Source organism: uncultured Methylibium sp. (genome assembly GCF_902826655.1).
Taxonomy (GTDB): Bacteria; Pseudomonadota; Gammaproteobacteria; order Burkholderiales; family Burkholderiaceae_C; genus Methylibium.
The window spans coordinates 1-56,190 of the sequence record NZ_CADEFR010000020.1 but is presented as its reverse complement, the minus strand read 5'-3'; the positions used below and the strand labels follow the sequence as shown (position 1 = coordinate 56,190).

Below are 56,190 nucleotides of genomic sequence, written 5' to 3'. Positions count from 1 at the left end.
TCGAACACTCGACCTACGGATTAAGAGTCCGCTGCTCTACCAACTGAGCTAAGAGCCCGGGAATTCGACCCCGGTGGTGGGTTGTGCAGGATTCGAACCTGCGACCAACGGATTAAAAGTCCGCTGCTCTACCGACTGAGCTAACAACCCGCCGTAGAGCCATTCATTATAAGCAGATCCGTCGTCGCGGCTCAAGCTCGGCGACCACCCGCCACGAGGCTCTCGACCGCCTCGCCGGCCGCCACCAGACCGAACGTCGCCGTCACGCTGACGGTGGATCCGTAGCCGTGGCAATTGAGGCTGCCGTCCACGTCGCAGCCGCCGTCGGGCTCGCGGACGGGCTCGCGCGAGAACACGCAGCGCACGCCGATCAGGCCCTTGCGCGCCGCACCGTGATGCTGCCGCAGCCGCTGCCGCAGGGCCGCGAGCAGCGGATCGTGCGTCGCATTCGCCAGGTCGTCGACCTCCACCGCCTGGGCCTTGCGCTTGCCGCCTGCCGCACCCACCGTCACCAGCGAGACGCCTTGCGCGAGGGCCCACGCGGCCAGCACCGCCTTGGCACGCACCTGGTCGCAGGCGTCGATCAGCAGGTCGACCGGCGTCGGCAGCAGGCCGGGCCAGTTCTCGGCGTCGGCAAACTCCTCGACCGCATGAACGGCGCACGCCGGGTGGATCTGTGCGATCCGCTCGCGCAGGGCTTGCACCTTGGCTTGCCCGAGCGTGGCATCGAGCGCCTGCACCTGGCGGTTGATGTTGGACTCGCCGACGTGATCGAGGTCGATCAGCACCAGCGTCGCCACGCCGCTGCGCGCCAGCGCCTCTGCCGCCCAGGAGCCGACACCACCGACGCCGACCAGCGCCACGCGTGCCGCACGCAGACGCGCGTAGCCGTCGTCGCCATAGAGTCGCCGGAGCCCGCCGAAGCGGCGCTCGAGATCGGCATCGACCGGAGGCAACGCCGTCGGCGGCACCGCATTCACCAGGTGGCCTTCACTTCAGCGAGGCGATGCGCTCTCGACCGGCCTGCGCGGCCTCGCTCTTCGGATAGGTCTTCAGCAGTTCGTCGAGCGTCTTGCGCGCGGCCTTGGGATCCTTCAGCTCGATCTGGCAGTTGGCGATCGACAACAGCGCCTCGGGGGCGCGCGGATGGTCGGGCGCACCGTTCACCAAGGCGCGGAAGGCCGGAATCGCCTCCTTGTAGTCGCGCTTGCCGTAGTACGCGTTGGCCAGCCAGTACTGCGCCGCGCTGGCGTAGCCGCTGGTGGGGTAGCGACGCTGGAAGGCGGCCAGCGCATTCACGGCCGGCGCGAACTCGCCTTGCCGCAGCAGGCCGACGGCATCGCCGTAGAGGCGCGTCTCCTCGGGGTCTGCGAGGAACTCCTTGCCGTCCAGCGTGACCTTCTGCGGCTCCATCTTGCGCAGCCGTTCGTCGACGCCCTGCTGCACATCCTTCTGCTTGCGCTGGAGTTCGGCGACGTCACGCTGCAGCTGTTCATCGGTACCGCGCTGCTTCGCAAGGTCGCTGCGCAGCTGCTCGATCGTCGCGTTGAGCTCGAGCAGGCTGCGCTTGAGCTGGTCGACCTGCGCGCTCAGTTCATCCTGGCGCACCTTGGCCGCCTTGTCGCTTTGCTCGACACGCGCGCGCACGTCCAGGATGGCGCGGCGCGCCTCGTCGTCGTCGAACAGGCCCGCCTGCGCGGTCCCGGTACCCAGCAAGGCTGCCGCCCATAGCACGGCACCCAGCACCAGGCGGCCGCCGCGGACCGGCTGTGCCGGTCCGCCAGCGGCGCGCCCTCGGGCCACGAAGGGGCCCCTGCGTGGCCCGTGGGGAGCGGCGAAGCCGCAACGGGGGTGGTCCATGTCCTATCGGTCGCGCAGTTCGGCGCGGCGGTTCTTGGCCCAGGCGGCCTCGTCGCTGCCGGTGGCAGCCGGGCGCTCCTTGCCGTAGCTGACCGACTCGATCTGGCTGTCCTGCACGCCCAGCAGGGTCAGCGAGCGGCCCACGGCCTCGGCACGCTTCTGCCCGAGGGCCAGGTTGTACTCGCGGCCACCGCGCTCGTCGGTGTGGCCTTCGATGACGACACGCTTCTTGCGGTCGGCGCCCAGCGCCTTGGAGTAGCCGTCGATCACCGGGCGGTACTCGTCCTTGACGACGTAGCTGTCGAAGTCGAAGTAGACGACCTTGGCGAGGCCGGCGGTCGCATCCTTCGAGAGATCGACGCTCGCGACCTGCGACTGGCTGGTGCCGCTGCTGGCGCCGCCGGCGCCCGCGCCGCCCACCGGCGTGGCGGTGCGGCTCTCGACCGCCGGCTCGTCGAGCTTGACCGGCGAGCTGCAGGCGGTCAGGACCAGGGCGGTCAGCAGGGCCAGGGCCGGGGTGGAGCGGGTGATCATCGTCTTCATGGGCTTCCTCTGTAGCTTGGTTTCACTCGAATGCAAACACGCCCGGCGGGCGGGTCCTCAACGACCGTAGGGCCCCCATACCGGCTCGCGCACGTCGGCCTGGGTCGACACGAGGCGGGCCTTGATGCGTCCGTCCAGCGTCGTCGTCATCAGCACGTCGCGGCCGCCGTCGCGGGTGGCGTAGATGATGAGCCGGCTGTTGGGCGCGAAGCTCGGGCTCTCGTCGTCCTTGGTGTCGCTGACGGAACGCGTGGTTCCGCTGGCCAGGTCCATGACCTGCAGGCGGAACGCGCCGCCGTCACGGGTGATGAAAGCCATGCTGCGCCCGTCGGGGCTGAGCGCCGGGCTGATGTTGTAGCTGCCGTTGAAGGTGACCCGCTCGGGGTTGCCGCCGGCGGCCGGCATGCGGTAGACCTGAGGGCTGCCGCCGCGGTCGCTGACGAAGTAGATCTGCTTGCCGTCGGGCGACCAGGCCGCTTCGGTGTCGATGGCGCCGCCGCTGCTGGTGAGGCGCCGCACGTCCTCGCCGTTGCGGTTCATCAGGTAGAGCTGCGAGCCGCCGTCGCGGCTGAGCGTCAGCGCCAGCTGCCGGCCGTCGGGCGACCAGGCCGGCGCGCTGTTGGACCCGCGGAAGCTGGCGACCGTGCGGCGCCGCCCCGAGCCGACGTCCTGCACGTAGACCACGGCCTTGCGGCTCTCGAAGGAGACATAGGCCAGTTCGCGCCCGTCGGGCGACCAGGCCGGCGAGATGATCGGTTCGGGGCTGGCCAGCGCCGTCTGGCCGTTCTCGCCGTCGGCATCGGTCACCCACAGCGTGTGGCGACCCGCTGCCTTGGTGACGTAGGCGATGCGCGTCGAGAACACGCCCTTCTCGCCGGTGAGCTTTTCGTAGACGGCGTCGGCGATCTGGTGGGCGGCGAGCCGCAGGTCCGCGGCCGGTACCGCATAGCCCTGCCCGCCCAGGTCGCTGCCCTTGACGACGTCCCAGAGCCGGTAGCGCACGTCGTGGCGTCCGTCGGCCAGCCGCGCCACGGATCCGGCCACCAGCGCGTCGGCGCCGCGGCCGCGCCAGTCGCTCATGGCGGGACGCGAGCCCTCGTCCAGTGTGACGCCGGCGGTGTCGAGATTGCGGAACAGGCCGCTGCGCTCGAGGTCGGCACGGATGATGGCGCCCACCGGCTGCGGCGCCTTGTCTTCCTCGCGAAACCTGGCGATGGCGATCGGCACCTGCGTCGCGCCGACGCCGGAGATCTCGACGCGGAACTGCGCCAGCGCCGCCGGCACCGCAAGCGCCAGCGGCAGGCCGATCAGGCCCCGGCGCAGCGCGTCGGGCCCGGGAGCGTCGAGGGGTCGAAGTCTCATGGGGTACGGGGTGCGGCCGCTTCGATCGCGGGGCGATCGAGCAGCCACATCTTCAGGTAGCGGTAGTAGGTGCCCTCGGCGATGCTGAAGGCGACCACGAAGCCCATGCGCCCGTCCAGGAAGCCGCGCTTGAACAGGTAGGAACGCAGGAACGCCCAGACGCCGTGAGCCACCGCCTTGCCGAGGCCGCCCGCATGACCCGCGCGGTGGCGGTCGAGCGCACGGCCGCTGGAATAGCGATTCATCTTGTCGAGGCAGGACTCGAGGCTGGGCATGCTGTCGTGTAGGAGGTGGCCGCTCAGGGCCCCGGTCGGACCCTCGGCGACGACATGCTCGTGCACCAGGTCGCTGGTGAAGCGCGCATGGCCGCGGCGGAACAAGCGCACCACCAAGTCAGGATACCAGTCGCCATGGCGCATCCAGGTGCCGCAGAAGGAAGAAAGTCGTGACACGGTGTAGGCAGACGGTCCCTCCTGCCGCGCCATTGCGACCCGGATCTGGGCTGCGAGTTCCGGCGTCACGCGCTCGTCGGCATCGATGCTGAAGACCCAGTCGCCGGTCGCGGCGTCCAGGGCGCGGTTCTTCTGGGGACCGAAGCCGGGCCAGTCGGGGGTGCTGATCACGCGCGCACCGCGGGCCGCGGCGATCGCCGGTGTCGCGTCGCTGCTGCCCGAGTCGACGACCACCCATTCGTCGGCGAACGCGACCGACGCGAGACAGGCGTCGATGTTGTGGGCTTCGTTGCGGGTGATGACGATGACCGAGAGCGACATGCAGTGGCGGCTTCCCCGGCGCGCATTGTAGGCAGCCGGGCCGGCGGCCCCGGGGGCCGCGAGGGCTGCCGCGTATCATCGTCCGCTGTCGTCCCGCCGCGTCGCGCATGTCCGAACGCTCCAGCCACAATCTCTCGCGGCTCAAGGCCGTCTGGCCCTACTTCTCCGACGCTCGGCGCGGCTTGGTGCTGGCGGCACTGGGCGCCTCGGTCGGAGCGGCGACCGAGCCGCTGCTCGCCTACATGATGAAGCCGCTGCTCGACAGCGGCTTCTCGAGCCAGGCGGTGCCGCTGTGGATGGTCCCGGCGGTGATCCTCGGGCTCTTCCTCGTGCGGGGCGTTGCCGGCTTCGTCGTCAACTACGCGCTCGCCTGGACGGCCAACCAGGGCACCCTGCGCATGCGCCACGCGATGTTCGCGCGGTTGCTGGACGCCGATCCCGGGCTGTTCAACGAGCAGTCGACCAGCAAGCTCATCAACTCCGTCGTCTACGAGGTGCAGAGCGGATCGAACCTGCTGGTCAACGCCGTGCAGACGCTGATCAAGGACTCGCTGACCGCCGTCGCCCTGCTGGGCTACCTGATCTGGATCAACTGGCAGCTCACGCTCTTCATCGCAGCCTTGTTCCCTGCCGTCGCCATCGTGATGCGCGTCTTCGGCAAGCGCATGCACGGCATCGCGGTGGCCAGCCAGCGCGCGACCGACGAGCTGGCCTACGTGGTCGAGGAGAACGTGCTGGCCTGGCGCATCGTGCGCCTGCACGGCGCGGCGCCGGCCCAGGGCGAGCGCTTCCGCCGCGCCAGCGACGGCCTGCGGCAGCTGATGCTGAAGGCCACCGTCGCGGCGTCGACCGTCACGCCGGTCACGCAGATGCTGGCGGCGGCGGCGCTCTCGGCGGTCATCACCGCGGCGCTCTGGCAGGCCAGCACCGGCGGCTCGACGGTCGGCGGCTTCGTCTCCTTCGTCACCGCGATGCTGATGCTGATCACGCCGCTCAAGCACCTGTCCGAGGTCGCTGGCCCGATCACGCGCGGCCTGGCGGCCGTGCAACGCGGCCTCACGCTGATCGAGGACACCCCCGTCGAGCGCGGCGGCAATCACGCGGTCGCGCGCGCCCGCGGAGAGTTGTGCCTCGAGAGCGTGAGCCTGCGCTACAGCGCCGACAAGCCCCCGGCGCTGGATGGCGTGAGCCTCACGATCGCGGCGGGCGAGACGCTGGCGCTGGTCGGCCCGTCGGGCTCGGGCAAGAGCACGTTGGTCAACCTGCTGCCACGCTTCCTCGAGCCGCAGGCCGGGCGGGTGCTGCTGGACGGCGTCGCCCTGCCCGACTGGGACCTGCTCGCACTGCGCCGCCAGTTCGCCCTGGTGAGCCAGGACGTGGTGCTGTTCAACGACAGCGTCGCGGTCAACGTGGCCTTGGGCTACGAGATCGACGTCGCGCGGGTCCGTGCGGCACTGGCGGGTGCGAACCTGCTGGACTTCGCCGAAGGCCTGCCGCAAGGCATCGACAGCACGATCGGCCACAACGGCAACCAGCTCTCGGGCGGTCAGCGCCAGCGGCTGGCGATCGCCCGCGCGATCTACAAGGACGCGCCGCTGCTGATCCTGGACGAGGCGACCTCGGCGCTCGACTCCGAAAGCGAGCGCCTGGTCCAGACCGCACTGGAGCGCCTGATGGTGGGCCGCACCTCGGTCGTCATCGCACACCGGCTGTCCACCATCGAGGCCGCCGACCGGGTGGCCGTGCTCGACCGCGGCCGCGTCGTCGAGCAGGGCTCGCACGCCGAGCTGCTGGCCCGCGGCGGCCTGTTCGCCCGCCTGCATGCGCTGCAGTTCAAGACCGACCTGGAGACCGCCGCATGAGCGCCGCCCCCGTCACCGCATCCGCCCCGCCGATCAGCCGCTACCCGGTGCCCGAGCTGAAGGACCTGCCCGACGACATCCGCGAGAAGATCCTCGCGGTGCAGGAGAAGGCCGGCTTCGTGCCCAACGTCTTCCTCGGGTTCGCTCACCGGCCCGACGAGTTCCGCGCCTTCTTCGCCTACCACGACGCGCTGCTGCTGCGCGAGTCCGGGCTCACCAAGGGCGAGAAGGAGATGATCATCGTCGCCACCAGCGGCGTGAATCGCTGCCTGTACTGCGTGGTGGCCCATGGCGCGATCCTGCGGATCTACGAGAAGAAGCCGCAGCTCGCCGACCAGCTGGCCACCAACCCGCGCAAGGCCGACCTCACGCCGCGCCAGCACGCGATGATCGAGTTCGCGCTCAAGGTCTGCAGCGCCGCGCAGGACGTCGACGACGCCGACTTCGCGGCCTTGCGCGCCCACGGCTTCAGCGACGAGGACATCTGGGACATCGGCGCGATCACAGCGCTGTTCGGCCTGTCCAACCGCATGGCCAACCTGATCTCGCTGCGGCCGAACGACGAGTTCTACCTGATGGGCAGGCAGCCCAGGCCTGCACGCTGAGATGCGCTACCGCGTCGTCATCCCGGTCCTGGACCAACTGGCCTACACGCGCCAGTGCGTCGACAGCCTCCTGGGCGGCGGTACGCCAGCCGATGCCTTGCTCGTGATCGACAACGCCAGCCGCGACGACACGCCGGCCTGGCTTGCCGCACACCCCGAGCTGCCGAGCGTCAACAACCGGGTCAACCTCGGCTGCGGCGGCGCCTGGGCCCAGGGCGCGCTGCTCTCCGGCGACGCCGACTGGACCGTGCTGCTCAACAACGACATCGTCGCCTGCGACCGCGCGATGGACCGCATGCTCGACGCCGCCGAGGCTCACGGTCTCCAGGTGGTCAGCCCTTCGCTGGTCGAAGGTGAACTCGACTACGACTTCGCCGCGCATGCGGCGGCGTTCACCGCTTCGATGGCGGGCACTCTGCGAAGCGACTGGTTCCACGGCGTTTGTTTCGCGGTGCGGCGCGAGGTGTTCGAGCGCATCGGCTTCCCCGACACCGACCGCCAGCTCGGCGGCCGCGAGGACGTCGAGTTCCTGGTGCGCTGTCTGCGTCATGGCGTCCCGGTCGGGACGGTTGGCGATGCGCTCTTGCATCACTTCGGGTCGATCACGCAGAAGGCGATCAAGCTCGAGACCGGCGCCGACGATCTTGGCGACCGGCACCACTTCTACGCCAAGCTCGGCATGGGCTGGCTGGCGCGTCGCCGCTTCAAGCGCGAGCGGCGCGAGAGCGCCAGGCGTTGGGTCGCCGCCGAGCGCGCCGCGCACGGCTACGCCATGCACATGCACCGGCAGCAGGGCCGGTGGTCCGACGCCCTCTATCTCTGACTCCTGCGCGATGTCCGAAGCCGACGCTCCGTGCTGCCGCCAATGCGGCTCGGCCGCACTCGACGACCTCGGCGCGATGCCCGATGCCGATGTGTTCGCCGCGCAGCGGCTCGATCCACCCTGGCCGGGCGGGCGGCTCTGGCGCTGTCGCGACTGCCATCTCGGCCTGCGCCACCCGGTCCGCGACGAAGCCACCTACGAGCAGCTGTACGCCCAGGCGCCTGACTGGATCTGGGTCCAGCGCGCCTTGCGTCCGGATCAGCGCCTGGTGCTCGAGCGCATCGCCGCACGCGGCGACGCCGGCCGCGTCCTCGACGTGGGCTGCTACGACGGCGCGCTGCTCGCCGCGCTGTCCCCGGACTGGACGCGGCACGGCGTCGAGGCCTCCACCGCCGCCGCGGCGCGCGCCCAGGCGCTAGGCATCGACATCGTCGCCTCGCGCATCCGCGACCTGCCGGCCGTGCCCGGCCTCTACGATGTCATCTGCGCGGTCGACGTGATCGAGCACCTGCTCGACCCGCGCGCGCTGGTGGCCCTGCTGGCGCCCAAGCTCGCCCCCGGCGGCTCCCTGCTGGTCTCGACCGGCGACCTCGAAAGCCCTGCCTGGCGACACGCCGGCGGCGCCTGGTGGTACGGCAGCTTCCCGGAGCATGTCTCCTTCGTCTCGTCGCGCTGGGCACGGGCGGTGGCACCGGCGCTCGGGCTCGAGCTGGTCGAGGCGCCCACCTTCGCCTACGACACGCCGCACGACGAAGCACTGCTCGCGCACCGCCGCCGGCGACTGCGTCGCAAGCTGCTGCAGCGCCGCGTGCGCAGCGCGCTGCCGGCGCTGCTGCGCACGCGGCGGCCGACGCGCGCGCTGGGCGAGCCCGGCCTGGTGGTCGACCACGTCCTGCTGCATCTGCGCCGCACCGGCGACGCGCGCACCGCGACCACCCCATGAGCCCGCCCACCACCTCCTTGCTGCTGCCGGCCGACGAGCCGGTCTACGACCTCGACCTGCTGCGCGCGCTGCGCGGCACGCGGCTGGCGCGCGAGCTGAGGGTGCTCAGCGTCATCGGCGCCCACCGCTTCGACGAACTGCCGCTGGTCGACAAGCTCTTCCCGGCGCTGCGCCGCATCGACCTGTTCGAACCCCAGCCCGAGCCGCTGGCGGCGCTGGAGGCGCTGGCCCGGCGCGATCCGCGCCTGCGCGTCTTCCCCTGCGCCATCGCCGACACCGACGGCACCGCCACCTTTCATGTCGCCAGCAACCACGGCGAGTCCAGCTCGCTGCTCGAGCTCGGCTCGCACAAGTCGCTGTTCCCCGAGGTCAGCATGCAGACCTCGATCGAGGTGCGCACGCGTCGGCTCGACTCTGTCCTGGCCGAGCACAGCCTCGAGCCGCCCGACGCCTTGATCATCGATGTGCAGGGGGCCGAGTACCTGGTCCTGTCGGCGCTGCCCGCCGCGCTGCTGGCCAACGTGCGGCTGATCTACACCGAGGTCAGCACCGAGGCCGTCTACGCCGGCGCGCGGCCACTGGCCGACGTCGAGGCCCTGCTCGCGCCGCGCTTCGTCAACGCCGGCTTCGCACCGATCAACGCCCGCGTTCCGGTGCACGGCAACGCGGTGTTCGTCGCACGCGAGGATCTCGCCGCGCTGGTCGAGCTGCCATGGCGCGAGCGCACCCGACGCGCCCTGCACCGCTGGAAGCGGCGCCGGCGCGAGGCGCGGCGGTCGCGCGACGCATGAACACGCACGACGCCCCCGGGCCGCTCGTCAGCATCGTGATGCCGACGATGAACAGCGCAGCGGTGCTCGCCGGCGCGCTGGAATCCCTCGCGGTCCAGCGCTTCCGCGACTTCGAGGTGCTGGTGTGCGACGGCCTGTCGCGCGACGCGACGCTCGAGGTCGCCGAGAGCTTCCGCCCGCGGCTGCCGGCGCTCGCGATCGAATCGCGCCGCGACTCGGGCGTCTACGACGCGATCAATCACGGCGTGCGACGCGCTCGTGGACGCTGGTTCCTGGTGCTGGGCAGCGACGATCGCCTGCACGCCGACGAGACGCTGGCACGCGCCGCCGAGGCCCTGACCGGCGAGCGCGAGGCCGCGATCGTCTACGGCGACGTGCGTGCGATGGCCGACGGGCCCGTCGGTGCGGCCGGTTCGCGCTACACGGGCGCGCTGACGCCGGCCGGACTGCTGGGCCGCAACCTCTGCCAGCAGGCGGTCTTCTATCGCCGCGAGCTGTTCGACCAGCTGGGTGGCTTCGACCTGCGTTACCGCCTCTATGCCGATTGGGACTTCAATCTGCGTGCCGCACTCGCGCATCCGATGCGCTGGATCGACCTGGTCGTCGCCGACTACGCGGCCACCGGGATGAGCGCCAGCGCGCAGGACGAGTTGTTCCTCGCCGAGCTCCCCGAGCGCGTGCGCCGCGAGCTGCATCGACAAGCTGGCCGGCGGGCGACCTGGCCGCTGCAGGCGCGCTTGCTGAGCTGGGCCAACCGCTACCGCAAGCACGGCGACTGGCGGCGCTGTGCCGAGTTCGTCTTGAGCTGGCTCGGCCTGCAGCTGCAGCGACTGCCGGCCCTGCTGCGATCGCCGTGAACCCGAGCGCCGGCTTCCCCAGCGTCAGCCTGCTGGTGTTGACCTACCAGCAGTGTGAGCTGCTGGACGTCGCGGTGCAGGCCGCCTTCGCGCAGGACTGCCCGCCGATCGAGATCGTGCTGTCCGACGACGGCTCCACCGACGGCAGCTTCGAGCGGCTCGAAGCGCTGGCCGCCGGCTACCGAGGCGTGCATCGCGTGCGCCTGCGCCCGCGCGGTCCCAACCTCGGCATCGCCGCCCACTACAACGAGCTGCTGCGCTTCGCCGACGGCGAGTTGCTGATCACCGCCGCAGGCGACGACATCTCGGCGCCCGACCGCGTGCGTCGGCTGGTCGAGGCCTGGGACGCCAACGATCGCCGCGCCGACCTGATCGCCAGCGACCTGATGGACATGGACGCCAGCGGCCGCCTGCACGACCCGATCCGCGTCGACGACCTCGGCCGCTGGCGCGGCGTGGCCGACTGGATGGCGCGACGCCCCTACATCGTCGGCGCCGGCCACGCCTTCACGCGCCGCCTGATGGAGCGCTTCGGCCCGATGGACGCGCGCATCGCCTACGAAGACCAGATCATGGTGTTCCGGGCAATCGCCCTCGGGGGCGCGATCACCGTCGCGGTGCCGCTGGTGCACTACCGGCGCGGCGGCACCTCGGTGATGCCGGGCTTCGAGAGCGCCGAGGACCAGGGCCACTGGAGCGAACGCCAGCTCGACCGCCTGCTGGCCGAGATGCAGCAGCTCGTCGCCGATGCCGAGCGCTGCGGCCACGGCGAGGCGATGCGCGCGCTGATGTCGAGGCCGCTGAAGCGCGACCGCTACCTGCGCACGCTGCTGGCTCATCCGCCGTGGCCGCAGCGTTGGCGCGCCTACCGCGACGCCGCGCCGCTGGGCCGCGGCTGGCGCCTGCGCAAGCTGCTGCACTCGGCGTTTCCGCAGGCCACCTTCCGCATCAAGAGCGTGCTGCAGCTGTTTCACCGCCGCTACTGGCGGGCGCGCCACGAAGCGCGCCTCAAGGCCCAGCGCGAAGCCGGGCGCGATTGACGGCCGGCGAAGGTTCAGGCCGCGACCCGACCGGCGAGCCGCGCCCTGGCCTCGTCGATCACGCGCTGCGGTTCGAGCGCGACGAGGCAATCCGCGCGGCTCGCGGCGTGATCCTCGCAACCGGCCCGCCCGCAAGGCACGCAGGCGCCCGGGCCCTGCAACAGCGTGACGCCGCCCCGGCGCTGCAGCGGCGCCGTCGGGCGCCATGGCGGGTCGGACCGGCGTTGACCCTGCGGCCACGGCCCCCAGACGGTGGGCGGCGTGGGACCGTAGAGCGAGATGGTCGGCGTGCCGGAGGCGACCGCGAGGTGGGTGATCGAGGTGTCGGGCCCGATGTACAGCGCGGCCGCGCGCAGCAGCGCGGCCAGCTGGCCGAGCGACAGGCTCCCGGACGTGTCGAGCAGCGCTGGCGCCGTGCCGAGATCGCGCAGCGCGGCAACGACCGCCTGATCGGCCGCGCCCGGCCCTCCGCTCAGCACGACCTGCTCACCATCGGCCAGCAGCTCCGCGATCAGCACCCGGAAGTGCTCGACCGGCCACTGCTTGTAGCGCCACATCGATGGCGCATGCACCACGACATAGCGCTCGCGCAGCGCCCCGGCCAGAGCGGTCGGCAGCGGTTGCAGCGCCGGCGGCTCGACGACCAGCGGCGCGGTCGCCGCCGACGCATCGACCCAAGGTGCGAGCAGCGCGAGCTTCTCGCCCACCACATGCGCGTGTGCATCGGTGATGACCAGGCCATGCGCCAGAAAGGGCCGCTTCCACCAGTCGAAACGCCTGGGGCCCATCAGCAGGCCGGCCCGCACACGCGCCGCGACCAGCGCGTACCAGAAGGCCCGGTCGCTGCGCTGCGTGACCAGCGCCAGGTCGTAGCGCCGCCACAGGCGACGGATCAAGCCGAGCGAGGACCACCAGCCGCTGCCCGGCCGGACCTCGATGCGCCCGGCGATGTCCGGGTTGCCTTCCAGCATGCCCAGCGTGCCTGCGAAGCCCAGCACGTCGATGCGCGCAGCGGGCCACCGCGTCTTCGCGGCGCGGATCAGCGGCGTCGTCAGCAGAACGTCGCCGATCTGGCGCGTGCAGACGACGAGGATCGAGCGGAAGTCGTCGTCGCGCGGCGTCACGGCAATCACAGCAGCACGATGTCGTATTGAGGGGCTTGAATCGAAAAGCGTTGACGGGACAACGACTTGCGCTCACGCCCTCGGCTTGTGTCGGTTCGAGCTACCCGCCTGGCTACCTGGATCGCACGGGCTCTCATGGAACGCCTCGCGACGTCATGCAACGCTGACCCGCACGAAGATCAACGGGCGCTGCGGCTTGCCGTTTTGACGCTCGATCGTCACCGTCATACGGCCGCTCTGCATCCATCGACGGAACATGCCCTTCAGGGCTCGATTGACGAACCCAATGCGTTGACCCTCGTGCAGGACGACCAACGCATCCGACTCGACGGGGTTGTCGGGATCCGGCTGGATGCTCACGGGGTCGCCAACGCGCAGGTCCGACAGCGGGCCTTGCATGACATGTCGCGTCCCGGCGACTTCCATGACGTAGTCGCAAGGGCGGGTGTCTTCCGGGAATTCGGGCACCAGCGCAAAGCCGTCGCTGGGCAGTCGTGCTCCGGTATAGCCGAGCAGCGCCACGTCGGACAACTCGAACGGCGCGGACAGTCCGTGCAGTTGCAGGTAGTCGGCAAAATCCTCCCGGTTGCGCGGCGGCAGGCGGCGCATCAAGGAGTCGAGCACGCCACTGCGAATCTCTTCCTCATCCACCCGGAATGCCGGAAACCCCTTGAAGCCAGCCACTTCGGCAGCCTTGAAGTCTTCGGTTGCCTTCAGGTAGCGGAACACGGCGGACTTCGACCCGGCGACTGGGATGACCTCCCCCACAACCCGCCGAGTGCGCACCGGGGCGCCCTCATCGGAGGGTTGCCACGTCATCAACAGACGCGATGGTTCAACCAGGTGGCGCAGCGGGGACATCCAGGAGATCTTTCAACAGGGCAAGCCGGCGAACCAGCAAGCGGCAGACAAACCGCATTCTGGCAGTTGACAGCGGCGACGGCACCGGCAGATGCACCAAGTCCCCCACGCAAGAGGTGAGGTCGTCCGGAGAGAAGTCAATGCGGCTGCGCAGCAGGTTCAGGTCCAGGTGCTGCGCCCAGTCGTGGAGGACGTGGCGAAGCAGCGCGAGATGCCCCTGGACATGGCCGGGGTCGATCGATGACTTGATGTGATGCGTACCGCGCTCGATGTACTGGTCAAGCCTGGCATCCGTCCATCCGGCTACGCGCTCGGGAAACCGCTCGTGACCGAGGCTGGTGCCGTTGTCGAACAGGGGTGCCAGTCGACAAGGTGGCATGTTGGGCGGTTGGCGCCCGGCGGACTCGAAGATCAGGCCCCAGTTGTCCTGATGACGATCGGAGTTCCCGATCAACGCATCGAACAGCAGTGCTTCGGCCCACCATTGACGCCAGTTCTGCGTGAGCGCGCCGGTATGGACCAGTGCGCGCATCAACCTTTCAACATCCTGCAGGTTGTGCTGCGTGCCTCGGTCCCTGTCGAAGTCGGGTCGCAGCATCTGCATGAAGTCGCCGCCCAGCGCGAACAGCTCGGCGCCATCCCGGTAGAACCACTCGATCAGCGCCGCACTGTGACCCGTGCGCGAGTTGAACGCCGCGAACGCGGGCGGCACCTGCAGCCCCATCAGGCAGCCCACCCGGTAGGCGATCACCTCGCCCCAGAACTGGTCCGGATAGCTGCGCTTGGAGCGCTTGAACAGGTACCGCTTTCCACCGACCAGCACAGCCTCCGGCGGCAGCGCCGGCGCGAACACCGCATCCTTGGCCCGCGCGCCTTGCGGGAAGACGCCGAACTCGGCATCGACTTCCCACTCGGCGACGTCGAAGGCATGGGTCTGGATCAGCGGTGGCTGCCTCACGGGGGCTCGGTGTGCATGTCGTCACCGTGGACGACACCGCCAATGTAGTGGACACGCGAAGCTGCGCCGCTTCTACCGGTGATGGACCGGGCAGTTGCAGAATCAAGCTCGGGAGGCAATGCATGAGCGACATCAAGGACAACACCGAAGGCCGCGTCGCCGTTCTCGTCGACTGCGACAACACCAGCCCGGAGATCCTGGAGTACGCGTTGCGCGTCGTGGCGCAGTTCGGCCGCGTGGTCCTTCGCCGCGGCTACGGCAACCATGGCACCCTGGCCAACAAGTGGCAGGACGCACTGGTCCGACTAGCCTTCACACCCTGCCTGCAGTACCAGTACGCTTCGGGAAAGAACACCTCCGACATCGCGCTCGCGCTGGACGCCCTGGAAGCGATGTTCGACGGACGGGCCGACACCTTTTGCCTGGTCACCAGCGACTCGGACTTCGCGTACCTGTGTCGCAAGCTTCGCGAGCGCGGTGCGACCGTGCACATCGTCGGTGAGACCAAGACGCCCGACGCGCTGCGCAACGCCAGCGATCAGTTCTTCGAGTGGCAGGCTCCGGACACCGCAACCTCCTCCGGGGAGCCCAAGCCCGAGGCCGCCAAGCCCGTCAAGCGCCGACCGCGGAGCCTGATCTCTGCCGTCACCCTGCTGGCGGCCAACACGTCCGAGGGACGCGTCGGGCTGGGCGCGTTGGGCCAGTACCTGAAACGCACGGACCCGGCCTTTTCGCCCAAGGCCTTCGGGCACTCCGGCCTGCTGGACATGGTGCAGACCTACACCGACCTCGTTACCGTGAAGGATGGCGGGGGCTACTGGGTCAGTCCGAAACCACGCACCGAAACCGGGACCAACGGCGCCTGAATACGGTTCGCGCCCCGCCTGCCACTCGTGGGCAGCTTCAGACATGCAGGGTCTCACGCTCGACATAGGGGCGCAGCTCAGGGCGCAGTGCCTTGTCGGTGACCAGGTCCACCCGACGCCCGAGCAGATCCTCGAGAAAGAACTGCACGCCGAAGTAGCGTGACGAGATGGCTGGTCCATCGAACGAGACCAGGATGTCCACGTCGCTGTCGGCTCGCGCCGCATCACGGGCCATCGATCCGAAGAGCGCGAGACGAGTCACCCCGTATCGATGGGCGAGTTCAGCCTTGCTCGCTGCCAACTGCTGCAGCACATGCGCGCGGTTCATGGTGGTCTCATCCGCCCTGTCCGCTGCAGACACGTGCGCCCACCGGGTCGGGCGCGCCGATAGGAAAGTGCCGGGCCTCGTAGGCTTGCACCAGCGTGGCCAGGATGTCCAGGTGATCGCCCTTGGTCGTGCCCGGCGCAGGGTCGGATGCCATCAGGGCCGCGATGTCGCCGAGCGCGGCCTGGTAGTCGGCTTCTGTGCGGATGGGACGGATGTTCACGATGACCTCGCTCAGCTCGGTTCGATGGTGTGTGCGTTGATCGCGTCGTACTGCTGATGCGTGCCGATGAACTTCACGTAGACGATCTGCAGTTTGTAGGCGATGGCCACGATCAGGCTGGTTGATTCATTCTCGGTTCACTGCGACATCACGACCCGTCTTCGCCGAAAGCAAGATCGACGTCGCGACCACTGTGGAGCACCCGCACCACATCGACCCCATCCTTCACCGCCATGTAGAAGATGACGTACCGCCCGAACGGAAAGCTCCGCAGACCCGCGAGCAACTCGTCTCTGCCGCGCCCCATCAAGGGCTGCGTGGCCAGGAGATCGAGCTTCTCGTCCAGCCTGTCGACCCAGCGGTCGGCCTCATCGAGGCTGTCCTCGGCGATGTAGTCCCAGATATCGAGGATGTCGGCCGCGGCCAGCGGCCGGCGGGACACGCGCGCCATCGCGCGCTACGCCGCCTTGCGCGCGCGGCGGGCGCGACCTTCACGCTTGACCTCGTCCGCGCTCCAGGGCTGGCTCGGGCCACTGGCCATGCCCTGGCGGACGTCGTCGCGCAGTTGATGGAGCTTGGCCTCGCGAAGGCGGTCCTGCTCGTCCATCAGCCGCAACGCTTCGCGGACCACTTCACTGGCGGAGGTGTAGAGCCCCGAGGCCACTTTGGAACGAACCAGTTCCTCGAGCTGCGGGGTCAGGTTGACGTTCATGCCCATGGTTGCACTCCTTCGTCTGCGTGGCAGCAAGGATATCAGGCTATGTCAAAGATGGACATCTTCCGCACCACTCAAGCCCGCACGCCGATGGCCCCGGCGTCCACGGCAAAGAGACGGCAGAGGTGACCCACCACTTGTGTCGTCATCGCGCGAGGCGTGACTGTCCCCTGTTCACCGAATCACCTCTGCCCTTGAACGAATCGTCGCTGTTCTTCTTGCAGGTCGGCCATCGAAAAGCGGTCAGCCCGGCTCAGGACATAAATCGTCGCCGCATTGTGGCGACCGCCGCGAAAACGAGCCCGGACTGCCCCTCGATGGTGACCCTGCCAGCGCGGCGCGACACGGCTGGCACTGCCCGACGCGAGAAAGCGAAAGCACCTCTACGAATCGACCCTTTCAGAACCCGCAGGGTTGCGCCTTGCCAGGGTACGCCACAGGGTGCGCGCGTTTCTGTTTGCCAGGGCCACGCAGGCCTTGGGCCAGCCGATCCGCTCCCGCACCTGGACCGCCCACCTCGCATCGGCGTCGTCGTGTCTGGGCGCGACCGTCAAGGCGCTCCGCGCGCCGAGGACGAGCAGCTTGCGCAGATAGGCATCGCCTCTCTTCGTGATGCGACCGAGCCTCTGCTTCCCGCCGGAAGAGCGCTGCCTCGGGACCAGTCCGAGCCAGGCGCCGAACTGCCGCCCATTGCCGAACTGGGTCAAGTCGCCGAGGCTCGCAGCAAGCGCCGAGGCGCTCAGCGGGCCAACTCCTCGTACCTCCATGGCAAGCCTCGCGTTCACGTCGCTGCGCGCGTGCTTCGCAATCTGCTCATCGCACCAGGCGACCTGCCGCTGAATCTGATCCAGATGGACACAGCATCGACGCAGCGCAGGCCTCGCGTTTCCCGGAAGGCCCGAGTCGCGGGCAGACACCGCCTGTTGCAGCGCGTCGCGGAACCGCGCGCCGGCAAGCGGGAGCGTGATGCCGAACTCGAACAGAACGCCCCTTGCGCGGTTCATCCAGGCAGTGCGATCCTTGATGTAGCCATCGCGCAGGCGATGGATCGCAAGCCATCCCTGCTGTTCGGGTGTCTTCACGGAAACGAATCGCATGCGAGGCCGGCATGCTGCTTCGCAAATGGCCTCTGCATCGGTGGCGTCGTTCTTCCCGGTCGCTCCGGTCATTCGATACGGCGCCACGAAGCAGGGGGCGATCAGCCTGGGGACCAGACCCACGGCGCCGAGTTGCCGAGCGAGGTGATGGGCGGCAGAGCATGCCTCGAACGCGACGAGGCAGCCCTCAGGCAACCGCTCGCACCATGGGATCAACGCGGATCGTTGGAGCTGCCTGGCCACCACCACGTTGCCCGCGGCGTCTACCGCATGCACCTGCACAACCGACCGTGCAAGGTCCACTCCGACACGGACGATGTTGTCGTGGTCTGTCATCTGAGTACCTCACTTTCCAAGCTGGTTGGAGTTCGGAATGGCCGATGGCTCATCGCTTGCGCCTGAATGCCACAACCGTTCCCGGGGCTTTGGGCGATGGGTCGAGAGGACTGTCGGCGCGCAGAGCGACCCGCGCAACCCTGGTGATCGTGACGTCGACCTGCCTTGCCCGAACCGAACGCCATACCGCTCGCACGGCACCGGCGATAAATAGCCAGACACCCCCGGCCGCGAGTGCGACACCGGGCGCCGCGTTCCCGAACCACCAGATCGCACTGATGCACAGCAGGATCAGCACGCTCAGATCCCACCCGCGCAGCAATGGCGGCGGATCGATCTCCACGTAGTTCACCGCCTCCAGCGTCGTCCAGTTGATGAGGCCGACCACCGTCGGCGGCCCACTATCGGCGGACTCGATCACCGTGACCTCATGGCCTCGACGGGCCGGCATCGTGCGGGTGTGGATCGTGACCTGGAGTTCCTGGTCGGCGTCGTCGCGCAGCCAGAGTTCGTACCGGTCACTCGGGCCAGGCGAGCGCCGGTGGTACAGGTGGACGTTGGTATGGCGGCGCAAGTCGACGATGCGACCCCGGATGAGTTCGTGCTTGGGCATGGCTTGCTCCTCGGACAGAGAAGCCGAGCCTTTGCCCGAACCGGTCCGCGTCAACCCCATCCAGGTCCGCTCCAGGACCGGGGTCGACCTCGATCGCGACTGCGGTGGGACTGCAGGACCGTTCCAGTGCGGGCCACAACCCGGCGGAAAGGCCAGGCCACAGGCCGCGACCCGGACCGCGACGGAGCCGCGCTCCGGCTGTTCTCCCGTCGCAGTGGAGAGCGACAAGCCACACCGACAAGCCGAGGTGTGCATCGGTTCGTTACCTGAGGCAGGAATCGACGGCGTCAACACGAGCGAACGAGGTGCTGAGACCGATTGGAGGCACACATACCGGCACTTTTGGGGTTTGCCAGTGCCCGGTCGCCGCGGACACTGACTTGGCTCACCGCCGGTAGCTGGCTCACCGAGCGCATCGCGCGCTGAACCCAGCCCTGTCGAAGATGGCGCAACTCGCGCCCCAGTGTCGCGACGCATGCCGTCGCCACGTCAAGCATCGCGCCTGCCGCCTCGAGCGGTTCGCGCCGAGACGGTGACCTGATCACCGTGAGCCCCGAGCTCGAACCCATCGACGACTGCACGCAGCGTGCAGGCGTCCGAGTCCCCAGCCTCGCACCCACGCCATGACATCGGTCCTCCGCGCATGCGCTTCGCCTCGTGCGAAGCCGGCGCGGACCGCGTGGACGGCCCGCGCGTCCGCCACGGAGCGGACGCAGCCAGTCGGGTCGGCGAGGCCCTGAGTACGCGGTGCCGCAGAGCACCGCGCCGAGGGTCAAGCCCTCGGATCGCCTCCGGTTCTTGTTGAACCGGGCTCGGCTCGTCCCGATGGACGGGCCGGCACCTTCACGCGCCCGACGCGTGCTGGCTGGCGATGACTCTTACGCACCTCCGTGCGGCCGAAGGCATGCCTTCCGGCCGCGAACCCTGGCAGCGACACCGGCGCCTGGAAACCGCCGATGTCGAGATCCCGTCACCCGATGCCCCCGCCAACCCTCGACTCCTGGAGAACGTGATGACCTCAGACCGCCCCGCCCGCAAACCCGCTCCGCGGCCGTTCGGGCCGCGCACCTACGAGCAGCCGGACCTGGACAGCGTCCCGCTCAACCCGAAGCGCTGGCGCTACGTGCTCAACCTGATCCTCGCGCGCCATGCCTGGCGGCACAGCACCCGCAACAAGGGCGTCGGCTACGACACCATCGCCGAGCACGGGCGCCTGATCGTGTGGATGTTCCGCTTCCTGCGCGAGCACCCCAAACGCTATCGACTCGACCCGCGCTCGTTCACCGGCCGCCACGTCGACTGCGTGATGGGCCACTGGGCGCAGGAGGTCAAGGCCGGACGGCTGAAGCCCTCGACGATCCAGAACTACGCCAGCCAGTTGCGCACCTTCACCGGATGGATCGGCAAGCCCAGGCTGGTGAAGCCGATGAGCGCGTACTTCGATGACGCGGCGCTTTACGCGCGACATCAGAACGCGACCGAGGACAAGGCGTGGCGCGCGAAGGGCGTCGACGTGATGACCGTGGTCAGCGATGTCGAGGGTTACGACCGCTACGCAGCGGCGGCGCTGCGACTGATGCACGCCTTCCACCTGCGATTCAAGGAGAGCCTGATGTTCCGGCCGAACAGCGATGTGCTCACCGCGGCACAGGCGGGCCGCGAAGACGCGGGGGTGGACGCGTACCTGCGGGTTCACCGCGGCACGAAGGGTGGCCGGCCACGGCTCTTCCCGATCGACAACGACCTGCGGCGCGGCGCGATCGAGTTTGCCCGCCGGGTGGCGCCAGGTCCGAACGACAGCATCGGCGACCCTCGTCTGGACCTGAAGCGCGCGATGCGGCGGCTGCGCTACGTGATGGAGCGCTTCGGCATCACGCGGGCCGAACTCGGCGTGACGCCACACGGGCTGCGGCATCAGGGAGCGGCGACGGACTACGAGGAGATGACCGGCGAGAAGCCACCGGTTGCGGGTGGGCAGCCCGTCGCCAAGGAGGTCGATGCGAAGGCGCGGCAGGAGATCGCCCAGCGGCTCGGGCACGGGCGCACGAGGATCGCCGGCATGTACTTGGGTCGGTCAGTTGTCGTGGGCAGCGAGACGACCACGCGCCCCGTTGACCCTGAGGAGACGGAAAGCTCGAACTCGACATGACCCGGTTCCTGTCCACCCGAACGTATGAGGCGAACTCCTGCGTTGCCAATCCGGCCTGGTAACCTGGTCACGAACTGACCGATCAATCGCACCGTCAGCCAGGGATGGACGAGAACGACCACTACTACAACCGGTTCGCTGCGGACTTCTTCAGCTCGACGGTCGGCGTGGACATGACGCCGATCTATCGGGGCTTTCTGGCCGGGCTGCAGCCCCAGGCGCACATCCTCGACGTCGGCTGTGGCTCGGGGCGCGACGCCAAGGCATTCGCGGGCATGGGATACCGCGTCACGGCCTTCGACGCCTCCGAGGAACTTGCCAAGCTGGCCAGCGAGCACTGCGGCTTCGAGGTCGCGGTGCGTCGCGTCGAGGACATCGACGAAATGGCGCAGTACGACGGCATCTGGTGCTGCGCCAGCCTGCTGCATGTGCCACTCGCGGCGATGCCCGATGCCCTTGCGCGGTTGTGGAACGCGCTGCGCCCAGGCGGCACCCTCTACGTCAGCTTCAAGCACGGCACCGGCGAGCGCGTCCACGGCGGGCGACGGTTCACCGATGCCGATGAGGCCTCGCTCCGCCAGTGGTTCGCCCGCTTGCCCGATGTCCGCCAATTGGAGATCTGGCTGACGGATGATCAGCGGCCCGATCGCGCCGAACGCTGGACCAATGCGCTGGCCACCCGTAAGTCCGTGCCGAGCCAGCGGCTCGTGACCGGTGGCGCCGACCACTTCCTGCCTCACCTGTCGGAAGCCTTCACGTGGGCCACACAGGCGGACCTGGCCGTCGCCTTCATCAAGACCCCGGGGTTGCGGCTTCTGCTGCCCGACCTGGAGTCGATGGTCGACGCCGGAACGTCACGGCGCATTCGCGTGCTCACCAGCGACTACCTCGACATCACCGACCCCGAGGCGCTGCGGTTGCTGCTGCTCCTGCAGGAACGGGGCGCCGAGGTCCGCGTCTACACCACGCAGGACGGCAGCTTCCACCTCAAGGCCTACATCTTCGCCAGGCTGGAGCAGCATGTACTGGTGGCTGGCACCGCATTCATCGGCTCCAGCAACATCAGCCGGCAGGCACTGCAGGACGGGCTGGAGTGGAACTATCGCGTGGTCTATCCGGGCGACTCGGGCTTTCTCGAAGCACGGCAGCGGTTCGACGAATTGTTCGGCCATCCGAACAGCGTGCCGCTGTCCGACGCCTGGATCGAAGCCTACGAGCAGCGGCGGCTACCGCCTTCGCGATCGATCGCGCCCGGCAGCCACGAGCAGGAGGCGCCGCCCGAACCGACGACGGTCCAGCTCGAAGCTCTGGCGGCGCTGGCCGCAAGCCGTGACGGCGGTTACCGGCGCGGCCTGGTGGTGCTGGCCACGGGCCTGGGCAAGACCTGGCTGGCGGCGTTCGACGCCGTGCGCATGGGTGCCCGGCGCATCCTGTTCGTCGCGCATCGGGAGGAGATCTTGGGGCAGGCTGCGGCGACGTTCGTTCGCATCCTGCCGGGCAAGCGTGTGGGCTACTACACCGGCCGCACCCGCGATGCCGATGTCGACGTGCTCTGCGCCTCGGTGCAGACGCTGGCGAGGGCCGAGCACCTGGAGCGGTTCGCGCCGCAGCACTTCGACTATGTCGTCATCGATGAATTTCACCATGCGGCCGCCGGCACTTATCGGCGGCTGCTGACCCACTTCGCCCCCTCGTTCCTGTTGGGGCTGACGGCGACGCCGGATCGCACCGACCAATCGGACATCCTCTCGCTGTGCGACGACAACCTCGTCTACAGCTGCCACCTGTTCGCCGGCATCCGGGCTGGGCTGCTGGCACCCTTTCACTACCACGGCATCCAGGACGAATCGGTCGACTATCGCGAGGTGCCCTGGCGCAACGGCCGATTCGACCCCGAGCAGCTGTCCAACAAGCTCGCCACGCTGGCACGTGCCCGCCATGCATTGCGCGAGTGGCGCAGCAAGGCCCAGCAGCGCACGCTGGCGTTCTGCGTCTCGACGCGGCACGCCGACTACATGGCGGATCAGTTCAACCGCGCCGGCGTGGTTGCTGCGGCGGTGTACGCCGGCTCCCCGCTCGGCCGGGCGCAGGCGCTGGAGAAGCTGCACGCCGGTACGCTGCAGGTGGTCTTCTCGGTCGACCTGTTCAACGAAGGCGTTGACCTGCCCAGCATCGACACGGTGATGATGCTTCGGCCCACCGAGTCCAAGATCCTGTTCCTGCAGCAACTGGGCCGCGGCCTGCGCCGCAGCGAGGGCAAGCAGCACCTGGTGGTCCTGGACTTCATCGGCAACCACCACAGCTTTCTACAGAAGCCGCAGGCGCTGTTCGGCGTGGGTGCCACGTACCAGGCGCTGGCCGCGTTCGCGCGCAAGGCGGAGCAGCACGCGCTGGATCTGCCGGCGGGCTGCTACGTCAACTACGACCTCGCGATCATCGAGTTCCTGAAGTCGCTGGACAGCGGCGGGCCGCAAAAGGACTACGAGGCGCTGCGCGACGTGCTGGGCCGGCGCCCGACCCTGAGCGAGTTCTATCGCTCGGGCAGCAGTATCCAGGCCATGCGGCAACAGGCCGGCCACTGGTTCGCGTTGGTGCGCACGATGGGCGACCTGACCGATCAAGAAGCGACAGCGGCTCAGCAATACCAGGCCTTGCTGCGCGAGGTCGAGGTCACTGCGATGACCAAGAGTTTCAAGATGGTGCTGCTGGAGGCGCTGCTCGAACTGGACGGCCTTCGGCAGGCCACCCAGCTGGACGTGCTGGCGCAGCGGTCTCGCGGCGTGCTGGAGCGGCGCCGCCCCTTGCTGGCAGATCTGTCATCCGAGGTGCGCGCCGTGGCGGCCACCGATCCCGCATGGGGCCGCTACTGGCGCGACAACCCGGTCAAGGCCTGGACCGGCGGCAACCGAGCAGCGGGCACATCTGCCCCCTTCAAGCTGGACGGATCGATCTTCGCGCTGACGCAGGGCGTGCCACCGGACATCGTGCCGACTCTGACCGCGATGCTGCAGGAACTGGTGGACTACCGGCTGGCCGCCTACGAGGTGCGCCTGGAACCCGACGCGACCACGGGCAATGTGGTGCCCTTCCCGGCCAAGCGACACGACGCCGTGGAACTGCCCTACTTCCCGAACCTGAAGATCGCGTGTGGGCACTTCAAGACCGGGCGCACCGATTCCGAAGAGCATCGCGCACTGCCGACGACGTACGGCCCGCTGGATCCGAGCCGGCACTTCATCGCTCGGGCCACCGGCAACTCCATGGACGGCGGCAAGAGTCCTGTGCGCGACGGCGACCACCTGCTGCTGGAACTCATCACCCCGGCGCGCGCCGGCTCCATCACCGGCAATGTGGTAGCCATCGAGCGGCAGGACGAGGCCGGCGGCGACAACCAGTACCTGCTGCGGGTGGTGACCAAGAACCGCGACGGGCAGTACGTGCTGAAAGCCAACAACCCGGCCTTCGAGGACATGCCGGCCACCGACGACATGCGCACGCTGGCGCGACTACGTGGCGTGATCGACCCGCTGGACCTGGCGGTCGGCCAGGCCTTCCAGCGCGAAGAGATTCCCGCGCTCTTCGGCGAGCAGTTCAACCCCGGCAGCTGGAACGTGGGGCACGTGACGCTGAACGACAAGAAGGCGCATGTGCTGCTGGTGACCCTAAACAAGCAGGGCAAGGCCGAGGAGCACAAGTACCTCGACCACTGGATCGACGAGCATCACTTTCACTGGCAGAGCCAGAACTCGACGACGCCAGAGAGCAAGCGAGGCCAGGAGATCATTGGCCACGAAGCACGTGGCATCGCCATTCACCTGTTCGTGCGGGATGGCAAGCTGGCGGGCGGGAAGGCGGCGCCATTTGTCTATCACGGGCGAGCGACGTACGAGTCGCATCAGGGGAGCGGGCCGGTGAGTGTGGTGTTCAGACTGTGACATGGGTCCGGGCACCACGCTTCGCACCACTGAAATCCGATCGACCTCGCTTGCACTGACCGTCATGCACGCTTCGCACGTGTGAGCCCGCCGCTGATCGTCGCCAAGACGCCGCGAGCGTCATCATTGCGGCGCTTGGAGCCTGTCGGCTACGGCCGTTCTACTCACGGTCTCGAAGGCATTGCGGTCATCCACGCAACAGCTAACCGACACCCAGTGCGTTCTCTGCGTCAGCCTTGACACACCATCTAGCCGCGTCGAGGAAGTTGACTGCCACGTGGTCAGCCTCCTCTTGGTCCCTCTGTGTTTGCCATGACGGCTTGAAGCGGCTAGGAATGAGGACCGTCGAACAGCCAGCGGCCTTCGCCGGAAAGATGTCACGATCGGGTTGGTCCCCGACCACGACGACTCGACTTCCAGCAAATCTGCTGACGACGCGGTCAAACTGACTCCGCTCCTTGGTCAGTTCCCAGACGCCCTCGAATGAAGCGAGCAGGCCATGCAGCTCAAGAATGCGCTTCTGCTTTTCGATGCGGCCTTCCGTCATCACGTAGAGACGCAACCTAGCGTGCGTGGCCACGCTGACACCTTCGGCCACGGTCGGCAGCAACTGTGGGGCACGCGACAGTGCCTGTACGTAGTCGGAGACGATCGCGTCAACGCCGACTTGGTCCAGCGGACTGGCCGCTGGAATTCGCCCAGAAATGGCCTCACGCGAGGCGGCTTCCGGTTCGATCCCCGCCAAACCAGCCTCCACACTCCTCACCAGCAACTGCGGTGGATAGCGCAGGTGGAGATGGTGTCTCTGGGCCAACGCTTGATCGTATGACCTGACGAACGCGAGTCGGTCAACCGCACGGCAAGCGGCCCCGGCCTCTTCTTCAACGCGCGTCAGCAGCAGTAGCTGCGCCTCCTGAAACACGGCATCGGTGTCCCAGAGGGTGTTGTCTGCGTCGACGAGGACTACTGTCTGTTGGTGCGACATGCTCCAGCCTCGGTGTTGGCGTTCATAGAACAATACACCCTAGGTGGCTCACAGGATGAGCCACTACCCGCCCGACGCGGGCTTGGCGGACTTCTGCGGAGAAGAGTCGGGCGCTTGATCCATCTTGGCGCCAGACGCTGCGCCGGCGCCCTGCGGTTCCGACGCCGCTTGACCCGACGAGGAATGAGTTGTGGCTACAGGCGCATCCCGCTTCTCCGCCGCTTTCGTTGGCGGCGTTACCAAGGCGAAGGTGAGCATGACCACGAGGAACAGGGCCAGCAGCACACGTATGCCCCACAACAGCAGCTTCTGGCCAGGGTCGAGGTAGCGAAGCTTGTCGGCGACTTTGGCCGAGATCAGGTACGCCTCGGTGACATAGTTCTTGTAGTAGGTGCGCAGCAATGCGCTCTTGTCGTCCGCGAACGCCTTACCCCAAGCCTCTGGCTTCGTTCGAACGACCTGCTGATAAAAGAGCAACGACCGCACGTGGTCCTCGTCAGCAAGGTTGCTGCCTTTGGGCCAGACGAAGCGGGTGGACATCGCGTGGAATGTCACGAGGGCACCGCTCGCGACTAGAAGCAGATAGATCCCGAAGAGCAGATAGCTCGCCGTCACCCAAGGCGACGTGGCTCCGGCCGGTGGGGGGCTGTGCAAAGGATAGGTGTCCACGAACTTGCCGAACACAGTCCCGACCGCGGCTGTCAAGAAGGCGACGATCGTCAGCAGTCGGCCAGCCTTTCCGTCCTGGTATTCGGTCTGCTTCTTCGCCTCCTCCATCGAATCCTTCGCGCGATCCATCAGCATCTTGGGATCGACCGTCTTTGCCGGATCGGTCGATTCGAAGGAAAACTGATCGAGCCCTTTCAGAATGCTGGCGATCATCTCATCGGTTTCGATCCGGGCGCCACTCTTCTCGCGCCTCGGGTGGTACGACACGTCGACGCCGAAAAGGGATCCGAAAATCGCCCTGACGATGTCGACCAACGCCTTCCAGAGTTTCTTGACAAAGTCAAACATGGAAGTCCCCCCTCGATTGCACCGCCTGGTCTGCAGGCAAGAATACGCGTAATCGCTACTTCGACGCTGCCGTCTTGTCGACGATGTCTATGTCGGTGTACCACGCGATGTCGCGGCGGCCATTGCGATAGACCTGCGTGATCGCCGCGAGAACACGTTCGCGACCCTGCGCAGTATCGAAGCCGCCCGCCGACTTCTCGGCCCACGGCGTCGTCCACAGGCGTGGATCGATGTAGCCGATGATGCTTCGCGTCTGCTTCTCGATCTGTTCGAGATCCGTGATCTGAATGTCCAGTTCGTCGCTGTCCGCCCAGTTGGCGATGCGATCGACGATCAGGCGCGTGAGGCAGAAGATCCCAACCTTGGAGACGAGTCGCGAGTCCTTCTTCCAAAGCGGCTTCCAAACGGCCTTGATGGTCTTCCAGATGACCAGGAAGACACTACGGCGAACATCCCTGTCGTCAAACTCCGCCAAGCCCAGGCCACCGAGATAGTCGAGCGACGATTCGATGGCGGTGGCCTGAATCATCCGATTGGCTTTCGGGGTCGCCGTCCAATCGATCGTCTTGAAGAAGGGGCTATCCGGGTCCGAGTTGACCAAGTCAACGTCTTTGATGCCATCCACATCGAATGCCATCTTAGCGCCGCGCAGCCGCTCTGCGAGCGCTGTGGCCTTCATGTTGGCAAGCAGAGCCTTCGTGTGAGTGGCTGGGACTTTGCTCGCCTTGTTGTTGATGACGAGAAACTGAAAGAAGCGCTCGACCTTGTCAGCCTTCAGCAACGCGATCACCGGGACCTCGATGGAGTCGTCGTACGTTGCGATTCCGAAAAGCCGATGCTGACCATCAACGATGGTCGCCGCGTCTGTGCCGTCAGCGAGGACCGTGAGCGTTCCTGCGCCGCCGGACGGCGAGTCCTTGAATGACGCATTGCCATCTGCGAATGCCAGCACCAGGGCCGTCGGAATCGTGTTCTTGTCATCGGCGGCAAGAAACTTCGCTATCGCCTGTACACGAGCCTCCTTCTGCTCGCGCTGCGGACCGCGACTGCTCGACGCGAGCTCGGCAACGTCCGCGAACTCCTTGATCTTGCCGACGGGGGCATGAAACATCACCAGGTCAGGCGACTTTCCGTCCCTCTGATTGAATCGGAACGCCTTGAACGTCCTGCCAGCGCCGGGGCCGTGCTTGATGATTTTCTTGGTAGCCATGAGGTTCCTATGCGGTTTCGAGATCGAAGAACGTCACCGGGAGGCGGGTCGTGCGATGCCGCAGTTCCGAATTCATCGGCCCCACCTTGAGGAAGGACTCCTTCAATGTCAGTCCTTCGGCATCGCAGAGTCGAAGAACCTCAAGATAGTGCCGCGCATAACGCACCCTTGGCCCAATGCCTTTATCAAGTGCCTTCGCCGAAGGCTGCGGAGGAAGAACGTAGTTGTGAACGTTGACCCACTCCCATGAGATCGTGTCTTTGGTGATCTTCTGACACACGAGGCACGCTGGAAGCAGGTTCGCTTCAACGCTGTCACCGCCGATCGAGGTCGGCCACAGGTGTTCAAGCGTCAGGAATTCCTTGGAGTCCCGGCCTGCGGCAGGGTCCAACGACTGTCGGCACAGGTAGCAGTGCAGTCGCTTTTGATCGCGCACGACAAGTTTCCTGACGCCGACGGGAATCTCGATCGAGGACGCGGCATGCGCTGCGATGACTCCTCTGGCCACCTGTGCGGTCAATTGCGCATCGAGGCTCGGGAACAGGTCTTCATTGATGAACCTCGATACCCTGCGCACGTGATTGGCCTCGTCGGGCGTCATCCCGATTTCACTCGCCCAGAATCTGAGCAGGCGCCTCATCGCGAACGCCGACATCGCCCCGCGGACGTAGTCCGCGAAGTCGCCATCCCCTCCTGCGCGGCTGATCAGTTCGCTAAAGTTCGCCCAGTTCGCCTGCTTGTTTCCGAGCGAGTCAAAGACCCCATCTCGAAGCAGAAGGAACAGGCGCTCGCCAGCTGTCCTGGGTTTCATGAGGCTTGAGCGAGCGTCAGTCGGCATGCGTCGCCGCTGGCCTCGCGCCAAACCCGCACGCTTGCGACGGGCAGGACTGTCCCTCGAAGCCGCTCCGCGATGAACGCGCAGAGGTTCTCCAGCGTCGGCGCGCCCAGCGCCGGCACCTCATCCAAGAACGCGTGATCGAGTACCTCGCGCACCGCTTCGATTTCTCGACGAAGCACCCCAAGGTCCACAACCATGCCTGTCTCGGGATTTTTCGGACCTTGGACCGTGACCTCTGCCTGGTACGTGTGCCCGTGAATGCGCTTGCTGCTAGCAGTGTCGATCTTCCGGTCGAGGGTGTGCGCCGCCTCGAAGAAGAACCGTTGAGATATTTCGTAGATCATCGGATGCCTATGATCTTGTGGGTTTGCAGGCTCAGCTTCCACCCAGGGCGGGCGAGACACTGGTCAATGCAAAACTGCGTGTTTGCCTGGCGATCGCTTCCGTCCATCGGCTGCAAAAACCGATGCTCGAACCCGGCCTCCTCGAACTCATCCAGGTCTATCCCTGGTTGTGGCCAGATCACCTTGAGTTCGTTGCCTGAGCGCTGACGCCACTCGGCACCGGCCTTCGGACTGACGCAGATCCAGTCGATGCCCGCAGGCGCCTCGATCGACCCGTTCGTCTCGATGGCGATCTCGAAGCCGCGGGCGTGAAGCGCGTCGATCAGCTCCCGATCAACCTGCAGCAACGGTTCGCCACCGGTGAGCACAACCAAGCGGCGGCCCAGTCGGTCTCCGCTGGGCCACAGGGAATCGACACACGCCGCGAGATCCGTCGGGGCCGCGAACTTGCCGCCACCGGTCCCGTCCGTCCCAACGAAGTCTGTGTCGCAGAACTTGCAAGTAGCGGTAGCTCGATCCTCTTCGCGGCCAGTCCAAAGGTTGCAGCCGGCGAACCTACAGAAGACGGCGGGCCGTCCGCTGTTCGCGCCCTCGCCTTGCAGCGTGTAGAAGATTTCCTTGACTGAGTAGGTCATGCGGCTAGCGCCTCCCCTGCCCAACGTTCCCACCCCGCGCGCCGAAGTTCGCAGGCCGGGCAGGCATTGCACCCATGTCCCCAACCATGCCGGGCGCCGCGCTCGCCCAAGTAGCAGGTGTGCGTGTACTTGACGATGAGGTCAACGAATCCGGCGCCGCCCAGTTCCTCTGCGAGGCGCCACGTGGCCGCCTTGTCCAGCCACATGAGCGGCGTTTCGATCGTCACGCGCTGACCGAGCCCAAGCGACAGCGTGATCTGCTGCGACTTGATCGTGTCGTCCCGACAGTCGGGATACCCCGAGAAGTCGGTCTCGCACATTCCGCCCACGAGGACATCCATGTCTCGCCGATAGCCCAAGCACGAGGCCAGGGTCAGAAAGAGAAGGTTGCGGCCAGGCACGAAGGTGTTCGGCAGGCCGTTGGCCTGCAGTTCGATCTGCCTGTTGTCGGTGAGCGCTGTGCTGCTGATTTGTCCGAGGATGCCGAGATCCAGCAGATGGTCGTCGCCCAGTCGAGCACTCCACTGGGGGAACTCGCGCCGGATCTCATCAAGGACCACAAGGCGCTGAGTCAACTCGATCGCGTGGCGTTGTCCATAGTCGAAGCCGACCGTCTCCACATGGGCATAGCGCTGCAGCGCCCACGCGAGGCACACCGTGGAGTCCTGGCCGCCCGAGAACAGCACCAGGGCACGCCTCGTCGCGGAGGCTGTTGGCAGCGTCGTCTGGTTCATGCAGCTTTCCTCTTGCCGGATCGAGCCGGACGGTGCGGCGCCCGCACCAACCCGACGAGATGCTCGGCCAATTGTTGAATCTGGCGAGGGACGTTCTCGATCCGGTTCCAGCGAACCACTTCACCGTCTGCGAACGTCCATTGCCCTTCGGTCCAGGCTGTCTTGCCGACGAGAGGCGCAAGGCCTTCGACAAATGCCGCCTTTGAGGTCGCGTGACGGCGCGCGTAGATTTCGTCCATGACGTAGCCCAGCGCCGTGATGCCCGCGCCGTGCACGAGACGCGATGTCGTGGGCTTGTGCCCATGCCATTCGCCCGGAAAAACCTGCTGCACGGCCGCGAAGAAGTTGTTCATCAGCTCGAACGCTGGCGCGACGTCCTTCTTGCCGGACATCACGATCTGAACGGCGCCCGCGGCTTCGGAGTTCATGATCGCCTTCTGAAGCGCAGTGTCCTTGATCACGCCGGTCGGATTGGTTTGCATCTTCACGGCCTTGCGCAGCGAACTGGCAGGATCGAAGTTCAATCGCTCGGTCAACTCCGCGGCGAGTTGCCGGGGCGCCAGGCGCTCCGGCAGGTGATCCATTCCGGGGAGGAGTTCGTAGATCAGCGACTTGGCCAGCGGGCGCGTGTTGTTGACGAGGATGAACTGGCGCTGCAGTTCCTTCATGTCGCGGCAGATGAGGCACGAGGCGAAGACCTGGAAGTCCTCGCGACCCGTCTGGCCCAGCGCCGTCAGCCGTTGCTGCCCGTCGACGACGAAGCCGGGAGGGTGATCGCCGACATCGACCTCCAGCACCGTTCCACCGCCCCGCTTGTTGACTATCCGGGCGTCACCGACAAACGCCAGCACGACGCAGTTCGGCATGACCGCGTCCGGTTCTTCCAGATAGTCGCGGATCTCCGCAATGTGACCCGCCACCTGCGGCCGTTGGAACCCCACTGCATGACCATGGGCGTCGCGACCCAGACGCTCGATGGTGGCAATGCGCGCGATCTCGGTAGCCGTCGCGCGCACCATGACGACGCTGCGGTTCGTTCCCTGCTCGGCAAGCAGAGCTTCAAACTTGAAGGTCTTTTTCGACATCTCTTGTTCTCTTCTTCGGGGACTTGTCGAGGAGCCTGCGTACGTGCTCGGAATACACGTGCAGGTTGTGGAATCCTCGACGCTTGTTGCGATTGCTGGACCGGAAGATGACCACGTCGATGCTCGCCTCGCGGCACACGCGACACGAGCAGGCCTTCCATGGTGCGTCGCTCAGGGTGCGGCGCACACTCGCTTCGGTCTCGCGCAGAGCCTTGGCGAGCGTCGCCTCGGTCTTGCACTTGCACGCCTGGTACAGACGCTGGTACCCCATGACGTGCTCAACAGTGTGCTCAAGCGATTGGGTCCCCGCGTCGAATGCGCGCAATGCCTTTAGCGCCCGCACCTCCGCCGCGGTCGCTACCTCCTGGCGCAGACGCCCCTCCTGAACGGCATTCGTCAAGGTTCGGTCTTCGGTGGACTGCGGAATCCGGATCGCGGTGTAGTAGTCGAGCCCCTTGCCAGGGCCGGGAACGTAGTAGTTCGCCTTGGCATCCTTGAACGCCCGGTACAGCGGCGACGTCGAGTCGAAGCTGTCGATGCCGTAGTCGGTGAACTCGCTGATCTGCTCGGCCTTGGCGAACCCGAGGATGTGCAGACGAGTGGGCGGTTTCAGGCGCTGGCGGATCGCCTTCAACGCCAGGTGGACTTCTGGGGACGCGAGCGGAACCATGCCCCCGATCGCTAGGTACCGGTAGCCCATCTTCTCCAGCGATTGCGCCGCCATCGCCATGCTCTCGGGCGACCAGCCCTGCACCGCGCCCATCGGCGTGAATCCGGGAATCGAGCGGGTCGCCTTGAGAAACGATTCCGCGTTTGCAAGCGTGATGTCGAAGCGTTCACGCTCGTCGCCTTCCGCGCCCTGCATGCCGACGACATGCGGCCGGAACGCGAAGATGATGTGGTCGACTGAACAACCGTGCGTGAAGCCGCCGTCTGCATAGAAGGCCGCCATCTCCTCGGCGGAGTACGGAGGGACCTTCTCCTCGACGTACGTGAAGGCCCCGCAGTCGCCGTAGATCGGCATGTTCTTCAGCGCGGGCGTGTCCATGCGAAGGAAGGCGCGAGCGCCAACCCGGCGAAAGCGCATCGCATGCGCATCGCTGTACTTGCCCTTGACACGGTGGTCGCCGACGATGCCTCGCGACACCAACACGCCGTCGTACGGCGGGCGCTCGAAGAACTCGTGGGAGTAGAGGTCAGACCAGTACGGCTTGCGACCCGGCGTGAAGCGGTCGCGCTCGAAGTCGTAGCCAGGATCGATCTGGTCGATCGCGTCTGCATAGATGAACTTCATGCAGCACCCGCCCGAACATAGGCCGCACCCAGATGCTGGACGACACGCGCCATGCTCTTGGCCGTCATCTCCAGCGCGTTCCACTCCATGCCGATCTCGGGCCACCGGCCGGAGGTCCACGCGCACTGGCGCGCAAAGCTGCTGATTTCCTTGCGGAAGAGTTGATCGATGTCACCATGCCGGTAGCCGACCCGCGCACAGATCCGATCCATCATCACGCCCATCACCGAGATTCCGGCTGCCGATGTCAGGCGACTCTTGTCCGGCGGCAACGCCCAGGCCTCTGGGAACGTCGCTGCAACGGCGGACCAGTACGCCGCCAGCAGCCGGTACATCTCGCGCACGTTGGCGGCGTCTCTGCCATTGCCCTTGAGGTGCAAGAGCGCGCCGCTGGTGCCGTTCAAGCGGTCACGGATCATCCGTGTGACGGCAGAGTCGATGATCGCGTTCTTGTCGGCCTTCTCGGAGATCCGCGCGATCCGGTGGAAGAACGGCGACTTGCTCGTGACGTTGAGCAGGTTGCACAGTTCGCTCGGAACACGGCTGGCAATGAGGTCGCGCGGCAGCAGCGCGTCGTCGGTCTCCGGCAGCAATTCGTTGATCAGCCGCTGCGAGAGGCCCTTGGCGCGATTGACCAGAATGAACTGCTGACGATGGGTCTCGATCGAACTGGATTCGAACGCCACGACGGGCACCAGGATCGATCCATTCTTCGAACGCCCCAGGGCCAAGGAACGCTGCTGGCCATCGACGACCCACGCCACCTTTTCGCCCTCTGGTCGCACAGGAATCGAAAGCGTCCCGGCCTCGACGCCTCCCACGTTGAGGTTTGCCGTCTTGGTCCCGCGCTTGCGCGTGAAGGTTACTTCAGGCGAGAGCGCCAGGATGACAGCGTTCGGGAACAACGCCGGCCCGCGGTCGAGGTACTCGGTGATCTCGCGCACGTGCTTCTGGATTTCTGCGCGCTGGAATCCCTGGAGCTTGTGCTTCTTCTCGTCCCGTTTGATTCGGCTCAGATCGGCGATCTGCGTCAGTTGGGCGCCCGGCATGGCGAAGCTGAAGACCTTCGCGTCTCCCTGCTTGAAGAGCAAGGCGTTCATCACGAGCGCGGAAGCCCGCGAAGACTTCGACTTGGTCGCAACCTTCTTCCTGGCGACAGCGTTCATCGTGCACGAGCCCGTGTGAGGTCGGCGATGCGTCGAAAGCGCCCTTGTTCGCACGCGCGCCCCGCGGCGCGCAGCATCCGCAACAACACAGACGGAGCTCGTTCGCCACGCGGGTCCTGCTGTCGTATCCATCTCGCGATCTCGGTATCCGTCTGTGCCAAGCGGGATGGGCGGACCCTCGGAGTCGCCCGAGCGAGCGCGTCGGCCACCCAGCGCCGATGCACGTCGATGTTGGTGGCGTTCGGCCGACTCTTCAGCATGGAGGAGAAGTGCATCAGTGCGCGCTGGACGGCGCTCGACTGCGTTCCCTGCGGCGCGCCTTCGAGCTCATCCAGTCGGGCGTCGTACCCGATCACCTGCGAACGAAGATCCGTGGCCAACTCGATGCGGCCCGTCGTCACAAGCCGCAGGCGCTTTCGGTTCGCGGCCGTGAGCCCCATCAGGTCCGGTTCGACCATGCGCACATACGTGCTTGGCAACGCCACCAGGACCAAGCCATCGTGCTTGCGCATGAGGCCCGCGAAAGGGTTGGCCACCCCATAGGCCTTGTTCAACGCCAGCCACCAGTCTCCCGGCGTTGCCGAACCTGCGCGCAACGGAGCCGGGGCAGAGGCGGAACCGCGCGAAACCGTCAGGTCGTAACCTGGGATCGCCGCGTCGCCGTCAACGAGCGACATTCCCGCCGACACGAAGAACAGGTCACACGCAAGCGCTGTGGCCGCCCTCGCGGCACTTGCGACCGCAGGGCCGCCGTAGACATCACGCGCCGCGTACAGATCCGAGGCCGCGCGGACGTTGCGAACCCAGGTGCGCGCGAAAGCGTCGGGCGTGGTCGCCCGGTACCGCGCAGCGCGTAGCGCCGCGGGCACACTGACCCTTTTCGTGGAACTGCAAGACGTGACGATGAGCATGGTCGGGAAACTGCAAGTCCGCAGTATCCCAGACGATGCAGTTATTGCTGCCGACCCACCGCAAAAATCGGGTGGCGTCTGTGGTCCACGAGCTACAGCGCCGCGCGCGCGGCTTCACGGAACCGGCGGCGGCTCGATTCGATGGGTGTGGTCCTTGCCTGCCGGCTTCGGACAGTAGTACCTGGAGTCGCAGGCGACACAAGTATCAGGGTCGCTGCACGAGGGCACCCAGGCCTGAAGAATGTCACCGCCACCGATCTCGTTCTGCAGGCGGCGTTCGATGTCCACGACGACGCCGTCGAACGCCGCCTCGGCTACGCGCTTGCTGTCCTCGGTGACAGCGATGACGCGCAGCGCGCGCCGCAGTCGGAACGCTTCAGACAGTTCGCGGCCCGCGACCGTCCCCGGACGCGCGGTTGTGAGAGCGTAGTAGTCGGGCGACCCTCGCACCGGGGTCACGTCCGTGACGCCACGCTGCACCTGGCGGCGGATCTCGATCACATCGGTCGTGCTTGGCAGCAGTTCGTTGACGTACAGCACGACGCCGGCGATCACCGGCTTCGCGTCCGGGCGCCTTGCACGCAACCAACCATACATCTGGATCTGCCAGTCGTGCTGCTGCCAATACGACTCCTGTCCGGTCCCGACCTCGGGCCGCGCCGCGCCCTTGTAGTCGACGATCACCTCGTACTCGCCCGGTACCGCAACACCTTGCGCGTTGAGCACCTCCTCGACGGCCGCGCGGATGAGGTTCGCGGCCGGCACGCTGGCGAGGCTGACGTGCGTCAGGACGTCGGCGACGCCCGTGACGCCATAGCGCTCGGCGCGCAGCCCTGTCGTGCCAGCCGGCATCGGACGAGAACCTGCCAGCGGTTCCTCGGCAAAGACAACCAGCGGGAACAGGTGCGGACCGACGATGTTGATAGCTTCGGCCGCTCGCGCGTACGCGGTCATGCGTGCGTCTCGGTTGCGCGGGATCTTGCCCTGTACGGCCAAGACCGCTTCGACCCGGCGCCCGATCTCCCCGATGTCGTGATCAGGCAGACCTTTCCCACCGATGCGCTCGTCCCATTCGATCACGCTGCTCGGCCACGGCAGCGGGATGTTGCGCTCCTTCCAGAGCGTGTAGGCCATCTCAAGGACGCCGTGGATGAACTCGCCGAACCACAACTGCACCGGTCGGGCGGGTGGCAGTGCACTGCCGTTCTGGTACCGATACTGCAGGCCGCAGCGCAGATAGGCCAGCAGATCACCGGTCAGGCTGTAGTTCGGAATCGTCGTAGGTTCGTGTCGTGCAACGAGCGCCATGTGCAGTCCTAGATCAGTTCGAGCGGCATCATTTCCGGCCGGGTCGGCGCACCCCGCTTTAGTGCGGGGTTGTCGTTGCGCCAGGACCAGCCCCCGTCCCGACGCCAGAAGGTCGCGATGTTCTGTACGGTGGTGGCGTACTCGATGTTCTTCGTCAAGCCGACCAACATCAATCCGACCTGAGCGCGGCTGAAGGCCACGTAGTACAGACGCATCAGGTCGTCGAACGTGCGGTCGATGTCCGTGCGCGCAACGCGCAGTTTTCCGACGCCGGTGAAGGGCGCCATGCCGGACTCCATCAAGACCGTCGACGACGAATCGCGCGGAAAGCGCTTGAACGCCTGCTTGGCATGGTTGGACTTGAACTCCGATCCCACGTCGACGATGACGAGGGGGTATTCCAGCCCCTTCGATTGATGGATCGTCATGATGCCCAACCGGTTGCGCGGCACGGCAAACATCAGATCCTCGTCGACCTCAACTTCCGTCTGCGCTATCGGCGAGAGCAGGTCGTAGAAGACCGACGTCCGGCTCTGGCTGTCGTGCGGCGCCGTGTTCAGGATCGCGAACCCGTAGCCGGAATAGTGCGCGCCCTGGACCACACAGCGCATGATCGCTTCAAGGTAGACCAGATGCTCCGGGTCTCGCTGGAACTCCGGAATCCACACGATCAGCTTGTAGAGCAGGTCCAGCAGCGGGATCTCGTTGGGCCAGTCTTCCCCGCTGGACGTCCTTCTCGCCCGCCAGCCTTGCACATAGTGCCGCAGGGAGGAACGCGCACTCGCCGGCACCGGGTTCGTCGCGATGAAGGCTTCGGCCGCCTGACGCCAAAGCGGTACATAGCGTTGGGTGTCGCGGTTCAGATAAAGCGTCGTCTCCAGCCTATCGGTCGGATCAAGGCAGAGCAGCACCAGTCCCAACAGTCGTTGCACGTTCAGGATGTCGCGCAGATCCTGGCCACGCGGGTTGAACACACCAAGGCCGGCCGCCTCCAGGTGTTGGCGAACCTGGATGGGAAGGCGCTCGACGGGTCCATCGTTGCTGTCCTTGTACTCACGCACGCTCGAAGCGAGCAGCAACGCGTCGCCGAGCGCGCCACCTTGCGCCTGGCTACGCAAGACAGCACCAGTACCGGGAATCCGTCGACCCTCACCTTGGAAAACGTCGAGAAGAAACTGGGACAGGTCTGCGGACAGGTCGTCCAGCGAGTCCCTGAACAAGCCGAGGATCGGGATGTCGCGGCCAGGGTTGTACTCACGGATCGGCGGCTTGCCCGCGACCCGCGCGGCGACGAACGCGGGATCGTGCGTCGCGAAGGTGTTGAAGAACCGGACGATCTCGGGCGTCGAGCGGTGGTTGGTCGAGAGGTAGACCATCTCGCTCTCGGCGCCGGGCAACTGCTGTGCGAAACGCGCCTGGAAGTTCGTAAACAGTTCAACCGTCGCGCCACGGAATCGGTAGAGTGCTTGGTCGTCGTCGCCGACGATGGCGAATGCGCACCCAGACTGCCTGACCAACTCGAAGTAGATGGCCTCTTGCATCGGGTTCGTGTCCTGGTACTCATCGACGAGCAAGGCGGACAGCGGCGTCAACTGACCGTACAGTCGCCCGGAGCGCAGGCCTCCGAGAATCCGCTCGGAGCACAGCGAGAAGTCGAACATCTGCCGATCCTGCAGGTATTCGCGGTATTGCTGCAACAGGGCGGCTTGCGCCTGTTGCGCCGCACCGCTGCCACGGTAGCCGTCGGGATCGACCAGATCCTGGATCAACCGATTGTTCACGCTGATCGAAAGATTGCCGGCGTCCGCCTGGTTGCGAGGGGCCTGGCGTTCAAAGTTGTATTGCGCCAGGTAGGAGTCCATCGTCGCCTGCCCGCCGGTTCGGTAGGCCGGTGCGAAGACCTTGCGCCGAAACACGAAGTTAGCCGCGAACTCTTCGAGCATCACAGGTGTGGGCGAGCCCACAATCCGCGTCTTGCCAAGCCAGAGTTGGCAGAAACTGTCCAACGTGCCCGCCTGAATCGCGTTGATGTCCAGACGATTGAGCCAGTTCAGCTTCGGCGTGTCTGCGGCGAGCCTGGCACGTTCGGCAAAGTGATCGACTAGCGAGATTCCCCATCCGAGCAGGCGGCTCGAGAGTTCACCGGCCGCCTTGCGGGTGAACGTCGTGATCATCACGGACTCGGGCTGCATCCCATCAACGAGCACATGCCGGAGTGCTCGCAGGACCAGCACCGTGGTTTTGCCCGATCCGGGCCCGGCCACGATCATGAGCGCCGAATCGGTGCCGTGGCTCACGCAGGTACGCTGCGGATCGTTCAATTCACGCCCGAGCACGTCGTGAACGGCAGCGGTGAAGTCTTCAAGTGAAATCAAGTTGCCCCTCCCCATCGGCATTGGCGCCTCGACGGTCGTGGTGCGTCGAGATCGGCTGCGAGTCATTCTCCTACCTCGACGAATGTGGCAGCGTTCCACCGGCAGCGCAAGGGAACCGGCTTGATCACTGCGCCGCCCGAGTCCGACGTGGATTCGTTCCGCACACCAGGTGCCTCGGATTGCTATCGGTCAGACGGCTACGACGAAAGCACCTTTAAGGCCGCACGCCCCGCCGCCCTGGGCGCCCCATGAAACGCGAGCAACATGCTCGCCATCTCGTTGCTTTCGCAGTACAGGTAGGCCAAGGGAAACTTCTGGGCACCGGCCAGGCACCGCCCATCAGGTAGTAGGCCTGATGGACGCCAACCTCGTAGCGATTGATTCGGGTGAAAGGAACGAATTCATCAAGTCCGGCGGCGATGCCCAGATCTATTGGGCTCAGGCCGCTCGCAAGCCTCGCTTGCTTGAGCAGTTTGGTCCAGACCTGTCGCGGGCACCGTCGCCCCGCGATCGAGACACCGGCCCTTGCCCAAGGCATAGCGTCACCCACACTGGGCAGGAGCGCTCACCGCCGCAACCAGGCGTCGGGCGACAGCGTGCGTCCGACGATCGACAACGGAGGTTCGCTAGCGCCGCGCGAGACTACGTCAGCGACGAGCTAAGAAGCGGACGGTCGAGCTCTCAAATCGAACTTCAGCTATCAGTCTATGACCAAGCACTCGAACAGACCCCCGTTCGTACATCAGCCTCCCTGTGCGAAGTCCCGGCGGGCCGGCGGGCCTTCTGCCCGAACGCGGCGAACCTTTGCTACATCGGTCGCTGCTTCGGATCGCAGCGCTCCAGGAACTCCGCCCATTTTTCCAGCGCCTCTCGCCTCTCCTCAAAGTACGTGTGCCGGTCGTAGATCCCTTCGACACCCGACAGCTTGTGATTCAGGCACATCTCCGAGATGTCCCGCGGCACGCCCAGCGCGCGCATGTGCGACTTCATCGTGCTGCGCAGGTCGTGCGGCGTGAAGCGGCGCACGGCGGGCTCCTCGGTCCGCAGCCAGTGGTCGATGGCCTCTCGCAAGGTGTCCTTGTTGAGGTGGGTGTCGCCGCCGTGGCGCGCGGCTCGGCTGCGTGAATGCGCGGGCAGCACGTAAGCCGATTCGCCGGCCAGCGTGCGCAGTTCCTTGAACCAGTCGACCACGCCCGGGGCCAGCGGGATGTCCATCGCCGCACCGGTCTTGCTCTTCGGAATGTGCCACTGCGCGCCATCCAGGTCGACATCCACCCACTTCGCCTGATAGATCTCGGCGCTGCGCACGGCAGTGGCCAGCAGGATGCGGATGGCCAGCGCATTGCGCCGGCGCAGCTCGGCAGCCAGCAGCAACTGGATCTCGTCGCGCGTCAGCATCAACCGCTGTCGCTTCGGCGGGCGCTCACCCAGCAATGCCGACAACATGATCCCGTGGCACGGGTTCACGTTGATCAGCCGCTTGCCGCACGCGTGCGTGAACAGGCACTTGGTGGTGATCAACAGCATGTTCGACTCGCCCCAGGTCAGACCGCTGCCCTCGATGAGGGCGACGACATCGGAGGCCTCGATCTCGCGCACCGTCAGCGCGCCGAGCTTCTTCTCCACGCGCTTCAGGTGCCGGCCGTAGCTCACCTGCGTGCTGTGCGCCAGGCTCACCAGCTTCTTGGCGCGGTAGTCCTTGGCCAGCTCGCGCACGGTCCAGTCCTTCGCGGCCGTGGCCTTGGCCTTCTGCTTGTCGGCAGCGGGGTTGCGGCCCTGCATGATCTCGGCGCGCTTGATGGTGGCGATGCCGCGCGCGTCGGCCAGGCCGATGTCTGGGTAGCGGCCGATGGTCAACTCGCGGCGGCGCCCACCGTGGCTGTAGCGAAGCACCCAGCCCGCCGCGCCACCGGCTGACAGGGTGAAGGTCAGCCCACCACCGTCAGCCTTGGCGAGCGGCTCGCCCGCCTTGATCCAGTGCCGGATCTGAAGGTCCGTCAGCCTGCCTCGCTCTCCTGCCATGCCCAGCTCCTTGGCACCGGATCGCAGCTACCACTCTAGCTACCATTCCAGCTACCAAATTCTGGTGGGACAGAGTGGGACTTCAAGAGTCCCCAAGAAGCGCTGAAACCCGGAAACGCCAGGATTCATGCGGGTTTGCGGGTGGCGAGTGGGTCGGCGTGAGACGCCGTGAAACCTCACATCAGAACAATGTCGTACTGCTCCGGCGACAGCCCCGGCTCCGTCTGCAGCGAGACCGGCTTGCCGATGAAGTCCGAGAGCCCGGCCAGGTGCTGGCTTTCCTCGTCGAGCAGCATCTCGACGACCGCCGCGCTGGCGACGATGCGGAACTCCCTGGGGTTGAACTGCCGCGCCTCGCGCAGGATCTCGCGCAGGATGTCGTAGCAGACGCTGCGCGGCGTCTTGACCTGGCCCTTGCCCTGGCAGGTCGGGCAGGGTTCGCACAGCAGGTGGGCCAGGCTCTCGCGGGTGCGCTTGCGCGTCATCTCGACCAGCCCCAGCTGCGTGAAGCCGCTGACGGTGATCTTGGTCCGGTCGCGCGCCAGCTGCTTGCGCAGCTCGGCCAGCACCGCGTCCTGGTGCTCGTCGCGCGCCATGTCGATGAAGTCGATGATGATGATGCCGCCCAGGTTGCGCAGCCGCAGCTGCCGCGCGATGGCCTGCGCGGCCTCGAGATTCGTCTTGAAGATGGTGTCGTCGAAATTGCGCGCGCCGACATAGCCGCCGGTGTTGACGTCGATGGTCGTCAGCGCCTCGGTCTGGTCGATGATCAGGTAGCCGCCGCTCTTGAGGTCCACGCGCCGCGCGAGCGCGCGCTCGATCTCCTGGTCGACGCCGTACAGGTCGAAGATCGGCCGCTCGCCGCTGTAGTGCTCGAGCCGGGCGACCGAGGTCGGCGTGTACTGCTCGCCGAAGGCCTTGAGCAGTCCGTACTGCATCAGCGAGTCGATGCGCACCGAGTGCGTCTGGTCGTGCGTCAGGTCGCGCAGCACGCGCTGCACCAGGCTCAGGTCCAGGTGCAGCAGCGTGCCGGGCGCGGCCTTGAAGGCCCGCTCGCGGATCGCGGCCCAGGTCTTGCGCAGGTAGGCGATGTCGTCGGCCAGTTCGGCGTCGGTCGCCTCCTCGGCGTTGGTGCGCAGGATGAATCCGCCGCCCTTGCCCGGCTCACCGTCGCCGGCCAGGGCCTGCATGCGGCTGCGCAGCTGCTCGCGCAGCTCCTGCGAGCCGATCTTCTGGCTGATGCCGATGCGGTCGTCCTGCGGCAGGAAGACCAGCAGCCGCCCCGCGATGCTGATCTGCGTCGACAAGCGCGCGCCCTTGGTACCGATCGGGTCCTTGATGACCTGGACCACCAGCGTCTGGCCTTCGAACACCTGCTTCTCGATCGGCGGCGGCGCGGCCGCCTCGCGGCCCGGCACCTCGTCGCGATGCAGGTCGGCGACGTGCAGGAAGGCAGCACGCTCCAGGCCGATGTCGACGAAGGCGCTCTGCATCCCGGGCAGCACCCGCGCCACCCGGCCGGCGTAGATGTTGCCGACCAGGCCGCGCTCGAGCGTGCGCTCCAGGTGCAGCTCCTGCACCGCGCCGTTCTCGATGACCGCGACGCGGGTCTCCTGCGGCGACCAGTTGATGAGGATGTCTTGCACGAGCCGGATGGTATCCGGGGTGTGATCGGTGATCGGTGCCGACGTCCGCCACACCGGATCACGGATCACCGATCACCGACTACAGATCACCGCCCACTCAGAACTGCCACCCCAAGGGCCGCAGCAACTGCGCCGTCTCGAACAGCGGCAGACCCATGATGCCGCTGTAGCTGCCCTCGATGTGCTCGATCCACGCGCCGGCCTGGCTCTGGATCGCGTAGGCGCCGGCCTTGCCCTGCGACTCGCCGCTGGCGACGTAGCGCACGATCTCGTCGCTGGCCAGGACCCGCAGCCGCACGACCGACTGCTGCACGACGACCTGCGGCGCGAAGGCCGGGTGCGGCCCCTCGACGACCGCCACGGCCGTCAGCACGCGATGCGTGCGCCCCGACAGCGCCTCCAGCATGTGGGCCGCGTCCTCGTCGTCGGCCGGCTTGCCCAGGATGCGCTCGTCCGCGCCCTCGCCCAGCACCACGGTGGTGTCGGCGCACAGGATCGGCGCCGCCGGCAGGCCGCGCTGCGTCAGGCGCGCGCGCGCCGCCGCCAGCTTGGCCAGCGTCACGCGCTCGACGTAGGCGGCGGCCGCTTCGCCGGCGATGCCGTGCTCGAGCGCCTCGCTGTCCTCGTCGGCCGCGGGCAGCAGCAGTTCGTGGCGCACGCCGATCTGCGTCAGCAGCTGGCGCCGGCGGGGGCTCTGCGAAGCCAGGTAGAGGAGCTTGGTCACGCGTCGTCGGGCGACTAGTCGCGGTGGTAGGGATGCCCGGCGTTGACCGACCAGGCGCGGTACAGCGCCTCGGCGAGCAAGACGCGTGCAAACGCATGCGGCAGGGTCAGGTCCGACAGCCGTAGGCTTTCATCGGCCGAGGCCTTCAGCTCGTCGTCCAGTCCGTCGGGCCCGCCGACCAGCAAGGCGACATCGCGGCCGTCGTGCTGCCAGGCCAGCAGTCGATCGGCCAGCTGGCGCGTCGTCAGCCGCGTGCCGCGCTCGTCCAGCACGACGCGCCGCGCGCCCCGGGGCACCGCGGCCTCGATGCGCTGCGCCTCGGCGGCCTTCATCGCGTCGACGGTCCTGCCCTGCGTGCGCGGCTCGGCCTTGACGGCCTTCAGTTCCACGCGCCAGTCGGGCGGAAAGCGCTTGAGGTAGTCCTCGCAGGCCGCATCGGCCCAGTCCGGCAGTCGCTGGCCGACCGCGACCAGCGCCAGCTTCATGCGCGGCGCGGACTCTTGCGGGCCGGAGCAGCCTTCTTCTTCGCCGGGGCGGCGCGACTCTCGACCTGGCGTGCCGGGGCCTTCTTCGCCGGCGCCTTCGCGGGGGCGCGGCCGGCGAACGGCTTCGCCGCCTTCCTGGCCGGCGCCGCGGCCTGCCTTGCCGGCGCCGCGGGCTTCTTCTTCGCCGGTGCGGTCGCCGGCTTGCGGCTGTCCGCATTGCGCGGCGCCGCCTTGCGCGATGCCGACTTGCGCGATGCCGACTTGCGAGACGCCGGCTTGCGCTCCGGCTCGGGCTCGGAGGCCTTGACCAGCCGCGTCGTCGTCTCGCCGAACTTCATCTTCACCGCCTTGCCGCCCCAGATCTCCTCGAGGTGGTAGTACTGGCGGATCGCCGGCTGCATGATGTGCGCCACCGCGGCGCCGCAGTCGACGATGATCCACTCGCCGTTGTCCTCGCCCTCGGTGCGCATGACCGGAAAGCCCTTGGTCTTGACTGCATCGCGCACGCTGGCGGCCAGGGCCTTGGTCTGCCGGTTGCTGGTGCCGGACGCGACGATCACACGCTCGAACAGCGGCGAGAGGTGCTCGGTGTTGAAGACCTGGATGTCCTGGGCCTTCACGTCCTCGAGGCCATCGACGATGGCGCGTTGCAGTTTGCGGATATCCATGTGCTGCGGGGCGGTCTCCGTGTTCATGCCGGATCGGGATCGGTCCGGTCGGTGTAGAGGTGGTGGCGGTCAATATAGCGTGCGACTTCGGGCGGCACCATCGCGGGAACCAGCCCCTGCGCCGGGCCTCCGGCCGCCAGGTGGGCACGGATCGCGGTGGCCGACACGTCGACCGGCGGCATCGGCAGGCGTTCGACCCGATGCGGCACGGCCTCCAGGGCCGGCGGCGGCGGGCGCACCGCACCGCGGCCGGCGACGGCCAGCGTGACGCGGCCCACCAGCTGCCGCCAGGCATGCCAGGTCGGCAGGCGCTGGTACTGGTCCTCGCCGATCAGCAGGTAGAGCTCGGCCTCGGGCCGTTCGGCCTGCAGCTCACGCACGGTGTCCAGCGTGTAGCTCGGGCCGCTGCGGCGCAGCTCGCGCTCGTCGAGCAGGAAGCGCGGCTCGCCGGCGATGGCCGCCCGGACCATCGCGGCGCGGTGCTCGCTGTCGGCCAGCCGGTGCTGGCGCTGCCAGGGCTGGCCGGCCGGGACCCAGCGCAACTCGTCGAGCGCCAGGTGCGCGAGCGCGGTCCGCGCCAGCTGCAGATGGCCGACATGCGGCGGGTCGAAGCTGCCGCCGAACAGGCCGACTCGCAAGGCCGTGCTCAAGCCCAGTCCCGCGGCCGCAGGAAGTCGCTGTACAGCCGCGCCTCGGGCGTGCCGGGCTCGGGGTGCCAGTCGTAGCGCCAGGTCACCGACGGCGGCATCGACATCAGGATCGCCTCGGTGCGCCCGCCCGACTGCAGGCCGAACAGCGTGCCGCGGTCCCACACGAGGTTGAACTCGACGTAGCGGCCGCGGCGGTAGGCCTGGAATTCGCGCTCGCGCTCGCCGTAGGGCGTGTCGCGGCGGCGCTGCACGATCGGCAGGTAGGCGGAGACGAGCGCATCGCCGACGGCCTGCATCATCTCGAAGCTGCGCTCCATGCCCAGCTCCGAGAAGTCGTCGAAGAACACGCCGCCGACGCCGCGCGGCTCGTTGCGGTGCTTGAGGAAGAAGTACTCGTCGCACCACTGCTTGAAGCGCGGGTACTTGTCGTCGCCGAAGGGCGCGAGCGCGTCGCGGCAGGTGGCGTGGAAGTGCGCCGCGTCCTCCTCGACGCCGTAGTAGGGCGTGAGGTCCATGCCGCCGCCGAACCAGCCGACCGTCTCGGTGCTGCCATCCGGCAGCGGCTTGTGCGCCGCGAACATGCGCACGTTCATGTGCACGGTGGGCACGTGCGGGTTGCGCGGGTGGAAGACGAGCGACACCCCCAGCGCCTCGAAAGGCGCACCGGCCAGCTCGGGCCGGTGCTGCGTCGCCGACGGCGGCAGCTTGCGCCCCTTGACGTGCGAGAAGTTGCAGCCGCCGCGCTCGAGCAGCGTGCCGCCCTCGATCAGCCGCGACAGGCCATCGCCTTCGAGCGCGCCGCCGGGCTCGCGCGTCCAGCCGTCGCTGAGGAAGGGCTGGCCGCCCTCGGCCTCCAGCGCGGCGACGATGCGCGACTGCAGGCCCAGCAGGTAGGCGCGGACGGTGGCGGTGGCTATCATGGGGCTGCGAGTGTGACAGGGGCGGCGCGCTCGGGCCGGCGGGCGCGCACGCCCTGCAGATGGCCGGCGATCAGCGCCATGTCGCGCACCGGGTCGCCGCTCAGCGTCACGAAGGTCTGCACGCCGACCTCGCGCCGGCCCCAGTCCAGCGTCACCAGGCCCAGCGGCACGTCGGCCGCCAGCACCAGGTGGTAGAAGCCGGAGCGCCAGTGGTCGCGGTAGCTGCGCGTGCCCTCGGGCGACAGCGCCAGCCAGAAGAGCTGGCCGTTCGCGCGCGCCGCGCGCAGGCGCTCGGCCATCTCCTGCACCACGCCCTGCGGCGCGCTGCGGTCGACCGGAATGCCGCCGACCGCGCGCATCCAGCGGCCGAACACGGGATAACGGAACAGGCTGTCCTTGCCCCAGAACTTGACCGGCAGCCCGATCGCCCACTTCGCGAGCAGCCCGACCGGGAAATCCCAGTTCGAGGTGTGCGGGTAGACGATCAGCACGCCCTGCAGCGCCGGCAGGCCGTCGAAGCGCACGCGCCAGCCGGCGGCGCGCAGCAGGACCTGCGCGAGGCGGTTGCCGCGGAAGTGGATCGCCGCCGTGGCCGTCACCGTTTGATGGCGCGGTGCCCGATGTCGCGCCGGTACTGCATGCCGTCGAAGCGGATGCCGGCCAGCGCCTCGTAGGCCCGCACCTGCGCCACCTTGGCCGACTCGCCGAGCGCGGTGACGCACAGCACGCGGCCGCCGCTGGTCACCAGGTCCTTGCTCAGCCGCGAAGTGCCGGCGTGGAAGACCATCGCGTCGTCCGCCTCGGCCGGCAGGCCGGTGATGACGTCGGCCTTGCGCGGATGCTCGGGGTAGCCGTGCGCGGCCATCACCACGCCGAGCGCGAAGCGACGGTCCCATTGCAGCTCGACCTGATCGAGCGTGCCATCCGCAGCGTGCGTCAGCACGTCCAGCAGGTCGCTCTTGAGCCGCATCATGATGGGCTGCGTCTCGGGGTCGCCCATGCGGCAGTTGAACTCCAGCGTCTTCGCGTGGCCCTGCGCGTCGATCATCAGGCCGGCATAGAGGAAGCCGGTGTAGGGGATGCCGTCCTTGGCCATGCCGTCGAGCGTCGGCTGGATGATGTCCTTCATCACCCGGGCGTGGATGTTGGGCGTGACCACCGGCGCCGGCGAGTAGGCGCCCATGCCGCCGGTGTTGGGGCCCTGGTCGCCGTCCTGCAGGCGCTTGTGGTCCTGGCTGGTGGCCAGCGCCAGCACATGCTTGCCGTCGGCGATGACGATGAAACTGGCTTCCTCGCCGGCGAGGAAGTCCTCGATGACGACGCGCGCGCCACCGGCGTTGTTCGCGACGTCCAGCTTGCCGCCCGTGCCCGTGCCCAGCATCCAGTCGATCGCCGCATGGGCCTCGGCCGTGGTCGAGGCCACGACGACGCCCTTGCCCGCCGCCAGCCCGTCGGCCTTGACGACGATGGGCGCGCCGCGCCCGTCGACGTAGGCGTGCGCCGCCGCCGCGTCGGTGAAGCTCTCGTAGGCCGCGGTCGGGATGCCGTGGCGCTTCATGAAGTCCTTGCTGAAGGCCTTGGAGCTTTCCAGCTGTGCGGCCGCCTGCGTCGGCCCGAAGACCCGCAGCCCGCGCGATCGGAACAGGTCCACCACGCCCGCCGCCAGCGGCGCCTCGGGGCCGACGACGGTGAGGACTATCTTCTCGGTCTGCGCAAAGTCGGCCAGCGCATGGATGTCGGTGATCGCGACGTTCTTCAATCGCACGTCCGTCGCCGTGCCGCCATTGCCCGGCGCCACGTAGACCATCTGCACCTTGGGCGACGCGGCGATCTTCCACGCCAGCGCATGCTCGCGGCCACCGCCGCCGATCACGAGAACTTTCATGTTGTGATCAGTGATCGGTGATTTGTGATCGGTGGCTCTTGGCTTCGATGGATCGTCGCAGGGCGGTCACCGGCCTCGCGACATCCGATCGAGCCTCCAGTGTCTTGCATGTTTGCTTCATGAAACCCAGCGACGTCGCCAACTCCATTTGAGTGTCCAGTTCTGCAAGCGACCCGAGCGCAATGCTCAGGAAGTGCGCGAACTCCTTGCTCGACCGCCGCGCTGCGCCTTCGGCAATATTGCTCGGTACCGAAACCGCAGCCCTGCGCATCTGCAAGGCCAAACCAAAACGCTCGTCCGGCGGAAAACCCGCCGTATCCGCATAGACCTGCTTCACCAGCGCCATCTCCAGCTTCCAGGCCTCGAGATCCCGGTGCGTTCCCACAGATCACCGATCACCACTCACTGATCACCAATCTCTGCGTTATGGAACACGGCCTGCGTGTCGTCCAGGTCCTCGATCACGTCCAGCAGCTTCTGCATGCGCTGCGCATCCTCGCCGCTCAGCGCAATGGTGTTCTCGGCCCGCATCGTGACCTCGGCGACTTCGGCCTTCAGCCCCGCGGCCTCGAGCGCCGTCTTGACCGCCTCGAAGTCGGGCGGCGCGCACAGCACCTCGATCGCGCCGTCGTCATCGGTGACCACGTCCTCGGCGCCGGCCTCCAGCGCCACTTCCATGACCTTGTCTTCCGACGTGCCGGGCGCAAAGACGAACTGCCCGCAGTGCTTGAACTGGAAGCTCACCGACCCGTCGGTGCCCATGTTGCCGCCGTACTTGCTGAAGGCGTGCCGCACCTCGGCCACCGTCCGCACGCGGTTGTCGGTCATGGTGTCGACGATGATGGCCGCGCCGCCGATGCCGTAGCCCTCGTAGCGGATCTCCTCGTAGCTGGCGCCTTCGAGGTTGCCCGAGGCCTTGTCGACGTTGTACTTGATGCGGTCGGCCGGCATGTTGGCCGCCTTGGCCTTGTCGATCGCCAGCCGCAGGCGCGGGTTCATCGACGTGTCGCCGCCGCCCTGGCGGGCCGCCACCGTGATCTCGCGGATGATGCGGGTCCAGATCTTGCCGCGCTTCTCGTCCTGTCGGCCCTTGCGGTGCTGGATGTTGGCCCATTTCGAGTGGCCGGCCATGTTGTTCTCGATTCGGAAAGCTTAGGATTGCGGCGATTTTATTCGACACCCTTGCAAGGAACCCTCTCATGGCCGGACCGCTCCTGCTCGCCAAGCACGGCGACGTCGAATGCGCGCTGCTTCCGCAGCTCGCCAACCGTCACGGCCTGATCACCGGCGCCACCGGCACCGGCAAGACCATCACCCTGCAGGCGCTGGCCGAGCAGTTCAGCAAGATCGGCGTGCCGGTCTTCCTGGCCGACGTGAAGGGCGACCTGAGCGGCATCGCCCAGGCCGGCACGATCGGCGAGAAGATCGGCAAGATCCTGAAGGACCGCGGCCTCGAGGCCCCTGCCCCCTTCGCCTGCCCGTCGACGCTGTGGGACGTTTTCGGTACCCAGGGCCACCCGGTGCGCGCCACCGTCTCCGACATGGGCCCGCTGCTGCTGGGTCGCATGCTGGCGCTCAACGAGACCCAGCAGGGCGTGCTGAGCCTGGTGTTCAAGATCGCCGACGACAACGGCATGGCGCTGCTGGACCTGAAGGACCTGCGCGCGATGCTGCAGTTCGTCGGCGACAACGCCAAGCAGTTCCAGACCGAGTACGGCAACATCAGCGCAGCCAGCGTCGGCGCGATCCAGCGCGGGCTGATGCAGGTCGAAGAACAGGGCGGCGACAAGTTCTTCGGCGAGCCGATGCTCGACATCGGCGACTTCATGCAGACGGTGGATGGCAAGGGGGTCATCAACATCCTGGCCGCCGACAAGCTGATGAGCTCGCCGCGCCTGTACGCGACCTTCCTGCTGTGGATGCTGAGCGAGCTGTTCGAGACGCTCCCCGAGATCGGCGATCCCGACAAGCCCAAGCTGGTGTTCTTCTTCGACGAGGCCCACCTGCTGTTCAACGAGGCGCCCAAGGCCCTGATCGAGCGCATCGAGCTGGTCGTGCGGCTGGTGCGCTCCAAGGGCGTCGGCGTCTACTTCGTGACGCAGAACCCGCTGGACGTGCCCGACACCGTGCTGGGCCAGCTGGGCAATCGCGTGCAGCACGCGCTGCGCGCCTTCACGCCGCGCGACCAGAAGGCCGTCAAGTCGGCCGCCGAGACCATGCGCCCGAACCCGGGCCTCGACATCGGCGCGGCGATCACTGAGCTGGCGGTCGGCGAAGCCCTGATCAGCCTGCTCGACGAGAAGGGCCGCCCCGGCATCACGCAGCGCGTCTTCGTCATCCCGCCCGGCAGCCAGATCGGCCCGATCACGCCCGAGCAGCGCCAGAAGCTGATCCAGTCGTCGCTGGTCGCCGGCGTCTACGAGAAGGTCGTCGACCGCGAATCGGCCTACGAGAAGCTCAAGGGCCGCGCCGAGGCCACCGCCGATGCGGCCGACGAGTTGCAGGCCCAGGCCAAGACGGGCGGCACCGCCAGGGGCGCACCGGCAGAGGAAGGCGGCGGCCTGCTCGGCGGCCTGGGCGGCATCCTGTTCGGCTCCACCGGCCCGCGCGGCGGCAAGCGCGAAGGCCTGGCCGAGTCGATGGCCAAGTCGGCCGTGCGCACCATGGGCACGACGGTCGGCCGCGAGATCATCCGCGGCGTGCTCGGTGGGCTGCTGGGCGGCAAGCGGCGCTAAGAGCCGGTGCCGGCCTTGCGATAATCCGTCGATGACCGGTCCCTCCCCGAACGCGCCCCTCCGACCCGACGTTCTCGCCCCGCACGCCCCGCTGAGCGACTACTACGGCGACGAGGACGACCACCAGCGCTTCCTGAAGCGCATCTTCGACGAGACCGCGCCCGACTACGAGCGCATCGAGCGCCTGCTGGCGCTGGGCAGCGGCCCCTGGTACCGCCGCAAGGCGCTGGAGCGCGCCGGCCTGAAGGCCGGCGACCAGGTGCTCGACGTCGGCATCGGCACCGGGCTGGTCGCGCGCGAGGCGCTCAAGCTGATCGGCCCGGGCGGCAGCCTGGTCGGCGTCGACCCGAGCGCCGGCATGATGAGCCAGGTCGGCCTGCCCGGCGTGCCGCTGCTGCAGGGCCGCGCCGAGGCCCTGCCCCGCGAGGACGCCAGCGCCGACTTCGTGAGCATGGGCTATGCGCTGCGCCACCTGGCCGATGTCAGCGCGGCCTTCGCCGAGTTCCACCGCGTGCTGCGTCCCGGCGGCCGCCTGCTGGTGCTGGAGATCACGCGGCCGACCGGCCGCATCGCCACCGCCGCCCTGCGCGGCTACATGCGTGCGGTGCTGCCGCTGGTGGCCGGTGCCGTCGCGCGGCGCCAGGGCACGGCCCAGCTGTGGCGCTACTACTGGGACACCATCGAGGCCTGCATCCCGCCCCAGGCCGTGATGGACGCGCTGCGCGCCGCCGGCTTCACCGACGTGCGGCGCCACGTCGAGCTGGGCATCTTCTCGGAATACACGGCGACCCGACCCGCATGAACGCGACGCCCTCCTCCACCCCGGACGTCGAGGCCTGCGACGTCTTCGTCATCGGCGGCGGACCGGCCGGCTCCACCGCGGCCACGCTGCTGGCGCGCCAGGGCCGCAAGGTCGTGCTGACCGAGAAGGCGCAGCACCCGCGCTTTCACATCGGCGAGTCGCTGCTGCCGTCCAACGTGGCGCTGTTCGACCAGCTCGGCGTGCGCCAGCAGGTCGAAGCGATCGGCATGCCCAAGTGGGGCATCGAGTTCGTCTCGCCGGAGCACACGCACCGCAGCTACCTCGAGTTCGCCGAGCAGTGGGACAAGCGCCAGCCCTATGCCTGGCAGGTGCGGCGCTCCGAGCTCGACGAGCTGCTGTTCCGCAACGCCGCGAGCTGCGGCGCGAGCACGCTCGAAGGCTGCCGCGTGCGCGACGTGGCCTACGACGACGACGGCGCCACGGTCACCGCCGAGCTCGACGACGGCGCCGGCGGCAAGACCAGCAGGCAGTGGCGCGCCCGCTACGTCGTCGACGCCTCCGGCCGCGACACCTTCATGGCCAACAAGCTGCGCTGCAAGGAGAAGAACCCGGCGCACAACAGCTCGGCGCTGTTCGGCCACTACACCGGCGCGCGGCGCCTGCCCGGCATCAAGGAAGGCAACATCAGCATCCTGTGGTTCGAGCACGGCTGGTTCTGGTTCATCCCGCTGGCCGACGGCCAGACCAGCGTCGGCGCGGTGTGCTGGCCCTACTACCTGAAGTCGCGCGACAAGCCGCTCAAGGACTTCTTCGACGACACCATCGCGCTGTGCCCGGAACTCGCCGACCGCCTGAAGGACGCCACGCTGGTCGGCCACCAGGTGCACGCCACCGGCAACTACTCCTACATCGCCTCGCACGCCGCCGGCGGGCGCTACGTGATGCTGGGCGACGCCTACACCTTCATCGACCCGATGTTCTCCTCGGGCGTCTACCTGGCGATGCACAGCGCCTTCGACGCCGTCGACCTGGTCGCGACCACGCTCGACCGCCCGGCCGAGGCCGCGCGCGCGCGCAAGGTCTTCGAGAAGCGCCTGAAGATCGGCCCGAAGGAGTTCTCGTGGTTCATCTTCCGGGTCACCAACCCGACGATCCGCGAGATGTTCATGTACCCGGCCAACCCGCTGCGGGTCAAGGAAGCGCTGCTCTCGCTGCTGGCCGGCGACCTGTACGGCAACAGCCCGATCAAGCCCTCGCTGTGGGCCCTGAAGGGCATCTACTACATGATCTCGATCCGCAACTGGCGTCGCAGCTGGGCCGGCTGGAAGCGCCGGCACCGCAACATCGAGGACATGGGGCCGCTCGCCGGCGAGAACATCCTCGAGGCGCGCTGACCGTGGCGGCCACCACCCTGAGTCCGCGACTGAGCGTCCGGCGTCTCGCGGCCTCGGCCTGGTCCGCCCCCGGCGTGCCGTCGGCGCTGGGCGGGCTGCTGTACGACCTGCAGGCGCCGATCGGCATCGACTCGCCGGCGGGTGTCGCGACGCGCCGCCTGCTGCAGGACGGCCCGATGCTCGACGCCTGGTGCAGCGACGGCCCGCTGCTCGCCGGCCGCAGCGGCTGCGTGCGCTGGCGCCACAACGGCCACTGGCTCTATGGCGCGCTCGACCTCGACGAGCACGGGCAAGACCTCGAGGCGCTGGCGCGCCGCGCCTACGGCGACGTCTTCGCCACGCTCGACCAGACCGGCTTCACCCACCTGCAGCGGATCTGGAACTACCTGCCGCACATCAACGCCGATGCCGCCGGCACCGAGCGCTACCGGCGCTTCAACGCCGGCCGGCAGCAGGCCTTCCTCGACGCGCGCCGCCCGGCCTTCGAGGGCGCGCCCGCGGCCTGCGCCCTGGGCACGCGCGAAGGCCCGTTCTGCGTGCGCTTCCTGGCCGGCCTGCGGCCCGCGCTGCCGGTCGAGAACCCGCGCCAGGTGTCGGCCTACCACTACCCGCGCGACTACGGCGTGCGCAGCCCGACCTTCTCGCGCGCGGCGCTGGTCGAGGCCGGCGCCGACCAGGTCGCGCTGCTGATCTCGGGCACGTCCAGCATCGTCGGCCATGCCAGCGTGCACGCCGGCGACGTGCTGGCGCAGACGCGCGAGACGCTGAACAACCTGCGCGCCGTCGTCGCCGCGGCCAATGCGCGCGGCGATGCGCGCTTCGACCTGGCCACGCTGGAGGCGACCGTCTACGTGCGCCATGCCGAGCAGGCGCCGTCGGTGCGCGCCACGCTCGAGGCCGAGGTCGGCGCCGCGACGCCGTTCGCGCGCCACGCGCTCTACCTGGAAGCCGACATCTGCCGCAGCGACCTGCTGGTCGAGATCGAGGCCCACGCCTTCGCCGCGGGTCGGATCGACCGCGTGGGCGCATGAGCCGGCGCCTGCGGCGGGCGGCCGCGCTGGTGTCCGGTGCCGCGCTCGCCCTGCCCGCCCTGCCCACCGCGGCGGCCGAGCGTCCGCTGTGGGAACTGGGCCTGGGCGTCGGCGCGCTGCGCCTGCCGCACTACCGCGGCGCCGACCAGTCGCACGCCTGGCTGCTGCCGGTGCCCTACCTCGTCTATCGCGGCGAGATCTTCAAGGCCGACCGCGACGGCGCGCGCGCCGTGCTGGTCGAGACCGACCGCTTCGACTTCGACCTCAGCGCCGGCGCCGGTGCGCCGACGCGCAGCGAGGACAACGACGCACGCCGCGGCATGGACGACCTGGCCCCGACCTTCGAGCTCGGCCCCAACCTCAACTGGACGCTGTCGCGCGGCACCGGCTGGAAGCTCGACCTGCGCGCCCCGCTGCGCGCCGCCTTCACGCTCGAGTCCAAGCCGCGGGCCATCGGCTGGGTCGCCACGCCCAACGTCAACCTCGACCTGCCCGACGTCGGCAACTCCGGCTGGAACCTCGGCATGCTGGCCGGCCCGGTGTTCGGCAGCCGCCGCTACAACGCCTATTTCTACGACGTGCCCGAGGCCGACGCCACGCCCGGACGCCCGGCCTACCGCGCCCGCGCCGGCTACGGCGGCCTGCAGTTCGTGGCCGCGCTGTCGCGGCGCTTCGACCGCAGCTGGGCCGGCCTCTTCGTCAAGTTCGACAGCCTGCACGGCGCGCGCTACGGCGACAGTCCGCTGCTGCGCCAACGCGAGCACCTGTCCTTCGGCATCGCCTACAGCTGGATCTTCGCGACGTCGTCCGCGCAGGTGTCGACCAGGGACTGAAACGGTGGCGCACCTGCTGAAGCTGCCGCTGACCCTGTGGCTGCACGCCCAGCTGCTGCTGCTGGGCGTGATGTCGACAGTCTGGAACCTGGTCGCGCTGCTGCTGTACCCGCTGCTGCCGCGCGAGCGCGGCCTGGTCGTCGGCCGCGCCGGCATCGCCTACGGCTACCGCCTCTACTGGGCGCTGGCGCGCCTGAGCGGCATGATCCGGCTCGACGCCCAGGTGCTGGACGCGCTGCGCGACGAGCGCGGCCTGATCGTCGTGGCCAACCATCCCAGCCTGCTGGATGCGCTGATGCTGGTGGCGCGGCTGCCGCACAGCGCCTGCATCATGAAGGCCGGCCTGATGCGCAACCCCTTCCTCGGCGCCGGCGCGCGGCTGGCGCGCTACATCCGCAACGACTCGCCGCGCGGCCTGATCCGCCTGGCCGTGCAGGACCTGCAGCGCGGCGGGCAGCTGGTGATCTTTCCCGAAGGCACGCGCACCACGCGCCAGCCGGTCAACCCCTTCATGCCCGGCGTGCCGCTGATCGCCAAGCTGGCCGGTGCGCCGATCCAGACCGTCTTCATCGACACCGACTCGCCCTACCTCGGCAAGGGCTGGCCGCTGTGGCGCCTGCCGCCGCTGCCGATCCGCTTCTCGGTGCGGCTGGGCGAACGCTTCGCGCCCGAGGACGACACCGACGCGCTGCTGGCCCGGCTGGAGGCCTACTTCGCCGCCGGCGTCAAACCGCGCAGCGCGCCCGCCGCCGCATGAGCGCGCCGGGCCGCTCCCAAGCGCGAATCCCGGAGCGCTCTGCGCGGAGGGTAGTCCAGTGAGCGCCGCCGCGCCGGGCCGCCCCAAGCAAGGCGCCACCCTCGCGGAGGGTCGATCGCCGCGCTCGGCGAGCGGGGTGTCGTCATCCTCGTCGGCCACCCACTTGGTGCTGATCCCGAGCTACGACACGGGACGCCAGCTCGCCGAGACCATCGCCGCGGCGCGCGCGCAGTGGAACCCGGTGTGGGTCGTGATCGACGGCAGCACCGACGGCACGGCCGAGGTCGCGCAGCGCATGGCCGCCGTCGACACCGGCCTGCGCGTGCTGGTGCTGCCGCACAACCAGGGCAAGGGCGCGGCCGTGCTGCACGGCCTGCGCGCGGCGCAGCAGGCCGGCTACACCCACGCGCTGACGATGGACGCCGACGGCCAGCACCCGGCCGCGCTGATCGGCGACTTCATGCAGGCGTCGATCGCGCGGCCCGACGCGATGATCCTGGGCCACCCCGTCTTCGACGCCAGCGCGCCGCTGCTGCGCGTGCGCGGCCGGCGCGTGTCCAACTGGTGGACCAATCTGGAAACGCTGGGCGCCGGCGTGGCCGATTCCTTGTACGGATTCCGGGTCTATCCGGTCGCGGCGCTCGCGGCCGTGATGGCCCGCCAGCCCTGGATGCGCCGCTTCGACTTCGACACCGAGGCCGTCGTGCGCCTGGCCTGGCGCGGCGTCAAGCCCATCAACCGCGACGCCCCGGTCAAGTACCTGAGCGCCGACGAAGGCGGCGTCTCGCACTTCCGTTACGTCCGCGACAACGTTCTGCTGACGTGGATGCACACGCGGTTGATGGTGGAGTTCCTGCTGCGGCTGCCGGGGCTGATCGCGCGGCGGCTACGAGGCCGGCCGCCGTTTCAGGACTGACTCGGCTGCCGGCCTGAGGCAGCCGGCTGGCGCGAGGCGTCAGCTTCCATCCGTTGAAATTTAGGTCGCCTATCGCACCGCTCGGCGTCCCGGCCGCACGTACGAAGATGGAACTTTCTAGAGGAGAGCCGAGGCCGTAGCATGGCTCTATGCCGTTTCGTGTGGAACGCGACAGTCTCATCTGACGGCTGCGGCGGC

55 protein-coding genes, 2 tRNA genes and 1 pseudogene (1 of these 58 only partly in view) are annotated in these 56,190 nt (G+C 67.8%); 17 read left to right on the top strand and 41 right to left on the bottom strand.

The genetic code is table 11. The annotated features are described in order from the left end of the window. The 7 genes from QZV97_RS10605 to QZV97_RS10575 all read right to left on the bottom strand — a co-directional run. Positions 1-58 (bottom strand) — tRNA-Lys (locus tag QZV97_RS10605) (it extends 18 nt beyond the left edge of the window). A 16-nt stretch (positions 59-74) separates the two neighbouring features. Further along, positions 75-150 (bottom strand) — tRNA-Lys (locus tag QZV97_RS10600). 41 nt (positions 151-191) lie between these two features. Then, a complete protein-coding gene (locus QZV97_RS10595; RefSeq protein WP_295641750.1) occupies positions 192-980 on the bottom strand; it encodes a tRNA threonylcarbamoyladenosine dehydratase in 789 nt (262 codons plus the stop codon). A 10-nt stretch (positions 981-990) separates the two neighbouring features. Beyond that, a complete protein-coding gene (gene ybgF, locus QZV97_RS10590) occupies positions 991-1,803 on the bottom strand; it encodes a tol-pal system protein YbgF (RefSeq protein WP_295641749.1) in 813 nt (270 codons plus the stop codon). A gap of 60 nt (positions 1,804-1,863) precedes the next feature. Beyond that, positions 1,864-2,403, bottom strand: a complete 540-nt coding sequence (gene pal, locus QZV97_RS10585; RefSeq protein WP_295641748.1) for a peptidoglycan-associated lipoprotein Pal — start codon at positions 2,401-2,403, stop codon at positions 1,864-1,866. 57 nt (positions 2,404-2,460) lie between these two features. Further along, entirely contained in the window at positions 2,461-3,765 is a 1,305-nt protein-coding gene (tolB, locus tag QZV97_RS10580) for a Tol-Pal system beta propeller repeat protein TolB (RefSeq protein ID WP_295641747.1), read from the bottom strand. Beyond that, positions 3,762-4,538: a glycosyltransferase family 2 protein gene (locus QZV97_RS10575; RefSeq protein WP_295641746.1), complete on the bottom strand. Its 777-nt coding sequence runs from the start codon at positions 4,536-4,538 to the stop codon at positions 3,762-3,764. The genes tolB and QZV97_RS10575 overlap by 4 nt, the downstream gene beginning before the upstream one ends. Before the next feature lie 107 nt (positions 4,539-4,645). Here QZV97_RS10575 and msbA point away from each other — a divergent pair, with 107 nt between their 5' ends. From msbA to QZV97_RS10540, 7 genes are read left to right on the top strand one after another with little or no spacing between them, the layout of a single operon-like run. Beyond that, on the top strand, positions 4,646-6,400 hold the full coding sequence (gene msbA / locus QZV97_RS10570; RefSeq protein WP_295641745.1) for a lipid A export permease/ATP-binding protein MsbA: 1,755 nt from the start codon (positions 4,646-4,648) through the stop codon (positions 6,398-6,400). Next, positions 6,397-7,005, top strand: coding sequence for a peroxidase-related enzyme (locus QZV97_RS10565; RefSeq protein ID WP_295641744.1), 609 nt, complete (start codon positions 6,397-6,399; stop codon positions 7,003-7,005). The genes msbA and QZV97_RS10565 overlap by 4 nt, the downstream gene beginning before the upstream one ends. Position 7,006: 1 nt before the next feature. Continuing rightward, positions 7,007-7,828: a glycosyltransferase gene (locus tag QZV97_RS10560; protein WP_295641743.1), complete on the top strand. Its 822-nt coding sequence runs from the start codon at positions 7,007-7,009 to the stop codon at positions 7,826-7,828. Positions 7,829-7,838: 10 nt separating this feature from the next. Beyond that, complete coding sequence (locus tag QZV97_RS10555; protein ID WP_295641742.1) at positions 7,839-8,771, top strand: methyltransferase domain-containing protein; 933 nt, start codon at positions 7,839-7,841, stop codon at positions 8,769-8,771. Next, positions 8,768-9,562 carry an FkbM family methyltransferase gene (locus tag QZV97_RS10550; protein ID WP_295641741.1) on the top strand — a complete coding sequence of 265 codons (795 nt, stop codon included), beginning with the start codon at positions 8,768-8,770 and terminating at the stop codon, positions 9,560-9,562. Before QZV97_RS10555 ends, QZV97_RS10550 begins: the two co-directional genes overlap by 4 nt. Next, positions 9,559-10,419 (top strand): glycosyltransferase family 2 protein, encoded by an 861-nt coding sequence (locus tag QZV97_RS10545; RefSeq protein ID WP_295641740.1) that lies wholly within the window; start codon positions 9,559-9,561, stop codon positions 10,417-10,419. The genes QZV97_RS10550 and QZV97_RS10545 overlap by 4 nt, the downstream gene beginning before the upstream one ends. Further along, on the top strand, positions 10,416-11,459 hold the full coding sequence (locus QZV97_RS10540) for a glycosyltransferase (RefSeq protein WP_295641739.1): 1,044 nt from the start codon (positions 10,416-10,418) through the stop codon (positions 11,457-11,459). The genes QZV97_RS10545 and QZV97_RS10540 overlap by 4 nt, the downstream gene beginning before the upstream one ends. Positions 11,460-11,473: 14 nt before the next feature. Here QZV97_RS10540 and QZV97_RS10535 read toward each other — a convergent pair whose 3' ends face one another. The 3 genes from QZV97_RS10535 to QZV97_RS10525 form a co-directional block, all read right to left on the bottom strand. Next, complete coding sequence (locus QZV97_RS10535) at positions 11,474-12,583, bottom strand: glycosyltransferase family 9 protein (RefSeq protein ID WP_295641738.1); 1,110 nt, start codon at positions 12,581-12,583, stop codon at positions 11,474-11,476. A gap of 153 nt (positions 12,584-12,736) precedes the next feature. Then, positions 12,737-13,312: an HIRAN domain-containing protein gene (locus QZV97_RS10530; RefSeq protein WP_295641737.1), complete on the bottom strand. Its 576-nt coding sequence runs from the start codon at positions 13,310-13,312 to the stop codon at positions 12,737-12,739. Positions 13,313-13,418: 106 nt separating this feature from the next. After that, positions 13,419-14,402: a HipA domain-containing protein gene (locus tag QZV97_RS10525; RefSeq protein ID WP_295641736.1), complete on the bottom strand. Its 984-nt coding sequence runs from the start codon at positions 14,400-14,402 to the stop codon at positions 13,419-13,421. A gap of 122 nt (positions 14,403-14,524) precedes the next feature. On the opposite strand from QZV97_RS10525, the gene QZV97_RS10520 reads away from it, so the two are divergent. After that, complete coding sequence (locus QZV97_RS10520) at positions 14,525-15,268, top strand: NYN domain-containing protein (protein WP_295641735.1); 744 nt, start codon at positions 14,525-14,527, stop codon at positions 15,266-15,268. A 37-nt stretch (positions 15,269-15,305) separates the two neighbouring features. Here the strand turns inward: QZV97_RS10520 and QZV97_RS10515 are convergent, their stop codons facing one another. From QZV97_RS10515 to QZV97_RS10485, 7 genes and pseudogenes are all read right to left on the bottom strand, one after another. Continuing rightward, a complete protein-coding gene (locus QZV97_RS10515; RefSeq protein ID WP_295641734.1) occupies positions 15,306-15,596 on the bottom strand; it encodes a nucleotidyltransferase family protein in 291 nt (96 codons plus the stop codon). 7 nt (positions 15,597-15,603) lie between these two features. Then, entirely contained in the window at positions 15,604-15,816 is a 213-nt protein-coding gene (locus QZV97_RS10510) for a hypothetical protein (RefSeq protein WP_295641733.1), read from the bottom strand. Positions 15,817-15,827: 11 nt separating this feature from the next. Further along, positions 15,828-15,932: pseudogene (locus QZV97_RS10505) on the bottom strand (type II toxin-antitoxin system HigB family toxin); the annotation flags it as partial. A gap of 32 nt (positions 15,933-15,964) precedes the next feature. Continuing rightward, the gene (locus QZV97_RS10500; RefSeq protein WP_295641732.1) at positions 15,965-16,267 is read right to left on the bottom strand and encodes a type II toxin-antitoxin system RelE/ParE family toxin; all 303 of its coding nucleotides are present in this window, start codon (positions 16,265-16,267) and stop codon (positions 15,965-15,967) included. Between the two features lie 6 nt (positions 16,268-16,273). Then, the gene (locus QZV97_RS10495) at positions 16,274-16,534 is read right to left on the bottom strand and encodes a type II toxin-antitoxin system ParD family antitoxin (protein ID WP_295641731.1); all 261 of its coding nucleotides are present in this window, start codon (positions 16,532-16,534) and stop codon (positions 16,274-16,276) included. A gap of 380 nt (positions 16,535-16,914) precedes the next feature. After that, a complete protein-coding gene (locus QZV97_RS10490) occupies positions 16,915-17,964 on the bottom strand; it encodes an IS110 family transposase (protein WP_295641730.1) in 1,050 nt (349 codons plus the stop codon). A 49-nt stretch (positions 17,965-18,013) separates the two neighbouring features. Then, a complete protein-coding gene (locus tag QZV97_RS10485; RefSeq protein ID WP_295641729.1) occupies positions 18,014-18,577 on the bottom strand; it encodes a hypothetical protein in 564 nt (187 codons plus the stop codon). A gap of 904 nt (positions 18,578-19,481) precedes the next feature. Here QZV97_RS10485 and QZV97_RS10480 point away from each other — a divergent pair. Beyond that, positions 19,482-20,726 (top strand): integrase domain-containing protein, encoded by a 1,245-nt coding sequence (locus QZV97_RS10480; RefSeq protein ID WP_295641728.1) that lies wholly within the window; start codon positions 19,482-19,484, stop codon positions 20,724-20,726. A gap of 104 nt (positions 20,727-20,830) precedes the next feature. Continuing rightward, the gene (locus tag QZV97_RS10475; RefSeq protein ID WP_295641727.1) at positions 20,831-24,661 is read left to right on the top strand and encodes a DUF3427 domain-containing protein; all 3,831 of its coding nucleotides are present in this window, start codon (positions 20,831-20,833) and stop codon (positions 24,659-24,661) included. Positions 24,662-24,863: 202 nt separating this feature from the next. On the opposite strand, the gene QZV97_RS10470 is transcribed toward QZV97_RS10475, so the two are convergent. From QZV97_RS10470 to QZV97_RS10355, 24 genes are all read right to left on the bottom strand, one after another. Continuing rightward, positions 24,864-25,646: an HAD family hydrolase gene (locus QZV97_RS10470; RefSeq protein ID WP_295641726.1), complete on the bottom strand. Its 783-nt coding sequence runs from the start codon at positions 25,644-25,646 to the stop codon at positions 24,864-24,866. 63 nt (positions 25,647-25,709) lie between these two features. Then, entirely contained in the window at positions 25,710-26,663 is a 954-nt protein-coding gene (locus QZV97_RS10465) for a hypothetical protein (RefSeq protein ID WP_295641725.1), read from the bottom strand. Between the two features lie 55 nt (positions 26,664-26,718). Further along, positions 26,719-27,873 carry a DGQHR domain-containing protein gene (locus QZV97_RS10460; RefSeq protein ID WP_295641724.1) on the bottom strand — a complete coding sequence of 385 codons (1,155 nt, stop codon included), beginning with the start codon at positions 27,871-27,873 and terminating at the stop codon, positions 26,719-26,721. Between the two features lie 7 nt (positions 27,874-27,880). After that, positions 27,881-28,684, bottom strand: a complete 804-nt coding sequence (locus QZV97_RS10455) for a hypothetical protein (RefSeq protein WP_295641723.1) — start codon at positions 28,682-28,684, stop codon at positions 27,881-27,883. Then, positions 28,681-29,055, bottom strand: a complete 375-nt coding sequence (locus tag QZV97_RS10450; protein WP_295641722.1) for a 6-carboxytetrahydropterin synthase — start codon at positions 29,053-29,055, stop codon at positions 28,681-28,683. Before QZV97_RS10450 ends, QZV97_RS10455 begins: the two co-directional genes overlap by 4 nt. After that, complete coding sequence (gene queE, locus QZV97_RS10445) at positions 29,052-29,690, bottom strand: 7-carboxy-7-deazaguanine synthase (RefSeq protein ID WP_295641721.1); 639 nt, start codon at positions 29,688-29,690, stop codon at positions 29,052-29,054. The genes QZV97_RS10450 and queE overlap by 4 nt, the downstream gene beginning before the upstream one ends. After that, positions 29,687-30,424, bottom strand: coding sequence for a 7-cyano-7-deazaguanine synthase QueC (gene queC / locus QZV97_RS10440; protein ID WP_295641720.1), 738 nt, complete (start codon positions 30,422-30,424; stop codon positions 29,687-29,689). The genes queE and queC overlap by 4 nt, the downstream gene beginning before the upstream one ends. Beyond that, complete coding sequence (gene dbpB / locus QZV97_RS10435; RefSeq protein WP_295641719.1) at positions 30,421-31,509, bottom strand: DGQHR domain-containing protein DpdB; 1,089 nt, start codon at positions 31,507-31,509, stop codon at positions 30,421-30,423. The genes queC and dbpB (QZV97_RS10435) overlap by 4 nt, the downstream gene beginning before the upstream one ends. After that, on the bottom strand, positions 31,484-32,803 hold the full coding sequence (dpdA, locus tag QZV97_RS10430; RefSeq protein WP_295641718.1) for a tRNA-guanine transglycosylase DpdA: 1,320 nt from the start codon (positions 32,801-32,803) through the stop codon (positions 31,484-31,486). Before dpdA ends, dbpB (QZV97_RS10435) begins: the two co-directional genes overlap by 26 nt. Next, positions 32,800-33,969: a DGQHR domain-containing protein DpdB gene (gene dbpB / locus QZV97_RS10425; RefSeq protein ID WP_295641717.1), complete on the bottom strand. Its 1,170-nt coding sequence runs from the start codon at positions 33,967-33,969 to the stop codon at positions 32,800-32,802. Before dbpB (QZV97_RS10425) ends, dpdA begins: the two co-directional genes overlap by 4 nt. Continuing rightward, complete coding sequence (locus tag QZV97_RS10420) at positions 33,966-34,880, bottom strand: hypothetical protein (protein ID WP_295641716.1); 915 nt, start codon at positions 34,878-34,880, stop codon at positions 33,966-33,968. Before QZV97_RS10420 ends, dbpB (QZV97_RS10425) begins: the two co-directional genes overlap by 4 nt. Positions 34,881-34,994: 114 nt before the next feature. After that, positions 34,995-36,188: a hypothetical protein gene (locus QZV97_RS10415; protein ID WP_295641715.1), complete on the bottom strand. Its 1,194-nt coding sequence runs from the start codon at positions 36,186-36,188 to the stop codon at positions 34,995-34,997. 8 nt (positions 36,189-36,196) lie between these two features. Next, the gene (locus QZV97_RS10410; RefSeq protein ID WP_295641714.1) at positions 36,197-38,563 is read right to left on the bottom strand and encodes an ATP-dependent helicase; all 2,367 of its coding nucleotides are present in this window, start codon (positions 38,561-38,563) and stop codon (positions 36,197-36,199) included. An 807-nt stretch (positions 38,564-39,370) separates the two neighbouring features. Then, positions 39,371-40,585: a site-specific integrase gene (locus tag QZV97_RS10405; protein ID WP_295641713.1), complete on the bottom strand. Its 1,215-nt coding sequence runs from the start codon at positions 40,583-40,585 to the stop codon at positions 39,371-39,373. A 176-nt stretch (positions 40,586-40,761) separates the two neighbouring features. Further along, a complete protein-coding gene (gene rng, locus QZV97_RS10400; protein WP_295641712.1) occupies positions 40,762-42,231 on the bottom strand; it encodes a ribonuclease G in 1,470 nt (489 codons plus the stop codon). 97 nt (positions 42,232-42,328) lie between these two features. Then, a complete protein-coding gene (locus QZV97_RS10395; RefSeq protein WP_295641711.1) occupies positions 42,329-42,955 on the bottom strand; it encodes a Maf family protein in 627 nt (208 codons plus the stop codon). A 14-nt stretch (positions 42,956-42,969) separates the two neighbouring features. Then, positions 42,970-43,440, bottom strand: coding sequence for a 23S rRNA (pseudouridine(1915)-N(3))-methyltransferase RlmH (gene rlmH / locus QZV97_RS10390; RefSeq protein ID WP_295641710.1), 471 nt, complete (start codon positions 43,438-43,440; stop codon positions 42,970-42,972). Further along, on the bottom strand, positions 43,437-44,135 hold the full coding sequence (gene rsfS, locus QZV97_RS10385) for a ribosome silencing factor (protein WP_366558904.1): 699 nt from the start codon (positions 44,133-44,135) through the stop codon (positions 43,437-43,439). Before rsfS ends, rlmH begins: the two co-directional genes overlap by 4 nt. Next, on the bottom strand, positions 44,132-44,758 hold the full coding sequence (nadD, locus tag QZV97_RS10380) for a nicotinate (nicotinamide) nucleotide adenylyltransferase (RefSeq protein WP_295641709.1): 627 nt from the start codon (positions 44,756-44,758) through the stop codon (positions 44,132-44,134). The genes rsfS and nadD overlap by 4 nt, the downstream gene beginning before the upstream one ends. Beyond that, positions 44,755-45,678, bottom strand: coding sequence for an oxygen-dependent coproporphyrinogen oxidase (hemF, locus tag QZV97_RS10375; protein ID WP_295641708.1), 924 nt, complete (start codon positions 45,676-45,678; stop codon positions 44,755-44,757). The genes nadD and hemF overlap by 4 nt, the downstream gene beginning before the upstream one ends. After that, positions 45,675-46,277 (bottom strand): 1-acyl-sn-glycerol-3-phosphate acyltransferase, encoded by a 603-nt coding sequence (locus tag QZV97_RS10370; protein ID WP_295641707.1) that lies wholly within the window; start codon positions 46,275-46,277, stop codon positions 45,675-45,677. The genes hemF and QZV97_RS10370 overlap by 4 nt, the downstream gene beginning before the upstream one ends. Next, on the bottom strand, positions 46,274-47,563 hold the full coding sequence (gene purD / locus QZV97_RS10365) for a phosphoribosylamine--glycine ligase (protein ID WP_295641706.1): 1,290 nt from the start codon (positions 47,561-47,563) through the stop codon (positions 46,274-46,276). The genes QZV97_RS10370 and purD overlap by 4 nt, the downstream gene beginning before the upstream one ends. Before the next feature lie 7 nt (positions 47,564-47,570). After that, complete coding sequence (locus QZV97_RS10360; protein ID WP_295641705.1) at positions 47,571-47,948, bottom strand: four helix bundle protein; 378 nt, start codon at positions 47,946-47,948, stop codon at positions 47,571-47,573. A gap of 17 nt (positions 47,949-47,965) precedes the next feature. Next, on the bottom strand, positions 47,966-48,694 hold the full coding sequence (locus QZV97_RS10355) for a YebC/PmpR family DNA-binding transcriptional regulator (RefSeq protein ID WP_295641704.1): 729 nt from the start codon (positions 48,692-48,694) through the stop codon (positions 47,966-47,968). A gap of 68 nt (positions 48,695-48,762) precedes the next feature. On the opposite strand from QZV97_RS10355, the gene QZV97_RS10350 reads away from it, so the two are divergent. The 7 genes from QZV97_RS10350 to QZV97_RS10320 all read left to right on the top strand — a co-directional run bounded on the left by QZV97_RS10350 (position 48,763) and on the right by QZV97_RS10320 (position 55,992). Continuing rightward, a complete protein-coding gene (locus QZV97_RS10350) occupies positions 48,763-50,298 on the top strand; it encodes a helicase HerA-like domain-containing protein (RefSeq protein WP_295641703.1) in 1,536 nt (511 codons plus the stop codon). 31 nt (positions 50,299-50,329) lie between these two features. After that, positions 50,330-51,100 (top strand): class I SAM-dependent methyltransferase, encoded by a 771-nt coding sequence (locus QZV97_RS10345; protein WP_295641702.1) that lies wholly within the window; start codon positions 50,330-50,332, stop codon positions 51,098-51,100. After that, complete coding sequence (locus QZV97_RS10340) at positions 51,097-52,455, top strand: NAD(P)/FAD-dependent oxidoreductase (protein WP_295641701.1); 1,359 nt, start codon at positions 51,097-51,099, stop codon at positions 52,453-52,455. Before QZV97_RS10345 ends, QZV97_RS10340 begins: the two co-directional genes overlap by 4 nt. 2 nt (positions 52,456-52,457) lie before the next feature. Beyond that, positions 52,458-53,486 (top strand): hypothetical protein, encoded by a 1,029-nt coding sequence (locus tag QZV97_RS10335; protein ID WP_295641700.1) that lies wholly within the window; start codon positions 52,458-52,460, stop codon positions 53,484-53,486. Then, positions 53,483-54,319, top strand: coding sequence for a MipA/OmpV family protein (locus QZV97_RS10330; protein ID WP_295641699.1), 837 nt, complete (start codon positions 53,483-53,485; stop codon positions 54,317-54,319). The genes QZV97_RS10335 and QZV97_RS10330 overlap by 4 nt, the downstream gene beginning before the upstream one ends. Before the next feature lie 4 nt (positions 54,320-54,323). Beyond that, complete coding sequence (locus tag QZV97_RS10325) at positions 54,324-55,076, top strand: lysophospholipid acyltransferase family protein (RefSeq protein ID WP_295641698.1); 753 nt, start codon at positions 54,324-54,326, stop codon at positions 55,074-55,076. A gap of 136 nt (positions 55,077-55,212) precedes the next feature. After that, positions 55,213-55,992: a glycosyltransferase family 2 protein gene (locus tag QZV97_RS10320; RefSeq protein ID WP_295641697.1), complete on the top strand. Its 780-nt coding sequence runs from the start codon at positions 55,213-55,215 to the stop codon at positions 55,990-55,992. Positions 55,993-56,190 lie beyond the last annotated feature (198 nt).

Bases quoted from the DNA above. Each gene is read 5' to 3' on its own strand.
- pal (WP_295641748.1), bottom strand. From the start codon at position 2,403: ATGAAGACGATGATCACCCGCTCCACCCCGGCCCTGGCCCTGCTGACC.
- tolB (WP_295641747.1), bottom strand. From the start codon at position 3,765: ATGAGACTTCGACCCCTCGACGCTCCCGGGCCCGACGCGCTGCGCCGG.
- QZV97_RS10575 (WP_295641746.1), bottom strand. From the start codon at position 4,538: ATGTCGCTCTCGGTCATCGTCATCACCCGCAACGAAGCCCACAACATC.
- msbA (WP_295641745.1), top strand. From the start codon at position 4,646: ATGTCCGAACGCTCCAGCCACAATCTCTCGCGGCTCAAGGCCGTCTGG.
- QZV97_RS10565 (WP_295641744.1), top strand. From the start codon at position 6,397: ATGAGCGCCGCCCCCGTCACCGCATCCGCCCCGCCGATCAGCCGCTAC.
- QZV97_RS10560 (WP_295641743.1), top strand. From the start codon at position 7,007: ATGCGCTACCGCGTCGTCATCCCGGTCCTGGACCAACTGGCCTACACG.
- QZV97_RS10555 (WP_295641742.1), top strand. From the start codon at position 7,839: ATGTCCGAAGCCGACGCTCCGTGCTGCCGCCAATGCGGCTCGGCCGCA.
- QZV97_RS10550 (WP_295641741.1), top strand. From the start codon at position 8,768: ATGAGCCCGCCCACCACCTCCTTGCTGCTGCCGGCCGACGAGCCGGTC.
- QZV97_RS10545 (WP_295641740.1), top strand. From the start codon at position 9,559: ATGAACACGCACGACGCCCCCGGGCCGCTCGTCAGCATCGTGATGCCG.
- QZV97_RS10520 (WP_295641735.1), top strand. From the start codon at position 14,525: ATGAGCGACATCAAGGACAACACCGAAGGCCGCGTCGCCGTTCTCGTC.
- QZV97_RS10515 (WP_295641734.1), bottom strand. From the start codon at position 15,596: ATGAACCGCGCGCATGTGCTGCAGCAGTTGGCAGCGAGCAAGGCTGAA.
- QZV97_RS10500 (WP_295641732.1), bottom strand. From the start codon at position 16,267: ATGGCGCGCGTGTCCCGCCGGCCGCTGGCCGCGGCCGACATCCTCGAT.
- QZV97_RS10495 (WP_295641731.1), bottom strand. From the start codon at position 16,534: ATGGGCATGAACGTCAACCTGACCCCGCAGCTCGAGGAACTGGTTCGT.
- QZV97_RS10490 (WP_295641730.1), bottom strand. From the start codon at position 17,964: ATGACAGACCACGACAACATCGTCCGTGTCGGAGTGGACCTTGCACGG.
- QZV97_RS10485 (WP_295641729.1), bottom strand. From the start codon at position 18,577: ATGCCCAAGCACGAACTCATCCGGGGTCGCATCGTCGACTTGCGCCGC.
- QZV97_RS10480 (WP_295641728.1), top strand. From the start codon at position 19,482: ATGCCTTCCGGCCGCGAACCCTGGCAGCGACACCGGCGCCTGGAAACC.
- QZV97_RS10475 (WP_295641727.1), top strand. From the start codon at position 20,831: ATGGACGAGAACGACCACTACTACAACCGGTTCGCTGCGGACTTCTTC.
- QZV97_RS10470 (WP_295641726.1), bottom strand. From the start codon at position 25,646: ATGTCGCACCAACAGACAGTAGTCCTCGTCGACGCAGACAACACCCTC.
- QZV97_RS10465 (WP_295641725.1), bottom strand. From the start codon at position 26,663: ATGTTTGACTTTGTCAAGAAACTCTGGAAGGCGTTGGTCGACATCGTC.
- QZV97_RS10460 (WP_295641724.1), bottom strand. From the start codon at position 27,873: ATGGCTACCAAGAAAATCATCAAGCACGGCCCCGGCGCTGGCAGGACG.
- QZV97_RS10455 (WP_295641723.1), bottom strand. From the start codon at position 28,684: ATGAAACCCAGGACAGCTGGCGAGCGCCTGTTCCTTCTGCTTCGAGAT.
- QZV97_RS10450 (WP_295641722.1), bottom strand. From the start codon at position 29,055: ATGATCTACGAAATATCTCAACGGTTCTTCTTCGAGGCGGCGCACACC.
- queE (WP_295641721.1), bottom strand. From the start codon at position 29,690: ATGACCTACTCAGTCAAGGAAATCTTCTACACGCTGCAAGGCGAGGGC.
- queC (WP_295641720.1), bottom strand. From the start codon at position 30,424: ATGAACCAGACGACGCTGCCAACAGCCTCCGCGACGAGGCGTGCCCTG.
- dbpB (WP_295641719.1), bottom strand. From the start codon at position 31,509: ATGTCGAAAAAGACCTTCAAGTTTGAAGCTCTGCTTGCCGAGCAGGGA.
- dpdA (WP_295641718.1), bottom strand. From the start codon at position 32,803: ATGAAGTTCATCTATGCAGACGCGATCGACCAGATCGATCCTGGCTAC.
- dbpB (WP_295641717.1), bottom strand. From the start codon at position 33,969: ATGAACGCTGTCGCCAGGAAGAAGGTTGCGACCAAGTCGAAGTCTTCG.
- QZV97_RS10420 (WP_295641716.1), bottom strand. From the start codon at position 34,880: ATGCTCATCGTCACGTCTTGCAGTTCCACGAAAAGGGTCAGTGTGCCC.
- QZV97_RS10415 (WP_295641715.1), bottom strand. From the start codon at position 36,188: ATGGCGCTCGTTGCACGACACGAACCTACGACGATTCCGAACTACAGC.
- QZV97_RS10405 (WP_295641713.1), bottom strand. From the start codon at position 40,585: ATGGCAGGAGAGCGAGGCAGGCTGACGGACCTTCAGATCCGGCACTGG.
- rlmH (WP_295641710.1), bottom strand. From the start codon at position 43,440: ATGAAGCTGGCGCTGGTCGCGGTCGGCCAGCGACTGCCGGACTGGGCC.
- rsfS (WP_366558904.1), bottom strand. From the start codon at position 44,135: ATGAACACGGAGACCGCCCCGCAGCACATGGATATCCGCAAACTGCAA.
- hemF (WP_295641708.1), bottom strand. From the start codon at position 45,678: ATGATAGCCACCGCCACCGTCCGCGCCTACCTGCTGGGCCTGCAGTCG.
- purD (WP_295641706.1), bottom strand. From the start codon at position 47,563: ATGAAAGTTCTCGTGATCGGCGGCGGTGGCCGCGAGCATGCGCTGGCG.
- QZV97_RS10355 (WP_295641704.1), bottom strand. From the start codon at position 48,694: ATGGCCGGCCACTCGAAATGGGCCAACATCCAGCACCGCAAGGGCCGA.
- QZV97_RS10350 (WP_295641703.1), top strand. From the start codon at position 48,763: ATGGCCGGACCGCTCCTGCTCGCCAAGCACGGCGACGTCGAATGCGCG.
- QZV97_RS10345 (WP_295641702.1), top strand. From the start codon at position 50,330: ATGACCGGTCCCTCCCCGAACGCGCCCCTCCGACCCGACGTTCTCGCC.
- QZV97_RS10340 (WP_295641701.1), top strand. From the start codon at position 51,097: ATGAACGCGACGCCCTCCTCCACCCCGGACGTCGAGGCCTGCGACGTC.
- QZV97_RS10330 (WP_295641699.1), top strand. From the start codon at position 53,483: ATGAGCCGGCGCCTGCGGCGGGCGGCCGCGCTGGTGTCCGGTGCCGCG.